The 57671-nt window shown below is 34.9% G+C and carries 46 protein-coding genes (2 of these 46 only partly in view); 15 read left to right on the top strand and 31 right to left on the bottom strand.

Translation table 11 applies throughout. The features are described from left to right. From FLACHUCJ7_RS19080 to FLACHUCJ7_RS19065, 4 genes are all read right to left on the bottom strand, one after another. Positions 1–2326, bottom strand: the 5' portion of a protein-coding gene (locus FLACHUCJ7_RS19080) for an alpha-ketoacid dehydrogenase subunit alpha/beta (protein WP_180910057.1). The gene continues 86 nt to the left of window position 1, outside the view; the window shows 2326 of its 2412 coding nt (coding positions 1–2326); its start codon is at positions 2324–2326; its stop codon lies off the left edge, out of view. A gap of 187 nt (positions 2327–2513) precedes the next feature. Beyond that, entirely contained in the window at positions 2514–5264 is a 2751-nt protein-coding gene (locus FLACHUCJ7_RS19075; RefSeq protein WP_180910080.1) for a gluzincin family metallopeptidase, read from the bottom strand. 288 nt (positions 5265–5552) lie between these two features. After that, positions 5553–6281, bottom strand: a complete 729-nt coding sequence (locus FLACHUCJ7_RS19070) for an LOG family protein (protein WP_031453217.1) — start codon at positions 6279–6281, stop codon at positions 5553–5555. 235 nt (positions 6282–6516) lie between these two features. Then, positions 6517–7410, bottom strand: coding sequence for a dienelactone hydrolase family protein (locus tag FLACHUCJ7_RS19065; protein WP_180910056.1), 894 nt, complete (start codon positions 7408–7410; stop codon positions 6517–6519). Between the two features lie 225 nt (positions 7411–7635). Here FLACHUCJ7_RS19065 and FLACHUCJ7_RS19060 point away from each other — a divergent pair, with 225 nt between their 5' ends. From FLACHUCJ7_RS19060 to FLACHUCJ7_RS19040, 5 genes are all read left to right on the top strand, one after another. Next, the gene (locus tag FLACHUCJ7_RS19060; protein WP_078228748.1) at positions 7636–8079 is read left to right on the top strand and encodes a CHASE3 domain-containing protein; all 444 of its coding nucleotides are present in this window, start codon (positions 7636–7638) and stop codon (positions 8077–8079) included. 58 nt (positions 8080–8137) lie between these two features. Then, on the top strand, positions 8138–9082 hold the full coding sequence (locus FLACHUCJ7_RS19055; RefSeq protein WP_180910055.1) for an ATP-binding protein: 945 nt from the start codon (positions 8138–8140) through the stop codon (positions 9080–9082). A gap of 120 nt (positions 9083–9202) precedes the next feature. Next, a complete protein-coding gene (locus FLACHUCJ7_RS19050; RefSeq protein WP_180910054.1) occupies positions 9203–9544 on the top strand; it encodes a response regulator in 342 nt (113 codons plus the stop codon). 191 nt (positions 9545–9735) lie between these two features. Continuing rightward, complete coding sequence (locus tag FLACHUCJ7_RS19045) at positions 9736–16371, top strand: HAMP domain-containing protein (RefSeq protein ID WP_180910053.1); 6636 nt, start codon at positions 9736–9738, stop codon at positions 16369–16371. A gap of 14 nt (positions 16372–16385) precedes the next feature. Beyond that, complete coding sequence (locus tag FLACHUCJ7_RS19040; protein ID WP_180910052.1) at positions 16386–17621, top strand: sensor histidine kinase; 1236 nt, start codon at positions 16386–16388, stop codon at positions 17619–17621. 176 nt (positions 17622–17797) lie between these two features. Here FLACHUCJ7_RS19040 and FLACHUCJ7_RS19035 read toward each other — a convergent pair whose 3' ends face one another. After that, the gene (locus FLACHUCJ7_RS19035; RefSeq protein WP_180910051.1) at positions 17798–18160 is read right to left on the bottom strand and encodes a hypothetical protein; all 363 of its coding nucleotides are present in this window, start codon (positions 18158–18160) and stop codon (positions 17798–17800) included. A gap of 352 nt (positions 18161–18512) precedes the next feature. Here FLACHUCJ7_RS19035 and FLACHUCJ7_RS19030 point away from each other — a divergent pair, with 352 nt between their 5' ends. After that, complete coding sequence (locus tag FLACHUCJ7_RS19030; RefSeq protein WP_180910050.1) at positions 18513–18977, top strand: response regulator; 465 nt, start codon at positions 18513–18515, stop codon at positions 18975–18977. Positions 18978–19007: 30 nt separating this feature from the next. On the opposite strand, the gene FLACHUCJ7_RS19025 is transcribed toward FLACHUCJ7_RS19030, so the two are convergent. The 3 genes from FLACHUCJ7_RS19025 to FLACHUCJ7_RS19015 form a co-directional block, all read right to left on the bottom strand. After that, positions 19008–22286, bottom strand: coding sequence for a CheR family methyltransferase (locus FLACHUCJ7_RS19025; protein ID WP_180910049.1), 3279 nt, complete (start codon positions 22284–22286; stop codon positions 19008–19010). 203 nt (positions 22287–22489) lie between these two features. Further along, positions 22490–22864: a response regulator gene (locus FLACHUCJ7_RS19020; protein WP_180910048.1), complete on the bottom strand. Its 375-nt coding sequence runs from the start codon at positions 22862–22864 to the stop codon at positions 22490–22492. Positions 22865–23079: 215 nt separating this feature from the next. Continuing rightward, positions 23080–23235, bottom strand: coding sequence for a hypothetical protein (locus tag FLACHUCJ7_RS19015; RefSeq protein ID WP_180910047.1), 156 nt, complete (start codon positions 23233–23235; stop codon positions 23080–23082). Between the two features lie 250 nt (positions 23236–23485). Between FLACHUCJ7_RS19015 and FLACHUCJ7_RS19010 the strand changes: the two genes are divergently transcribed. Further along, the gene (locus FLACHUCJ7_RS19010; protein WP_180910046.1) at positions 23486–23800 is read left to right on the top strand and encodes a hypothetical protein; all 315 of its coding nucleotides are present in this window, start codon (positions 23486–23488) and stop codon (positions 23798–23800) included. Between the two features lie 90 nt (positions 23801–23890). On the opposite strand, the gene FLACHUCJ7_RS19005 is transcribed toward FLACHUCJ7_RS19010, so the two are convergent. From FLACHUCJ7_RS19005 to FLACHUCJ7_RS18985, 5 genes are all read right to left on the bottom strand, one after another. Then, positions 23891–24565, bottom strand: a complete 675-nt coding sequence (locus FLACHUCJ7_RS19005; RefSeq protein ID WP_180910045.1) for an SRPBCC family protein — start codon at positions 24563–24565, stop codon at positions 23891–23893. Positions 24566–24766: 201 nt separating this feature from the next. Continuing rightward, the gene (locus FLACHUCJ7_RS19000) at positions 24767–25099 is read right to left on the bottom strand and encodes a hypothetical protein (RefSeq protein ID WP_180910044.1); all 333 of its coding nucleotides are present in this window, start codon (positions 25097–25099) and stop codon (positions 24767–24769) included. Between the two features lie 17 nt (positions 25100–25116). Then, positions 25117–25278 carry a hypothetical protein gene (locus tag FLACHUCJ7_RS18995; protein ID WP_180910043.1) on the bottom strand — a complete coding sequence of 54 codons (162 nt, stop codon included), beginning with the start codon at positions 25276–25278 and terminating at the stop codon, positions 25117–25119. A 117-nt stretch (positions 25279–25395) separates the two neighbouring features. Then, positions 25396–25797, bottom strand: a complete 402-nt coding sequence (locus FLACHUCJ7_RS18990; protein ID WP_180910042.1) for a YidH family protein — start codon at positions 25795–25797, stop codon at positions 25396–25398. A 4-nt stretch (positions 25798–25801) separates the two neighbouring features. Further along, positions 25802–26179, bottom strand: coding sequence for a SpoIIAA family protein (locus FLACHUCJ7_RS18985; RefSeq protein ID WP_180910041.1), 378 nt, complete (start codon positions 26177–26179; stop codon positions 25802–25804). 241 nt (positions 26180–26420) lie between these two features. Between FLACHUCJ7_RS18985 and FLACHUCJ7_RS18980 the strand changes: the two genes are divergently transcribed. Next, on the top strand, positions 26421–27023 hold the full coding sequence (locus tag FLACHUCJ7_RS18980) for a YciE/YciF ferroxidase family protein (protein ID WP_180910040.1): 603 nt from the start codon (positions 26421–26423) through the stop codon (positions 27021–27023). 70 nt (positions 27024–27093) lie between these two features. On the opposite strand, the gene FLACHUCJ7_RS18975 is transcribed toward FLACHUCJ7_RS18980, so the two are convergent. The 15 genes from FLACHUCJ7_RS18975 to FLACHUCJ7_RS18905 all read right to left on the bottom strand — a co-directional run bounded on the left by FLACHUCJ7_RS18975 (position 27094) and on the right by FLACHUCJ7_RS18905 (position 44466). Further along, on the bottom strand, positions 27094–27567 hold the full coding sequence (locus tag FLACHUCJ7_RS18975; protein WP_180910039.1) for a CinA family protein: 474 nt from the start codon (positions 27565–27567) through the stop codon (positions 27094–27096). 64 nt (positions 27568–27631) lie between these two features. After that, on the bottom strand, positions 27632–28240 hold the full coding sequence (locus tag FLACHUCJ7_RS18970; protein ID WP_180910038.1) for an SET domain-containing protein: 609 nt from the start codon (positions 28238–28240) through the stop codon (positions 27632–27634). Between the two features lie 34 nt (positions 28241–28274). Next, positions 28275–28682: an adenylyltransferase/cytidyltransferase family protein gene (locus tag FLACHUCJ7_RS18965; RefSeq protein WP_180910037.1), complete on the bottom strand. Its 408-nt coding sequence runs from the start codon at positions 28680–28682 to the stop codon at positions 28275–28277. Next, positions 28645–29817: a glycosyltransferase gene (locus FLACHUCJ7_RS18960; protein WP_180910036.1), complete on the bottom strand. Its 1173-nt coding sequence runs from the start codon at positions 29815–29817 to the stop codon at positions 28645–28647. The genes FLACHUCJ7_RS18965 and FLACHUCJ7_RS18960 overlap by 38 nt, the downstream gene beginning before the upstream one ends. 313 nt (positions 29818–30130) lie before the next feature. After that, positions 30131–30634 (bottom strand): DNA-deoxyinosine glycosylase, encoded by a 504-nt coding sequence (locus FLACHUCJ7_RS18955; protein WP_180910035.1) that lies wholly within the window; start codon positions 30632–30634, stop codon positions 30131–30133. Between the two features lie 97 nt (positions 30635–30731). Continuing rightward, a complete protein-coding gene (locus FLACHUCJ7_RS18950; RefSeq protein WP_180910034.1) occupies positions 30732–31331 on the bottom strand; it encodes a YciE/YciF ferroxidase family protein in 600 nt (199 codons plus the stop codon). 17 nt (positions 31332–31348) lie between these two features. Continuing rightward, the gene (locus FLACHUCJ7_RS18945) at positions 31349–33490 is read right to left on the bottom strand and encodes a catalase (RefSeq protein WP_180910033.1); all 2142 of its coding nucleotides are present in this window, start codon (positions 33488–33490) and stop codon (positions 31349–31351) included. 227 nt (positions 33491–33717) lie between these two features. Continuing rightward, complete coding sequence (locus FLACHUCJ7_RS18940; RefSeq protein ID WP_180910032.1) at positions 33718–34374, bottom strand: DUF6766 family protein; 657 nt, start codon at positions 34372–34374, stop codon at positions 33718–33720. 271 nt (positions 34375–34645) lie between these two features. Continuing rightward, positions 34646–34891, bottom strand: a complete 246-nt coding sequence (locus FLACHUCJ7_RS18935; RefSeq protein ID WP_180910031.1) for a hypothetical protein — start codon at positions 34889–34891, stop codon at positions 34646–34648. After that, the gene (locus FLACHUCJ7_RS18930) at positions 34888–35478 is read right to left on the bottom strand and encodes a DUF6934 family protein (RefSeq protein WP_078228718.1); all 591 of its coding nucleotides are present in this window, start codon (positions 35476–35478) and stop codon (positions 34888–34890) included. Before FLACHUCJ7_RS18930 ends, FLACHUCJ7_RS18935 begins: the two co-directional genes overlap by 4 nt. A gap of 417 nt (positions 35479–35895) precedes the next feature. Continuing rightward, the gene (locus FLACHUCJ7_RS18925; protein WP_078228716.1) at positions 35896–37032 is read right to left on the bottom strand and encodes a DUF1624 domain-containing protein; all 1137 of its coding nucleotides are present in this window, start codon (positions 37030–37032) and stop codon (positions 35896–35898) included. Positions 37033–37039: 7 nt separating this feature from the next. Next, positions 37040–39430, bottom strand: coding sequence for a TonB-dependent receptor (locus FLACHUCJ7_RS18920; protein ID WP_180910030.1), 2391 nt, complete (start codon positions 39428–39430; stop codon positions 37040–37042). Between the two features lie 256 nt (positions 39431–39686). Continuing rightward, positions 39687–41495 carry an IucA/IucC family protein gene (locus FLACHUCJ7_RS18915; protein WP_180910029.1) on the bottom strand — a complete coding sequence of 603 codons (1809 nt, stop codon included), beginning with the start codon at positions 41493–41495 and terminating at the stop codon, positions 39687–39689. A 32-nt stretch (positions 41496–41527) separates the two neighbouring features. Continuing rightward, positions 41528–43369 (bottom strand): IucA/IucC family protein, encoded by a 1842-nt coding sequence (locus FLACHUCJ7_RS18910; RefSeq protein ID WP_180910028.1) that lies wholly within the window; start codon positions 43367–43369, stop codon positions 41528–41530. 11 nt (positions 43370–43380) lie between these two features. After that, entirely contained in the window at positions 43381–44466 is a 1086-nt protein-coding gene (locus tag FLACHUCJ7_RS18905) for a Fe(II)-2OG oxygenase family protein (protein ID WP_078228708.1), read from the bottom strand. Between the two features lie 272 nt (positions 44467–44738). Between FLACHUCJ7_RS18905 and FLACHUCJ7_RS18900 the strand changes: the two genes are divergently transcribed. The 7 genes from FLACHUCJ7_RS18900 to FLACHUCJ7_RS18870 are packed head-to-tail and all read left to right on the top strand — an operon-like array spanning position 44739 to position 52718. After that, positions 44739–45347 (top strand): nitroreductase family protein, encoded by a 609-nt coding sequence (locus tag FLACHUCJ7_RS18900; protein WP_180910027.1) that lies wholly within the window; start codon positions 44739–44741, stop codon positions 45345–45347. Positions 45348–45389: 42 nt separating this feature from the next. Continuing rightward, positions 45390–46919 carry a pyridoxal phosphate-dependent decarboxylase family protein gene (locus FLACHUCJ7_RS18895; RefSeq protein WP_180910026.1) on the top strand — a complete coding sequence of 510 codons (1530 nt, stop codon included), beginning with the start codon at positions 45390–45392 and terminating at the stop codon, positions 46917–46919. Continuing rightward, complete coding sequence (locus FLACHUCJ7_RS18890; RefSeq protein WP_180910025.1) at positions 46894–48279, top strand: GNAT family N-acetyltransferase; 1386 nt, start codon at positions 46894–46896, stop codon at positions 48277–48279. Before FLACHUCJ7_RS18895 ends, FLACHUCJ7_RS18890 begins: the two co-directional genes overlap by 26 nt. Before the next feature lie 10 nt (positions 48280–48289). Beyond that, entirely contained in the window at positions 48290–49621 is a 1332-nt protein-coding gene (locus FLACHUCJ7_RS18885; RefSeq protein ID WP_180910024.1) for a lysine N(6)-hydroxylase/L-ornithine N(5)-oxygenase family protein, read from the top strand. Positions 49622–49632: 11 nt separating this feature from the next. Continuing rightward, positions 49633–51030, top strand: a complete 1398-nt coding sequence (locus FLACHUCJ7_RS18880; RefSeq protein WP_230408870.1) for an MATE family efflux transporter — start codon at positions 49633–49635, stop codon at positions 51028–51030. A 50-nt stretch (positions 51031–51080) separates the two neighbouring features. Beyond that, entirely contained in the window at positions 51081–51320 is a 240-nt protein-coding gene (locus tag FLACHUCJ7_RS18875) for an acyl carrier protein (RefSeq protein WP_031453251.1), read from the top strand. Positions 51321–51329: 9 nt separating this feature from the next. Beyond that, positions 51330–52718, top strand: a complete 1389-nt coding sequence (locus tag FLACHUCJ7_RS18870; protein WP_180910023.1) for an AMP-binding protein — start codon at positions 51330–51332, stop codon at positions 52716–52718. A 524-nt stretch (positions 52719–53242) separates the two neighbouring features. Here the strand turns inward: FLACHUCJ7_RS18870 and FLACHUCJ7_RS18865 are convergent. The 3 genes from FLACHUCJ7_RS18865 to FLACHUCJ7_RS18855 all read right to left on the bottom strand — a co-directional run. Then, complete coding sequence (locus tag FLACHUCJ7_RS18865) at positions 53243–53725, bottom strand: hypothetical protein (RefSeq protein WP_031453264.1); 483 nt, start codon at positions 53723–53725, stop codon at positions 53243–53245. A 93-nt stretch (positions 53726–53818) separates the two neighbouring features. Further along, complete coding sequence (locus FLACHUCJ7_RS18860; RefSeq protein WP_180910022.1) at positions 53819–56176, bottom strand: glycoside hydrolase family 31 protein; 2358 nt, start codon at positions 56174–56176, stop codon at positions 53819–53821. 86 nt (positions 56177–56262) lie between these two features. Then, positions 56263–57671, bottom strand: the 3' portion of a protein-coding gene (locus FLACHUCJ7_RS18855) for a helix-turn-helix domain-containing protein (RefSeq protein WP_180910021.1). The gene runs 1159 nt beyond the window's last position; 1409 of the gene's 2568 nt are visible here — the last part of the coding sequence; its start codon lies off the right edge, out of view; its stop codon occupies positions 56263–56265.

The following is a 57671-nucleotide window of genomic DNA, read 5'->3' as shown; positions in this document are numbered from 1 at the left end:
AAAAATAGTCACCATCAGTTCCATACGCAGGTCTGTGTGCTTTTGCAGCAAGAGTCTGCGGTTTGCTGTCAAGATATTTGTAAGCATCCTGGTCTTCCAGGATTTGCTGTAAAATAAAGGCTGAAGCTCCACCCGGAACGTCTTCGTCAATTACTAAAAGACGATTTGTTTTGGCGATACTTTTTACAATATCCTTGTTCACGTCAAAAGGTATTAATGATTGGATATCAATAACTTCACAGTCAATTTCTAATTCTAGTAACTCTCTGGCAGCTTGTTCTACTAATCTTAATGTTGATCCATAGGAAACAAGCGTAATATCTGAACCTTCTTTTAGAGTTTCAATAACCCCGATTGGCGTTTTGAATTCACCAAAATTCAAAGGTGTTTTTTCTTTTAAGCGATAACCATTCAGGCATTCAATAACCAGAGCTGGTTCGTCACATTCTAAAAGAGTGTTATAAAAACCTGCAGCCTGAGTCATGTTTCTAGGAACCAAAACGTGGATGCCGCGAATAGCGTTTATAATCATTCCCATTGGAGAGCCGGAGTGCCAGATACCTTCCAGACGGTGTCCTCGGGTTCTGATGATCAATGGTGCTTTTTGTTTTCCAACAGTTCTGTATTGCAGCGTTGCTAAATCATCACTCATTATTTGAATAGCGTACAATAAATAATCCAGATACTGAATTTCAGCAATTGGTCGTAAACCCCTTAAGGCCATACCAATTCCCTGACCAATTATAGTCGCTTCACGAATCCCGACATCGGCAACACGAAGTTCACCATATTTCTCCTGCATTCCTTCTAGGCCCTGGTTTACATCGCCAATATTTCCAACATCTTCACCAAAAATTAATAATTCAGGGTATTTGGTGAATAAGACGTCGAAATTATCACGAATAATCATTCGTCCGTCTAAATCCGGTTTGGCGTTTTCCGGATATTCCGGAAGTATCTTTTGAACAGAAAATACGTTTTGTTGGGATTCAGAATATAAATTGCTGCTGAATTTTGGCTGTGTAATTGCAATGTAATTGGTGATCCAGTTTGATAATAATACTTTACTGTCCGGAACTTCAATGAATCGCAATATTTTTCGTGCAATGACAAGCATTTCCTTTTTTAAAGGAGCTTTGATTGCTTTTAATTCAGAAATGTATTTTTGAATTTTATCTTTATGGTTAATGCTGGCAGCTGAAATTTGTTCTAATAAAGCCAGAAGATTTTTTTGATCTTCAATAATTGGATTAATAAATTGATTCCAAGCTTCTTTTTTAGCATCATAAACTTCTTTCTTAATTTCAGATTCCATCTCTTCTAACTCTTCAGGAGATGCAATATTAATGGCAATCATCCATAATCGCATCTGGCGAATACAGTCGTAATTTTTTTCCCAACCTAACCTTTCTCCATTTTTATAGCGTTCATGTGAGCCCGAAGTGGAGTGGCCTTGTGGTTGTGTCAGTTCATTCACGTGAATTAAAACCGGAATATGCTGTTCGCGTGCAATGGCACCGGCTCTTTCATAAGTAGAAACCAGTTCGGCATAATCCCATCCTCTTACCCTTAAAATTTCATATCCTTCTGAATCTTCATCTCGCTGATATCCTTTTAGGATTTCAGAGATGTTTTCTTTGGTTGTCTGATGTTTAGCGTGTACAGAAATTCCGTATTCGTCATCCCAAACACTCATTACCATCGGAACTTGTAAAACTCCGGCAGCATTTATGGTTTCAAAAAACAAACCTTCAGAGGTACTTGCGTTTCCGATAGTTCCCCATGCCACCTCATTTCCGTTTACAGAAAATTTATCTTTGATTTTGATTCCGTCAACTTCTCTGTAAATTTTTGAAGCCTGCGCTAATCCCAATAATCTTGGCATTTGTGCAGCTGTAGGAGATATATCTGCGCTTGAATTTTTTTGTTGGGTTAAGTCTTTCCAGGAGCCGTCTTCGTTTAAACTGTGGGTTACAAAGTGCCCGCCCATCTGTCTTCCTGCTGACATTGGGTCAAAGTCTATATCGGTATGGCCATATAATCCTGCAAAAAATTGTTTAGGAGTAAATTCACCAATGGCCATCATAAAAGTCTGATCGCGGTAGTATCCTGAACGAAAATCACCGTTTTTAAAAGCTTTTGCCATAGCAAGCTGCGGCACCTCTTTACCGTCACCAAATATTCCAAATTTGGCTTTTCCTGTCAATACTTCTTTACGCCCTAAAAGACTGCATTCCCGACTGGTAACTGCAATTTTATAGTCATTTAATACTTCAGTTTTAAAATCCTCGAAGGTTAATGTAGTATTGCTTTTTTCTGTAATCATAATCTGGAATGGTCATGTTTAGGTAGCGAAATTACTCAAAATCTACCAATAATCATAATTCATTAAAATAAATATAATTTAATTATTTATACTTAAATTCAGAAAAATACGTATTTTTTTTGATTTATTATTGCCTAAAACTATCGAAGTTTGATAATAATTCATGTTTTTGTTTAAAAAATATTAATTAAAACCATTTTCGGGTAAAAAGATTAATTAATGTTTTAGGAGATAATGTGATGACAAATCTTATTTTTTCGTTGTAATTATTTTGTGAAATTTCCCAGCCATTATTAGAATAGACCGGAAAATAAATTTCAAAATAGTCTGGTACGAGATTCAAACGGATACCGCTATCATACACAAAATGTTCGTTTTGGTGTTTGCTTTTCATGAAACCCACATCGCCATAGGCTTCTATCCAGTTCCATATAGAATAACTTGCATTTAGCGTTGTCATCCATTGATTTGCGTATCTGGGTTCAATCATAGATTTAAACCCGCCTTCGGCAATTATATATTGCTGACTGAAAAAGCCAGTACTTTCAGATCTTCCGTAAAAATTATAATCGAATAAATAATCCGTTGGACGATCCAGACCAAAACTGAAATAATCTGAATTTGTAGTGTTGTATAAAAAGCTTCCGACATATAACCTCAAATTTAATTTACGGTTGTTTTCAAAAAGCCTTCTGTATTCAATTTCTCCGCCCAGTTTTCCAAAATCTCCTGAAAACTGTGCATCTGTCATAAAGTTTAAATGATTAATCAATTCGGTTTTAGTATTCATGTACCGAAGATTAAAGACGGAATAATTAGGACTTGAATTGTCTGTAACATAGGCGCTCGCCTGCCGATTTACAATTACCTGTCTGGCGATAATAAATTGTTTTCTGTTGTCTCTGAAATCTTCTTCCCGAATTCTAAACTGTACCATAGGATTCAGCCTGAAATAGGTCGCATCCGGAGCATAATGAAAATAATTTTGACTTATAGAATACCTGATATTGTAAAGTTTACTGTCACGATAATAATGATTTAATGAAAAAGCGGATGATCCTGAGAGGGTTCCGGTCTTGAGTGAATAAGCAGGATTGATGTCAAATGTAAACGGCTTGTCTAATATAGTTTTGTTATGAAAACGGATTCCGGGCGCAAATCCGTCATAATAGTTATAACCAACCGTTGGGACATATAATATCTGATTGTAGTATGGGTCTTCTAAATCTTTGGCAAAATTAAATTTGATTGGACGATTTGTAAGCACTATACTTTTCAATGATTTCCAGTTGTCCCGCTGATTGTATTCCGGAACTTCATTGTCGTAATTCAAAACAATTTTATCTGCATTTTTTCTTTCGAAAATATAAATGGAGTCATTGTTTTTTGGCTCAATCCATTGTTTAAATACTATTTTGTTTTTTTTGAGGCCGTAAACCGGAATCGGGACAAAAACGTCTGTTTTGTTTTTTACAGAAAACCGGATACTGTCCTGGGTTCTGGAAACATCGGTAAATTTATAGTCGATAATTTCACGTGAACCGATGATAGTTTCAAAAAACCAGTCAATTTTTTTTGAGCTGTTTTTGGTCAGTATTTTTTCAAAATCATATCGGTTTGCCTGTTGTGTTTTGTTTAGATTATAGAACTCCTTAACACTTTCGGGCACTATATTATGATTTAAATAATTATCGAGATAACTGAGGCTTAAACCGGAACGGTACTTACTGGCAATCTGCTCATTGAATTTAATGAGTGTATTTTTTGGATCTCCCAATGGCTGATCCAGGTTTTTTCGAGCCATCAGCATGTAGTAGTAACTGTATTGCTCATTAAAAGTTAGATTGGTAATATTGTAGCTTTTAAAGAGTTTCATTTCAGATAGCCTGCCCAGCATCTTTTGATCCATGTGGTTTTCTTCCATGAATTTCATCATTGTATAAATCTGGATTCCGTCATAAATCCAGTTGTCTTTTCGCGGATCCAGAAGAAGACTGTACTGAAGATAATTGTTTAAAAAGGTTTTTAAAAAAGTAATTTCAAATATAAATTCATCCGAAAAAGGACTTATAAAGGAGGGTAGTTGATTTAACCCGTAAAAAGGATTTCGGTCATAATCTGCCTGTGAGACTGTGATTTTTTTATGTGGATATTTTCCAATAAAATTATTGGCAAAACTGATTATCCTGTTGATGATTACTGCTTTTTGTATCTCGTTCAGTCTTTTGTTTTTTAAATTTGAAAGAACTTCAAGTTCACCATTGCTAAAACTATTAAAAGTATTTTGTTTTTCAATAAATAAATTAAAATCGGTTCTGCTGTTTCCTGAAAAAAGATAAGTGCTGAACGTAGGGGAAGACGAATCCTTTGAAACAGAATCCAGATCTGTGTTAATAGTGTACTGATTTGGAACTTTAATTGCTAATTCGTAATCAGTTGCAGCGTTTGCAATATCATCAAGGTTATAGTTATGATATTTTATAAAATTATGATTTTCAAAACGGGCAGGGCTCAAAAACCAGTTTCTTAGATTCATTCCGCCGTTTTGGGTATAGCCGTAACGAGTAAATTTATCGCTTGGAATTTTAGAAATATAAGTAAGATGTAAATCAATTTTACTGTTAGGAGGTAATTTGTTTTTCAGTTTGATTATAATAAAATCCGGATTTTCACTGGTTCTTTGCCATTCTAAAGCCATAAATTGGGCATCTGTGAGTTCAAGTAGGGTTGTGTTTCCGCGTTCTTCTGGTTTAGCCAAATGAAAGCCTTTATAAAATTCATCAGAAAAACGTAATGCCAGAGGCGTATTTTTATCAGAGAAAGCATTATTCCAGTCATTTAAAACAATAAAATCCAAAGAATCGCCTGAAGTATTATAATAAGTAATATCCTGTTTTACGTGCAGTGTTTTAAGTTCAGGATTCACCGCCACCTCCATCTTAGACTGATGCTGCGCGAATTGTTTTAATGAAGACATCAAAACAATAACGAAAAGAATGATTTTAAAAAATGGTTTCAATGCTGGCTTAAAATTTAGATATATAACTTAAGTTACGGTCTTATGGCTGTTTTGGTTTTATTGTAAAAATAGTATAAAAAAAGCTGTTTTAAAAACAGCTCTCATTTTTTACAAAAGTTATGAAAATTTCATCATATAAGTGATAAATTGCGTTGAAAAAGCAGGAACTTATATTTTCTTAGATCATCTATATGGTTTTAAAAAAAATTAGAAATTTGGACTCAAGTCGTATTTCTTGTAGAATTTATCAAGAACATCAACTACTTCATCTTCTGTGTCTACGATCTTAAATAAGTTTAAATCATCAGGGCTAACGGTATGCATTTTTTCAACTAAAACCGTTTTTACCCAGTCGATTAATCCTGACCAAAATTCAACCCCGACTAATATGATGGGAAACTTACCAATTTTTTTTGTCTGGATCAGGGTAATGGCTTCAAACATTTCGTCAAGAGTTCCAAATCCACCGGGCATCACTACAAATCCTTGTGAATATTTTACAAACATTACTTTTCGAACAAAAAAGTAATCAAAATTTAGATTTTTGTCATGATCAATGTAAGGATTGAAATGCTGTTCAAAAGGCAGTTCGATATTTAAACCTACAGATGTTCCTCCGCCTAAATGTGCCCCTTTATTTCCTGCTTCCATAATTCCGGGTCCACCGCCTGTGATAACGCCATAACCGGCTTTACTAATTTTATAAGCAATTTTTTCGGCCAGTAAATAATATTTATCTTCCGGTTTTGTTCTTGCCGATCCAAAAATGGACACACATGGTCCAATACGTCCCATGCTTTCGTATCCGTTAACAAATTCGGCCATGATTTTAAAAATTGCCCAACTGTCATTGGTTCTGATTTCATTCCACGTTTTTTGTTTTAAACGATCCTGAATTACTTTGTCCTCATCATTATCAAAATCTTCTAATCTCATTTTGCGTATTATTAATTTATTATTTTGCTGTAAAAGTTTAAACTCTTTTTATGGCATTATACCAGAAAATAACAGCTTTGACATGTTTTAAAAACATTGACAAAGCTGTCGCACTAAATTAACTCTTTTTTTGAAAATGGTTATAAAAATAGAGCATTTATTCCCTTACAGTAAAAGCTATTTCTTTTAACTATTTTGTTTCTATTGTTTTATGAAAATAAATTCATGGTTTTTATTATTTTTTTACCAGTTTTTCTTTAAAAAAGGCAATAGTTCTTTTCCATGATAAAGTTGCTGCTGCTTCATCATATCTTGGTGTTGTATTGTTATGAAAACCATGGTTCACTCCCTGATAAAAATGGGCTGTGTGCTCAACTTTATTTTTATTTAGAATTTCTTCAAAAGCAGTCCAGCCTTCGTTGACACGGGTATCCAGTCCTGCGTAATGCAAAAGAAGCGGTGTCTTTATTTTTTCAGCTTCCTCTTTAGTGGGCTGTCCGCCGTAATAGGGAACTGCAGCTGATAAAGAAGGTATTTTTACCGCCATCATATTCGAAACCCATCCGCCAAAACAAAATCCGACCACTCCCACATAACCGTTGCAGTCTTTATGTGATTTAAGGTATTCATAAGCAGCAATGAAATCTTCAAGCATTTCTTCACGTGTTCGTTTTTTTTGAAGTTCTCGTCCGGCATCATCATTGCCGGGATATCCGCCTAATGGTGTTAATGCATCGGGAGCTAATGTAATAAAGCCTTCTATAGCAGCTCTTCTTCCAACATCTTCTATATAAGGGTTTAATCCTCTGTTTTCATGTACTACAATGATTCCGGGTAATTTTTTTTGGGTTTCCAAGGGCTGTGACAATTGACCTTTAATGCTTCCTCCGCCTTTTGGGGAATCATAGTTGATGTATTGGGTTTTTAATCTCGAATCGCTAAGCGGAATTAAAATGCTATCAACATAATTAGGGGTTATAAAACTTAAAAGAGATGGAAGCGTAATTGCTCCTACGGCAAAAATGGATAGTTTTTCGATAAACTGCCTTCGTTCAATTTTATTGTGAGCATAGTCATCATATAAATCAAATACTTCCTGAGCGATATCTTCTTTGGTTAATTTTTGCATAGCGGTTAATTTTTTGAAAGTTATTTAGATACTAAATGTCTGCATAAATATTTATATCCTATAAAAGTAAAGAATAACAAATTAAGATATTTTTTTAAATCAAAACAGTACTCTTTTTATTTTTAGGAGTATTATATCAATTAAAATATGCGCTTAACTATATGTTTTTTAGTATTTTTATTAAATTATAAATTCATATTGATAAAGGATGCTTAAACTTTAATAATGAAATTATCTAATCAAATACTTTTAGCGTTTACGCTGATAATTTTATTATCCGTTGCAGATTCTTACACAAATTATTTGTTATCCAAAAAAGTACAACTGAATTCACTATTTCTTGCCAGATCCGAAGAGATAATACGAAATTCGAATAAAACCCACAAAGCAATTATTGAAATGCAGAGCGCTTTTAGGGGTTATTTACTTACAGATGACAAGGCTTTTCTGAACTCGTATTTTAAAGGACTGAAAAATGTACCGGAATTAATAAAAGAGCAACAGCTTCGGATTGGCACTCATAACAAACAGCGCATAATATTAGATTCAATCCGGAACATGCATAACAATTGGCTGGAATATTCAGCTCAAATAATATATTCACGCGAAAAAGTGCCTGGTTCTTATAAAAACCTTTTTGAAAATTCCTTAAAAAAAACACGTAGGTAAAAAAATTAACGATGCAATTGCCTATAAATTTTCAAGATTTGATAAAATAGAATATAAAATGAGGAAACATCATACAGACAGATTACTCATTTCTTTAAAAAATGCCCGTACATTTTCTCTTATTTTCCTAACATTGACAGTTGTAGTAGGGATAGTTAGTACAGCATTTATCATAGTCGTTACCACTAAAAGAATCAATTCGATGGTAAGTCTTGCTAAAAATATTTCAAAAGGTAATTTCACCAGTGTTAAAGATACCCGTAACGATGAACTATCAGCATTAGTTGTTTCACTCAATATGATGTCTGAAAAATTAGATAAAAATATCCGTGAACTAAAAAACAGAAATGCTGAGTTAAATAAATTTGCTTATGTAGTTTCTCATGATTTAAAAGCACCCATCAGGGGAATTCATAATGTTATTACCTGGATTGAAGAAGATTATGGAGGTGAGCTTTCTCCGGAACTTAAAAGATATTTATCGATAATTCCGCAAAGAACCCGCCGTATGGAAGCGCTCATTAATGGCTTACTTGATTATGCCAGATTAAATTTGAAGACTCCACCGGAAAAGATAAATACAAATGCTTTGGTTCAGGAAATTGCAGATTCTATTGTCCCAAGGGCTTTTACAATTGAAATTGGTGATCTGCCGGATTTGTTTACACAACGAATTAAACTGGAACAGGTTTTTGCTAATTTGATAAGTAATGCTATAAAACATACGCCAAAGGATAAAAAAGGAATAATTCAGATTAAATGCAAAATATTCCCTAACTTTTATGAATTTTCAGTTAAAGATAATGGGACTGGAATTGCGGTAGAATACCATCAAAAGATATTCGAAATATTTCAGACACTTCGCGAGCAAAATGAGCAGGAAAGTACTGGAGTAGGTTTGGCAATTGTAAAAAAAATAATTGACGATCAGCAAGAAAATATCATAGTTAAATCAACATTGGGTGAAGGTTCTGAGTTTATCTTTACCTGGAGAAATAGTTAATATCATGAAATGAGCACAGTCTTAAAACTTTTTAAGACTTATGAGAAACGAAGCTCAAATGATTTCACTAAAAAATAGAAGTAAATGATATATTCCTAAAAATAACATAGTACCACATACATGAAAAAATCAACAATTTTATTAATAGAATATGATGAACTTGACATTATAAGTGTAGAGCGGTCTTTGAAAAAAATAGAGAGTGAATATGTACTGCATACAGCTTATAATGGTATTGAAGCATTAAAAATTCTTAGAGATACCAATTTAGGGCTGATTCCGGATGTTATTCTTTTGGATATTAATATGCCCAGAATGAACGGAATAGAATTTTTGAAAATTATAAGAGAAGATACAAAACTTAAAAATTTAAAAGTTTTTATAATGACAACTTCTTCAGAAGGAGAAGACAGGTTTGAAGCAGAACAATTTGGTATATCAGGCTATATATTAAACCCTTAAATTATACAGATAATTCAAAAAGACCGGATTCTATGGATGCTTTTGTACAATTTTATTTAAGGAAAATATTACTTGATGAGCATATATAATATTGGTTTTTGATGATAAATACCTCTTTCATTATTAAAATCTAATTACCTTAATTCGATTATCAGCATTTTTTAAATCATTCTTTTTAAAGAATTGAAAATATGAAGAAAACTAAAAATAATAATACAGAAAGCCCTGAAAATGTATTACTACTTCCGGTTGTTTCTGGTGAAAAGCCATTAAAAACTAAAACAAAAAAAGCCGATTTAGAGGAGTCTATTTTGACAGATGCAGAGTTTTTGAAAATTTTGCTTAAGGTTAAAAATGGTAATTTCACTCAGCGCTTCCCAACCGATCAAAACGGAACTAAAAGATCCATTTGTGAAACTTTAAACGAAATCATCGACCTTAACGAACGCATGGTTTTTGAATTTCAAAAGGTAGGCAAAAGTATTGGTAAACAAGGAAAACTAACCAATCGTGTAGCGCTTGATGGTGCGAGAGGTTCGTGGAGTTCCTGTGTGGATTCGGTTAATACATTGATTTCAGATCTGGTACATCCAACTATTGAGATTGCTCACGTAATTACATCGGTGGCAAAAGGAAATTTATCTCAGGAAATGCCGCTTTCTATTGAGGGAAATCCGCTTCAGGGAGAGTTTTTAAGAATTGCAAAAGAGGTAAACGGAATGGTAAAACAGCTGAATCTGTTTTCGATGGAGGTAACCCGTGTGGCACGTGAGGTAGGAACTGAAGGTAAACTGGGAGGTCAGGCAAAAGTGCGGGGTGTTGGTGGGGTTTGGAAAGATTTGACCGACTCGGTAAATAAAATGGCGAGTAACTTAACAGGTCAGGTACGTAATATTGCTGATGTAACAACAGCCGTAGCAAAAGGAGATTTGTCTAAAAAAATTACGGTTGACGTAAAAGGAGAAATCCTTGAACTTAAAAATACCATTAATACGATGGTGGATCAGCTGAACTCGTTTTCATCAGAGGTAACCCGTGTGGCACGTGAGGTAGGAACCGAAGGAAAACTGGGTGGTCAGGCGCAGGTAAAAGGAGTTGGGGGAACCTGGAAAGATTTGACCGATTCTGTAAACCAGATGGCATCGAACTTAACAGGACAGGTACGTAATATTGCAGATGTAACTACGGCCGTAGCAAAAGGAGATTTATCTAAAAAAATTACCGTAGACGTAAAAGGAGAAATCCTGGAACTTAAAAACACCATTAATACGATGGTGGATCAGCTGAATTCCTTTTCATCAGAGGTTACGCGTGTGGCAGTAGAGGTAGGTTCAGAAGGAAAACTGGGAGGGCAGGCGAGAGTACGTGGTGTTGGTGGAGTTTGGAAAGATTTGACCGATTCTGTAAACCAGATGGCATCGAACTTAACAGGACAGGTACGTAATATTGCAGATGTAACTACGGCCGTAGCAAAAGGAGATTTATCTAAAAAAATTACCGTAGACGTAAAAGGAGAAATCCTGGAACTTAAAAACACCATTAATACGATGGTGGATCAGCTGAATTCCTTTTCATCAGAGGTTACGCGTGTGGCAGTAGAGGTAGGTTCAGAAGGAAAACTGGGAGGGCAGGCGAGAGTACGTGGTGTTGGTGGAGTTTGGAAAGATTTGACCGACTCCGTAAATCAAATGGCATCCAACTTAACAGGTCAGGTACGTAATATTGCCGAGGTAACAACAGCCGTGGCGAAAGGGGATTTATCTAAAAAAATTACTGTAAACGTTGCGGGTGAAATCCTTGAACTTAAAAATACCATCAATACTATGGTGGATCAGCTGAACTCTTTTGGTGCCGAGGTAACGCGTGTGGCACGTGAGGTAGGTTCAGAAGGAAAACTGGGCGGTCAGGCTAAGGTAAAAGGGGTTGGTGGAACCTGGAAAGATTTAACCGATTCGGTAAATCAGATGGCATCCAACTTAACGGGTCAGGTACGTAATATTGCCGAGGTAACAACAGCCGTAGCAAACGGAGATTTATCTAAAAAAATTACGGCTGTAGCCGAAGGAGAAATCCTGGAGTTGAAGAAAACCATTAATACGATGGTAGATCAGCTAAACTCATTCTCATCTGAGGTTACGCGTGTGGCACTTGAGGTAGGAACGGAAGGAAAACTCGGAGGTCAGGCAAAAGTAAAAGGAGTTGGAGGAACCTGGAAAGACTTAACCGATTCGGTGAACCAAATGGCATCCAACTTAACCGGTCAGGTACGTAATATTGCCGAGGTAACAACCGCGGTAGCAAAAGGAGATTTATCACGCCAGATTACCGTAGATACAAAAGGGGAAATTCTGGAGCTTAAAAATACGATTAACACCATGGTGGGGCAGCTAAACTCATTTGCATCCGAGGTAACCCGTGTGGCGCGTGAGGTGGGAACCGAAGGAAAACTGGGAGGTCAGGCTCAGGTAGAAGGTGTTGGTGGAACCTGGAAAGATTTAACAGACTCGGTAAACCAGATGGCATCCAACTTAACCGGTCAGGTACGTAACATTGCCGAAGTTACCACAGCGGTAGCAAAAGGCGATTTATCATTGCAAATTACAGTAGACGTAAAAGGAGAAATCTTAGAGCTTAAAAATACGATTAACACGATGGTGGATCAGCTGCGAGGATTTGCATCTGAAGTAACCAGGGTATCGCGTGAGGTAGGAACCGAAGGAAAACTAGGAGGTCAGGCGAATGTACCGGGAGTTGCCGGAACGTGGAAAGATTTAACGGATTCGGTTAACCAGATGGCGGGTAACTTAACCGCTCAGGTACGTAACATTGCCGATGTGGCGATTGCCGTGGCGAATGGGGATATGTCCCGAAAAATTACCGTTGACGTTCGTGGAGAAATTCTTCAGTTAAAAGAAACCCTGAATACGATGGTGGATCAGTTAAGGGAGTTTGCATCAGAGGTAACGCGTGTGGCACGTGAGGTTGGTACAGAAGGAAAACTTGGCGGACAGGCGAATGTGCCCGGAGTTGCAGGAACCTGGAAAGATTTAACGGACTCTGTTAACCAGATGGCGGGTAACTTAACAACGCAGGTACGTAATATTGCCGAGGTTACGATAGCTGTTGCCAACGGAGATATGTCCAAGAAAATTACGGCCGACGTTCGTGGAGAGATTCTTCAATTAAAAGAAACTGTAAATACGATGGTGGATCAGCTTCGAAGTTTTGCTTCGGAGGTGACAAGGGTATCCAGAGAGGTTGGTACCGAAGGAAAACTGGGAGGGCAGGCATTCGTGCCCGGAGTTGCAGGAACCTGGAAAGATTTAACGGATTCTGTGAACCAAATGGCCTCCAACTTAACAGGTCAGGTGCGTAATATTGCCGATGTAACGAAAGCGGTAGCTAATGGCGACCTTTCGAAACAAATTACCGTAGACGTAAAAGGAGAAATTCTGGATTTAAAAAACACCTTCAACACGATGGTAGAGCAGCTGAACTCGTTTTCATCTGAAGTAACCCGTGTGGCGCGTGAGGTGGGAACCGAAGGAAAACTGGGAGGACAATCTGAAGTAAAAGGGGTTGCGGGAACGTGGAAAGATTTAACGGATTCAGTTAACCTGATGGCTTCGAATTTAACGTCTCAGGTACGTGGAATTGCGAAGGTTGTAACCTCTGTGGCCAAAGGAAACTTAAAACAAAAATTATCGATCGATGCAAAAGGCGAGGTGGCACAACTTACAGACACGATCAACGAAATGATTGATACTTTGGCAACCTTCTCAGATCAGGTAACTACGGTGGCTCGTGAGGTTGGGGCAGAAGGAAAACTGGGAGGTCAGGCAAACGTACCGGGTGCATCAGGAACATGGAAAAACTTAACAGAAAACGTAAATCAGCTTGCCGCAAATTTAACAACACAGGTACGTGCCATTTCTGAGGTGGCTTCTGCGGTAACACAAGGAGATTTAACCCGAACCATTGGTGTTGAAGCTAAAGGGGAAGTTGAAGCCTTGAAAGATACGATCAACCAGATGATTTCGAACCTGAAAGCAACAACATTACGTAATCAGGAGCAAGACTGGCTGAAATCGAATTTGGCGAAATTTACCCAAATGCTTCAGGGGCAAAAAGAATTGAATTCGGTTACCAAAAAAATCCTTTCGGAGTTGGCGACGGTTGTAACCGCACAACACGGACTTTTCTATATTCTGCAGGAAGACGAAGAATTCATGGATTCTAAACTGAATCTGATTGCTTCTTATGCTTACATCAAAAGAAAAAATTCTCCAATGCAGTACGCAATGGGGGAAGGACTTATTGGTCAGGTTGCTGTCGAAAAAGAAAGAATTATTCTGAGTAATGTTCCTAAAGATTACATCAAAATCAATTCAGGACTTGGAGATGCAAAACCCAAAGACGTTATTATTTTACCGGTACTATTTGAAGGGCAATTAAAAGCTGTTATCGAACTGGCTTCGCTGGATACCTTTAGCGAAACGCATTTGGATTTTCTTGAAGGACTGACAGAAAGTATTGGTATTGTATTGAATACGATCGAATCGAATTCCAGAACCGAAGAATTATTGGTACAGTCACAATCGTTGGCAGGAGAGCTTAAAAGCCAGCAGGAAGTATTAAAAAATACAAATGAGGAACTGGAAGAAAAAGCATTCTTATTGGCGAATCAAAAAGAAGAAGTAGAGCTTAAAAACCAGGAAGTTGAGGTGGCGAGAAAAGCATTGGAAGAAAAAGCAGATCAGCTTACTTTGACATCCAAATACAAGTCGGAATTTTTAGCGAATATGTCGCATGAGTTAAGAACACCGCTGAACAGTTTACAGATTTTGGCAAATGAGTTAATTGCAAATCGCGACGGTAATTTATCCGAAAAGCAAATTCAATTTGCAAAAACCATAAATGCCTGCGGTGATGACCTTATTCAATTAATTAATGATATTCTGGATCTTTCTAAAATTGAATCGGGTTATATTTCTGTTGATTACAACCCAATTAGTTTTGAAGACATTAGCCGATTTGTTGCTTCTACTTTCAACCCAATTTCAGAAGCCAAACATCTTCGTTTTAATATTATTATGGATGAAGAGCTTCCGGAACTGATGGAAACGGATTCGCAAAGGTTAAATCAGATTTTGAAAAACCTGCTTTCAAACTCTTTCAAATTTACCGAAAAAGGAGAAGTAAAACTTAAAATTTACAAAGCCAATAACAATTGGAAAACCAATAATCTAAGACTTGAAAATGCAGAAGATGTTGTGGCATTTGAAATTTCAGATACCGGTATTGGTATTTCTAAAGAAAAACAAAACATTATTTTTGAAGCTTTCCAGCAAGCAGAAGGTTCAACAAGCCGTAAATATGGTGGTACAGGATTAGGATTATCGATAAGCCGCGGACTTTCAGATTTATTAGGAGGAAGTATCGAGCTTGAAAGTGAAACGAACGTGGGAAGTAAATTTACATTATTTCTACCGCTGAAATATGTTCACGTTGCTGAGGTAGAAAATATCGATGTAAATGAAGAAAATGATTCAAGAGGGCGTATTAAATCACTACCTTCAGAAAAATTTAACCGTTCTGATATTGATTTGTTTTTCGTAGATGAAGTAGGTGATGACAGAACTGATATTAAACCTGATGATAAAGTGCTGCTGATTGCTGAGGATAATCTGATCTTTGCCAAAATTATGCTCGAACAGGCACACATTCATGGTATTAAAGCTATTGTTACGACTAAAGGGAGTGATGTTATAGATTTTATTAATCAGTTTCGCCCTCATGCCATTACAATGGATCTTAATATGCCGGATACGAGCGGGTGGAAAATTTTGGACAGGTTAAAAACAGATTTTAACCTGCGTCACATTCCTGTTTATATCATCTCTGGTGAGGACGAGAGAAATAAAGGTCTTAAACGTGGTGCCAGAAACTTTTTCCTTAAGCCAGTAAAGAATGATTCGCTAAATTATCTTTTTAACGATATCCATGATTTTAAAAATAAAAAAGTAAAAAACTTATTAGTAGTTGATGATAATCAGAAGGAATTAGACAGAATATTAAAAGCTGTTGATGGTGATGATATTACAGTATTTTACGCTAAAACGGCCACAGAAGCTGTTGCACTTATTAAAGATCATTCATTTGACTGTATTATATTAGATTTAAAACTGCCAGACGCAGACGGACTTGATATTATTACCGACTTAGAGAATAATATAACAGGACAGGAAACTGCGATTATTATTCATTCTGCGGGTGATGTTACTAAGAAACAAAAGATAAAACTAAACAGATTTGCTCATAGCATCATTACAAAAAATGCTTCATCACTGGATGAATTAGTAGATCAGACAGCTTTGTTTATGCACCGTGTTCATAAAGAATTGCCACATGCTATGAGAGAGACCATAGAATCGTTTTATTTGAAAGAAGATGTGCTCTCTGGCAAAAAAGTATTGCTTGTAGATGATGATGTGCGTAATTTATTTGCCCTGACTACAGCCTTAGAACGTTATGGATTGAATGTTATCAGTGCAGAAAGCGGTCAGGAAGCAATTGATATTCTTAATCAGGATAAAGCCATTGATATTGTTCTGATGGATATTATGATGCCCGAAATGGATGGGTACGAAACGATGAAACGTATTCGTAAAGACTCGAAACACAAAGATCTTACTATTATTGCAGTAACGGCAAAAGCCATGAAGGGAGACAGACAGCGTTGCATAGAATCCGGTGCATCAGATTATATAACCAAACCAGTAAATGTAGAACAACTGTGTTCGTTAATGCGTGTGTGGCTTAAATAATAATTTTATATTCAATGCAAAATAGAATGGGAGACAATGGAATAAAAATCCTAATAGTCGATGACAAGAAAGAAAACCTGCTTTCTTTACAAGTCATTCTGGCTGATCGTGGTTATCAGTTTGTTGAAGCAACTTCAGGAAAAGATGCTTTGCGGATTCTGTTGAAAAGCCAGGATTTTGCCATTATACTTATGGATGTGCAAATGCCGTTGATGGATGGTTTTGAAACAGCCGAATTAATTCGACAAAGTGATAAACTCAAACATGTTCCTATTATTTTTCTGACTGCCAATATGAATACAAACGAGTATATATTCAAAGGCTATCAGTCCGGTGCTGTAGATTATATGATTAAACCGCTTTCGCCTGAAATTTTACAGGCGAAAGTCATGGTTTTTACCGAATTGTTCAGAAAAAATCAGGAATTAAAAAAGAAAGAAGAAGAAACTCATGCTCTGAATGAGATTATTTTAAAGACCAATGCCCAGCTTGCTTCACAATACGAAGCTATAGCAAAACACGCTGAAGAACTCAAAAAGAAGAACATGGAACTTGATGCCTTTACGTACATATCAAGTCATGATCTTCAGGAACCACTCCGAAAAATTCAAACTTTTGCTAATCTTATCCTATCCAACGAATATCCAAATTTATCAGAAGATGGTAAAGCAAAATTCAACAGGATTCTTTATGCCACAAACAGAATGCGTGAACTGATAAACAGTCTTCTAACTTTTTCACGCGCGACTCTTGATGACAGAAGGTTTGAGACAGTAGATTTGAATGCCATTATTGCTGATGTAAAAGCAGCTTTATATGAAAATTTAGTAGAAAAAAAAGCTGTTATAATTACTGATTTTCATGATAATGTCAAGATAATTCCTTTTCAATTTGTTCAATTAATGGAAAATCTGATTCATAATGCAATTAAGTTTTCACAATCAGAAGTTACATTGGAAATTACTATTAAAAGCCGTTTTGTTGATAGTTCAGTTTTAAAAGACATCCAGTTATTACCCAATGTAAAATATTGCCATATTAGTTTTGAAGATAATGGAATAGGATTTGAACCGGAACATAGTGAAAAAATATTTGGAGTTTTTCAGAAATTGCATGGCCGGGATTTGTATGAGGGAACCGGAATAGGGCTTGCAATTGTCAAGAAAATAATTGAAAACCATGATGGCTTTATAAATGCTACAGGCGAACCTATGAAAGGAGCCACATTTAATATATACATACCATACTAAAGTAATTGCTTTAATCTAATAAAAAAAATAATAGGCTGCCTTTTTGAGACAGCCTATTATTTATAATTTAATATTTAAAACTTATCGGATTGTTTACAGGGTCCGTTTCTTCAAGATCCTGATCAATGTCGTATTCCAGATCTAGCAGATCCTTTTTTTGATTATCTGCGGCAATCTTATTTTACATAACTGTCATTTTCGTCAGAATCTTCTTTAGTATCATCGCCAATGTCCTTTACATCTACCTGGCTGTCCCATTCATCTGCATAAAAATTAGCATCGGCATTATTTTTCTGGTCATCATTTTTTTGCAGGCTGCTAAAATGATTGTTTAATTCATCGTCATCTTCATTATTAATTATGTCATCATCCGGATTAACAATCTCTTCTTCATTATTGTCCTTCTCGTATTGACCCACATAGCTTTTGTTTTCCGAATCCGGATAATTATTTATATCTGAAGGAGCCTTCATATCATCTTCTGGATGATGAAAACTACGAACATCCCGACCATAGTTTTCTTTGTTCTGTGTTGTCATATAAAATAATTTAAAAGTGATTATAATTTAAAATATACTGTGATTCGAGAGGAGAAAAACTCAAATTTAATTGTAAGGTTCAAATTTTATTTATAGAATTTACAGCAGTAGTTATATAATTATCAGTTTTGTATAGCTTTCCTTCAAATCACAAAAAGGATTTTAAAAGGGATTTAGATTTTTCAAACATCTAAATGAAATACCGGAATGAAAATTATATAATTCACGATGTGTATTTTGTAAGTTTTTTTGTCTGAAATTTAAAATATTTGTGTTGTAAATTTATTGTTTAGAGATATAAACATAACTAATTATCAACCCTCATGTAATTTTAAGATTTAAATTATGGCTTATGAATAAAAAAGGCCCCATAATAATTGTAGAAAACAAACAGGAAGACCGGAAGTTATTTATAGAGTTTTTTTCTGATTTGAATTATCCAAATCAGGTAATCTATTTTAATGATCCGGAAATTGCTTATCATTATATACTGCGAAATAAATTAAAGCCGTTTCTTATTTTTTCTGATATTGTTTTATTGAATATTATGAATGATAATGTGGTAGAAGCAAAACTTGATAATGTAGGTGAGTTGTTTCATTGCCCTTATCTGTTTTTCACAACATCTTTTAATCAGACATACGTAATAGATCCGTACTCGATACCTACGCAAAGTTATTTTGTGAAACCTTATGATTATGCTGAGTTCAAACAAATCATAAAGACAATAATTGAGTATTGGATCAAATCTAAATCAATTGTTTCGTATAAAAAAAAACAGGTAAAAATTGGCTTTATCGATAAAATCGATAAATAAGAGAAAAAGATATCATTTTTATCGTGTTTTTTATAATGGTAAATAAATGTAGAAAGTTGTTCCCTGATTTATTTTGCTGGATACTTTTATAAATCCTTCATGGTTGTCAACAATTTTTTTAACCAGCGTTAACCCCAGACCGCTTCCGTGATATTTATCGCTATTATGCAATCTAAAGAAAGGATTAAAAATTTTAGACGCATATTCCTGACTAAAGCCAATACCATTATCGCTGATACAAATCTTTACGTAATTAATATCTGTTTTTCCACCAAGTTCAAGTATTTCATCAGGTGAAGGGTTTAGCGTTTCAATTTTGATTTCGGGTATTATGTCTTCTTTGGAATATTTGATAGCGTTCAGTATCAAATTTTTAAAAAGCTGCTGAATCTGATACGGTATGATATTTAATTGAGGAGAGGGAAAAATAGTGATTACGGCTTTTTTTTCTAAAATATTGTCCTTAATATCTGCCAATGTTTTTTTCAAAACGACATTCAGATCTGTTTTTTTATACTCTTTTTTTATAAAGCTTATTCTTGAGTACTCAATGAGATCGGTAATTAAAATACTCATATTGGTTACAGAAAAAAGAACACGTTCGAGATTATGTTTTCCTGATTCGCTTAAGCCTGATTCGTTTTCAAAAATCCTTTTGCAAAACATATGAATTTTTCGGAGTGGTTCCTGTAAATCATGACTGGCTGCAGAAGTAAAAGCCTCCAGCTGTTCATTTTGTGTTTGTAATTCAATATTTTTATTCGACAATAATTCATTTGTTGCTACTAAATCTGTAATATCTTCGAGTGCCACAAGAATCATCCCTTCTGGTGTTGAATCGATTATAAGACGTGCATTTACAATCATTGTTTTTTTACCAATATCAGGACAGATAGTATCTAATTGTAAATTTTCTATCGAAAATTCCGTGTCTATTTTCAGTAATTGTTTCCTAAATTCAGGAATGTCCCATTGACAATTTCCAATTTCAAAAAGACTATAAGCTTCTGTAGCTTTTTCGCTTGTATTAAAGTATTTATAAAATGCAGGATTGGCACTTTTGATGATAAAGTCCTTGTTTACAATTAGTAATGGCTCGTGAATGGTTTTAACAATTGATTCAGAATAATTTCTCAGGGAAATAAGCTGTTTCTGACGATCGATAAGCTCATCATTGACACACACCAATTCTTCATTATTTGACTGAAGTTCCTCAGTCGAGGTTTCCAGTTCTTCATTCAGTGCCTGCAATTCTTCTCCACTGCTCAATAATTCTTCATTAGTAGTCTGTAATTCCTCTAAGAGGATTTTCTGTTCTTCAGTTACATTTTTTATATCTCTGTATAATTGTGATAATTCATTTTCAAGTTCCTCAATACGCTTTTGGTCTGAATTTTTTTTCTGTATTTTTTTTTGAGGATTTGTTTCGGGTACAATTATCTTATGAAAAATAATCATAATACGCTCATCGTCATTTGGGAGTAAAAACATTTCAAAAGAAACGAGATAAGGTTGGTTTTTAATCTGAATATTTTCTTTTTTTATATTTAATTTCTCTTCTCTTACTTTTGCGATTGCATTATTTAATTCAAAAAAAAGACCTTCACGAGCCATTTTTAAGATATTAAAATTAGGCTGTCCGGGAGAGGGAAGCAAAAATGGGCTTGTATCGCCATGAAAATATAAAATTTCCTGATTCAGATCAATTATAACACTAATGGGTGTGTACTTTGTAAATAAAATCTCAGATGCAATTTTTTTGAAATCGTTTTCAGATGCACTTTTTATTTGAGCTGTTACATTGTTTTGCGATACATTATTTGGTGTTGGTTTATAGAGTTTTGCCACATACCTGCCTGCTATAAACTTGCGGGTGTAGATTTTTCCGAATTTTTCGATGTTTTCAAATAAATCTTGAGAATTAGTAACTGATTCTGATTTTCCAAGAAACAGCAATCCATTATCTTTTAGGGAATAATGAAAAGTTTCCAGAACTTTATTTTGCAGATAAGAATCAAAATAGATAAGTACATTACGGCAGGTAACCAAATCTATTCTGGCAAAAGCAGAATCCTTTACAAAATTATGCACGGCAAAAATGCACATGTCCCGAATTACTTTATTGATATGGTAGTTACCCTCGCTTCTCGTAAAATAATTATCAAGTCTCTCTGCTGATATTTGCTGTACTTCCTGATAAGAATAGGTTCCGGATCTTGCTTTAGTGATGCTTTTTTCAGATATATCCGATGCGAAAATCTGAACTTTTATGTCTGTATTATTTGTTTGCAGCAGATATTCATGAAGGCTGATCGCTATAGAATATGCTTCTTCACCCGTAGAGCATCCGGCAACCCAGATTCTTAGGTTGTTATTGGTTATATTCCTGATTAGGGATGGGTAAACAATGTTGGGCAAACTTTCAAAAGCTTCCTGGTCTCTAAAGAAATATGTTACCGGAATTAAAAAATCATTAAATAATAAATCCTGCTCATTTTTGTTATTTCGCAAAAAGTTATAATAATCTTCAATAGTGTTTCTTTCTGTAGTGACCATTCTTCTTGCAATACGACGTCTTATAGTAGGATATTTATAATGCCTGAAATCGTTACCGGTTCTTAAAAGAATAAGATTAATAATCTGAAAGAAAATTTCCTCATCGTTTTTTGGAATATGCTCTTCTTCTGTATAGCCATAGTTGGTAATATAGCTTTTATGAATTTCCAGTAACTGGGACGGAATTTTTTCGGGAGCCAGAATATAATCGGCTGCATCAGTTTCAATTGCGCTTTGAGGCATTCCTTTAAATGCGGCCGTTTCGGGGTCCTGAGCTATAGTTGCGCCTCCCAGTTCCTTTATTTTTTTGAATCCTAATGTACCATCAAAACCGGTTCCGGAAAGTATAACACCAATGGCAAAAGTTCTATGAACATCTGCAAGAGATTCAAAAAAGATGTCAATGGTATTATTTCGTCTTTCGTCCCGTGTTCTCTGTTTAAGTTTTAAAGTACCTGCTTCTGCTATGAGAAGATTGTTTTCGGGAATAACGTAGATATTATTAGGAGCAAGATTTATATTGCGGATAATTTCTTGTACAGGAATTTGTGAATATTGTGACAGGATTTGTGTAAGGCTGCTCGGATGATCGGGTGACAAGTGTTGTACAAGCACATAAGCCATGCCTGAATCTGCAGATATTGCTGAGATTAATTTTTTAAAAGCATCCAGTCCACCGGCAGATGCTCCTATACCAACAATTGGAAAAGTTGTGGTTTTATTTTCGGTTTTAAAGGTTTCGGGGACTTCCATGAGGTAGGTGTTTTCTCAAAGATAGTCAGTGTTTTACTCTAAAAATAAGCTTTTTACGCTCACATGGGAATTATGTAAGGCACACATTTAAAAAATGTAAAATTGAAATCACGTACTTTTTAGGTGAAAAATTTATCACTTTAAAAGTTTAAATTTTGAATTAAAACAGTCTTAACATTAGCTGATTTTTGGTCAAAAAAATATTAAACGATGTTTCTCAAAATTGTTTTCATAGTTCCAAAATCGTTTGGTTTAATATAATAACCCACTGCGCCCAATCCCTGCAGTTTATTTTCTATGTCTGATGGTATCGAGGTAGAAAATATGATTACAGGAATATTTTTTATGAGCTCTTTTTTATTCATTTCTATTAATAGTTCCATTCCGTTCATTCCGGGCATATTAATATCTAGAAAAATCAGATCCGGATGTATTTCTTTACAAACCAGTTTTTGTAATGCCTGAACAGGATTATGTATTGCCGTATAGGCAGCAGCAGATACTTCTTCGAGTGCTTCTAAAAAGAAATCGCAATCATCATAATCGTCATCAATCTGTAAAATGTTTTTATATCTCATAATTGCTTTGATTGAAAGTTATTTTTCATAATTATTTAAAATTATGTTCTAAGGAGAAAAAATGTAGATTTCAACTAGACTATTTATGCAGTTTTATGGACTGCTTAAATGCAGACAAGCAATTATATATGTGTAATAAAAGGGTAGAATTCTTTCATAGATATGTAGTTGTTTGGGTTTAAAAAGACTTTAGTAATTTTGAAAATGGAGTGCAATTAATCTATTAGCACTTTTAGTGAATCCTTTTGCTGCAGTACAGCCTCTTTTTGATCTCTGGTATAATCTTCATCATCACAATGAGAAGAACAATTGGTATTTATAAGGGTTAAAAAGATAGCGGTTACAATAATCAAAAAATTCAGTTTTTTCATATTCATTAAAATTATAAGGTAAAATAATTCTAATAAAAATATAAGGAAGTTAAAAAATGAATTTATATAATTTTTCTGTTTTGTTATATAATACCCATGTTTGTGAGATTTGATTTAAAATTTATTTCAAAATAAGCTTCTGATTATTAATGCTTTATTTTTTAATTATGTAAAATATAATTAAAATTATATAAAAATTTGGCTGATGCCGATTTTATATTTGAAATTATAGAAACTTTAAAAAAATGTTATGAAAAAGGTATTCAAATCAAAAATCGCATTTCTGTTCATTACTGCGGTTTTATTGCTATCGTGTAAAAAAAGTGATGCTAATAGTGGTGAATATTCAAATGAAACTGATTCGATACAAATTACTGTTGATAGCGTAGGGCCGGCACCGTCAGATTCTATTAATTCAGATTTAGAAGGCGGGGAAGGAACAGGTGCAAATGGAGCCGGCACAACAGGAGCTACCGGCGAAGGATCAACAGGTTCAGGATCAGCGGGTACAACACAAAAAGGTAATACATCAGTAAGAACGGATTCTACCAGTACAGGTAAATAATTCATTTTTTCTGTTTACAAGAAAAGCCTGTAATGTTCCAAATCATTACAGGCTTTTCTATTTAAACTCAGTAAGCACACAATATTAGAATCAATTAGACTCTAAATAAGTTTTAAAATTCATAAGGTCATCTTTTACGATTTTTTCAAAATAAGGGTTAAGAAGTTTTGCCGCACCTTCTCCTGCAATTCCCAGTGGTGCATGATAAGAAATAGTAACAATTATCTCAGTACCTTCTCCAGTTGGTCTGAAAACAACTTTACCAGCATTTTTGACAGAAGATTCCGGTAGAGAATTCCAGCTGATAAGACGGTCTTTTTCATCTTTTATAATTTCAGCAATCCAGCTTAATTTTCCAATTCCCCCAGGACCTTTAGCCGTCCATTTAGAAGTAGTGTAACTTAACGGACGTACGGATTCCAGATGACTCATAAATTTTGGTAAATTTTCAAAATCTCGCCAAAAAGAATAAACTTCACTTATTGGTTTATTGATCAAACTGTTAATTCGAATATTTACATTTGATGCTTTATCATTTTTTAGATGATCAACAGCATCATATATAGGACAGTATCCTGATAAACCCCTTAAAAGCATTGTGCCTCCTGAACCGATTTTTACAATATTTTTCTTTTCTTCAGATAAGCCTTTATACAAAAGGTAAGTTCCGCTTGTAATCATTGCAATTCTTTCGAGTGTGGACACATTGGTTTTAAGTTTTGATTTTTTCTGTATCTGTGTGGGTGTAAATGTGTTTGCTTCCATAATTCTGTTTTTTATGAATTTTATTTTTTAACGATAGTGTCTATTTAATGTATTAAAAATGAGTACTTTGTGAAAATTTTACTTTATACTATTTCCGTAATTAATTACACAATTTTGCCTCCCTGAAAGGTCATTTATAGTAAGTATTAAAAATAAAATATCGCTTGAAAATGATTTAAACGATATTTTATTTTTTAAATTTTAAAATTCCCGAGGGCTATTGGCAGAATCAGTTTCATTAATGTCATCATCTATATTTGTTTCATTAAAATCGTCATCATCGTCTTCTAATTCGTCATCCTCATCTAAATCCTCTTCTTCCGGAGGGTCTTCTTCTTCGTAATCATCCGGATCTATATCATCAGAATCTCTATAATCCTCATCAGGATTTTCCTCCTGATTATAAATTCCTTCTTCGTCGTCATTGACTGAATCGTCTAATACATTAGAAACTGAATCGTTATCTCTGTATTGGCTGTCATTTTGAAAACACTGGCCATCCTGACCGTAATTTTCTCGTTCTTCTATGTTCATAATACTTTGATTTAAAATTATTTTTTCTTAGTTGAAGCCTTATCGTCTTTAGCAGATTTTGAAGTACTTTTAGAAGCAGTTCCTTTTTTATCTGTACTGTCGGATTTTTTAGTATCAGGTTTTTTATCTGTTGACTTAGCACTATCCGTACTGCTGTTCTTTTTATTTGATGTTGTCATAATTCAATTTGTTATAATTTGTATCATGGTAAATGTACAGATGCCGACATCCAAAAACTTACACAAAATTCAGTTCTAATTATATAATTTTCAGATTATTAATTAATTATATGGTTCTTAATCCGTTAATTGAAACGTAAGAGGATATGCCGCTATTATCAAATAGGCAATGATGATGATACTCATAAGAAAAATAACCACCGTTAGAATAGTAAGTAATAATGTCGAATATAAATATTCTCCTTTTTGCAGCAGTTTATGGGTTTGCTTGTACTTGAAGTAAGATAAGAGTATGGTAAGGGCTCCGGTAAAAACCAGAGCAATTCCGATAAAGATAGTGAAACCGTTTTTTGGAATAGTGGAATCCTGAAAAAAACTAGCCGGCAGCTGATTCACAAACGAAGAAAATTTTACGATTACGAAACCAAATACCATAATTCCGATCCCGGTGCGAATCCATGACAAAAAAGTCCTTTCGTTTGCCATGTGTTCATTGATCATATTTTTATTTTTATCCATTTTATCAATCATTATCTTTTGCCGTATTGCTAACCCAATTCATGGCTTCATCAAACGACTCTTTTTTATAACCCCTAAATTCTCCCGGCACTATATAACTGAACCCGTTTGTAAATGAAATAGCATTTTCAGAATCGGTAACAATCGCTGCCCTGTTCCATTTTCCTAAATTTTTAAGTCCAAGCATCGCATCTTCCATCCAGGCGCCTGTTGTAAAATCTTTAATTTCAGTATCAATCAGAAATAAAAAATTGATTTCGTTGATTTGTTTTACTAATTGTTCTACTGCTGGCACCATAACTTTTTTGTAATCATGTTTGGTTATTTCTCCAATTGCTCTAAAAGCGACTACATTATTTGGTGCATCAAGTATTTGTATCATAATTTGTTTTTTTTTAAAGAACCACAATCAGTTTATTTCAAATTTATGATGAGGTGTTTAAAAATATTTATACAATTTACATTGTGCTTTATACAATGTCAATATTGTATTGAGAGCGTTATATAAAGTTTTATGTAATTAGTATTAAAACCTGATAATCATATAAATGGAAATAAAAATTTTATAAAATACTGTTGCTTATGTATCTTATTTTTGAGAAATCTAATTAATTAAAAATAGTATGAAAACGACAAAAAACACCGCGACTGCTGCTACCAAAAAGAAGGGTACCACAACAACACAATCAAAATCAAAAGGAACAGCTGTAAAAGCAAAATCATCTGCTGCTGAGGGTCTTAGAGAATTATTTGTTGAATCGCTAAAAGATATTTACTGGGCAGAAAAAGCGTTAGTGAAAGCTTTACCTAAAATGGCTAAAAATTCTACCTCAGAAAATCTAATTACGGCAATAAATGACCATCTTGAAGTAACAAAAGGACAAGTGGCACGATTAGAACAGGTTTTTGAAAGCGTAGGTGAAAAAGCTACTGCTAAAAAATGTGATGCTATGGAAGGGCTGATAAAAGAAGGCGAAAGCATTATGGAAGAAACTCAGGAAGAATCTGTAAGAGACGCCGGAATTGTGGCAGCCTCTCAAAAAATCGAGCATTATGAAATAGCGACCTACGGGACATTGGCAGCATTTGCGCAAACTTTGGGCGAGCAAGAAGCATTGGCATTATTACAGCAAACCTTAGAAGAAGAAAAAGAAGCTGATACACTTTTAACCGAAGCGGCTTACAATAATATCAATTTTGAAGCTTCTGAGGAAGATGAACAATAAGATCATTCAACAGTCACAAAAAAAGCTGGAAACTAAATTTAGTTTCCAGCTTTTTTTTGTTTAAAAGTTGCTATAAACTTTCAGTAATAAGTTCGGCTGTTTTATCAATTGCCAGTAATACGATTTCTTCCGGTGATCCGTTAAAAACTTCCCGATGGTTGATTTTTTTATCTGGAGTGATAATGTAAATAAAAATAGTTCCTACTGGTTTTTCTATAGTTTCACTTCCTCCCGGAGTTGTAAGGCCTGTAATGGCGACTGTTATTTTAGAATTGAATATTTTGGATGCCTGCTGTGCAAGTATTTGCGTGACTTCTGGAGATTCAGGTGTATGCTTTTCAATAACACTGTGCGGAACGTTTAATAACTGTTCTTTCACAAATACTTCATAGCAAACAATTCCTCCCCGCAAAATTTTTCCGGAATCTTCTGTCATCGAAAATTCTGCACTCATTCTGCCGGCGGAGGCACTCTCGGCAAAAGCGATATTCCATCCTTTTTCGGCAATTGCTTTACCGCATTTAGTAACTATTTCTGAAGGCATAAAAATAATTTTTAGTTCTTAATTATTAATCCTTGAAGAGTTGATTTTTATAAATCATAAAAAATTACGTTGTGCAGTTTATTTGAATATCATGTGGATAATGACATTCGAGTATCGATTTCATTTGGTGTGGGCTATGAACCGCATTTGCGAATTCATTCCAGGTTTCTTTAGGAATTAAATCAAGTAATAACTGTTCAACTTCCAAAACTTTTGGAGCATTTTCCTTAATAAGATCATCCCATTCTTTATGAAAGGTAACAATATCATTCGGGAAAACTTTTTTTCTGTCAGTACCTTCGTCAATTACATCAAAAGGTTTTTCTACATTAAGATAACCATAATCATCTGTAAGTTCGTCACCTGGAAAAATATTCCTGATAGCAATCTCAAAATCATAGGCTGTACTAAAACAGCTTGGTTTAAAACTATGGTTCACAAATTTTCCGTTATCCCAGCATAATACCATTTCTCCATATTTATTGATAAAAGAGTAAGTATCGAGGTGTTTTTTTATAAAAGCATTCAGATTAGCGGCCTCATCACGGGAAAATATCTGATCTAAATCATCCTGAACCCAGGTAATAGTACCTTTTGGAATTAGTTTTGTTGCTACTACGCCATATCCTTTTTCTTTGCTGATAAAACGTATTTCTGTATCTGTATGTATCATCTTACACTAATTTTAAACATTCACATTCGTATACTTATTTTCTAAGTTCACTGCTGGAAAAGCGATGATTGCGTGTGTTGAAAACGAGTTTAATTCCCTTCTGTTCGAAATAGTCGCGCCCTGTAAAATTTTTATCTTTGTATTCGTCTCCCAGAATCTTTACATCAGTAGGAAAGGCCTGAAGAATGCTCTGAAGATCCTGATCTGCGGCATACGGAATAATTTCATCTACAAATTTACAACCTGTAAGTTGTATATAACGTTCGACTACAGATTGTGTTGGTTTGTTTTTTTCGGGTCTGTCCAAAGTCGGGTCTGTTTGCAATCCTACAATTAGATAATCACAATGTTGTTTTGCTTCTTCAAGCATTCTTACATGGCCTGCATGTAATAAGTCGAATGCGCTAAATGTGATTCCAGTAATTGTTTTTGTCAGTCCCATTTATAAAATTTTTAAGAATTGATTTCATTTTAACAGCAGTAATATCCCATGATGTTTTTTTGAGGATTTTGTGGTATTCCAGTTCCATTGAAAAACGATCTGTTTTATCAAGTGCAAACTTAATGGCTTCACAAAATTCATCTGCAGATTCCACCATGTTCAGGCAAATACCATAGTTGTGTACTATATCTGTAATTTTTGTAGAAATAATGGGTTTACCGGCCGACATATATTCCAGGGTTTTGGTAGGGCTAATGTATTTTGTTGTATCGTTTACTGCAAAAGGTATCATAGCAATATCAAATGCTTTTAGATAATGAGGTAATTCGTTGTAAGACTTCATTCCTAAATAATGAATGTTGTCTTCTTGTGGGAGATCATTTTTCTCTATTTTCGACAAAGGTCCAATCATTACAAAAGAAACATTGGGTAGTTTAAGAGCCGTTTCATGAAGCAATGCAAAATCGATACGTTCATCGATTACTCCATAATATCCTACAATAGGTGATTGTAAATTGGCAACATAATCAGCAATTTTGATTCCGTTTAAGGCCTTTGCAAAATGGAGTTCATCGACTGAACTGGGAAAACAATGTACATTTGTATGCCATTGTTTTTTTAATTCACATAATGATTTTCCACCGGTAAAAATAATGTCAGCATTAGATATCAGATATTTTTCCTGATTTATCACATTTTTTGTGGCACCTTTCAGAAAAGAAAGTTCCTCCATGCAATCATAAACGATAGTTTCAAAATCAATACATTCTGATAATGGACAAAAAATAGCTGAATAAAACCATCCAACAGGAATATCTTTGTTTTTTACATATTCAGGAATGATTGCAGCAATCGATTCGATATCTTTTACATTTGGCTGTAAAACATGCAACATATCATTGAGAATAATAAGATTTCCGGACTCTTTACTTTCATTGTTGTATAGGGGTTCTTCAATGAATAAAGTTTTCATTGTTTTAGAAATACGGCTAATGATGTGTTGAGGACGCTGATAAACAAAATGCCATCTTAAATGACAAAATACAATCATATCATAATATTGGGCAGTATTCTGATTTGATAAATTTATTCTCTTAAGTATATTCTTTTGTGCATTTTTTAAATTTTCTATCATAGCCGATAATTTAATTTTTTTTGTAGGTTAAAAGTGTAAGATAATGATTTTAACTTTAATAAAAGTAATTTAATAATTACAAAAATATATTTTCATAACAATAATTTCTTGCAAATAAAATAATAAGAGTTACATAATTTACAGTTATGAATTTTTGAGATTTAAAAATGCATGATAATACTGTTGATTTGTGAAGGTTGTATTAGATCAATGGTAATAATAGTAGCGAAGGTGAGATTTTATCGAACAAAAGTCTTAGAATTTCGCCTTTATGATAAATTTCATTTTAGTGAAAACAGCATTTATGTGCTAATTATACAGAATCTAAAGCATCTGCTGTTGCTGCTAAAACAGTCCACATTTCGACTTTTTGACTAAACGACAACCCTGTATTTAAACCACTGGTTGATGGTAAAATGTGATAAGATATATCTGTTTGAGGTTTAAGATATTTATGGTAAAACTTAGCTGCTGATTTGCTTTCAAAAAATACATTTTTAATATTTGGGTATTGAATATGAAAATTTGTAAAATCATTTATTGTTTCATTACTAATTTTCGAATCACTGCTCCCTTCTCTGATGCATGATGCCAGAACATTCCATAATGCAATTTTATGCTTTTTCAAAAATGTTTTGCGATCATCGTATGATTCGCTGTAATTTTCGTTAAAAACAGTAAATATGATTCTCCAGAAATGATTTCCTTTATTTCCATAATATTGTTGTTTGGCAATAGATTGGTCTCCGGGCATTGTTCCCAGAATTAATATTCTGCTGTAATGATCGACCAGTGGATGTAAAGCCTTTTTATACATAGAAAATAGAAATTTGAATAGTATAATAATACAAAAAACATCTGTCGTGGTACAGATGTTTTTCTGGGAAAAATGAAAATATTTAAAAAGATGATTACTATTCGGCTGTTACGATATTTACTACATTTAAAGCAACGTCGTTCAGTATGCAGTCTGCTTCTTTTTCTTCTGCCAATGTTTGTGTTAATAGTTTTGCAGCATCATTTTCTCCAAGAGTTTTTGCAAAAGCAGCTAAGGTTCCATATGTTGCAATTTCATAATGCTCAATTTTTTGAGAAGCAGCAATAATACCCGCATCTCTAACAGGTCCTGGCGTCGTTTCTTCAAGAATGCTGTCACCTTCTTTTAGTAATCCGGCCATAGCCTCGCATTTTTTTCCTTCGGCTTTTTCTCCAAGGAGATCAAAAATTTGTTCTAGTCTTATCACCTGAAGCTGCGTTATGTCAAGATGTTCTAAAATGGCACTTGCAAGACCTGGAGAACTGGCATTAGCAGCCATTTTAGGAAGCGCACCAACCAGTGCGTTTTCAGCCCAGTATATATCTTTTAAACTGTCAACAAAAAGTTCTTTTAATTCCGTTGCTGCATCTGAAGCTGGCTCAACAATATTTATTTTTGCATTATCTTTTATAGCTTTTGTTTGATTTGCTTTTGCTTGAGGAGCATTTGTATGGCCTTCTTTTTCTGAATTTTTCATGTTTATTTTTTTTTAAATTAAATATATAAGTTGGGTTCACGATCCCAGAAACGATGCATACCCATTGCAGCGATAAATTCCTGGGCAAATGCTTCAGATCCAACATCGGTGGTTACAATAATTCCAGCATCGGTTTTTGTTAATTTCGAAGCAAAAGCTGTTGCGCTAAGCAATTCAGATGCTTCTCCATCAGCACCTATAATCTTGCAATGTTTATAAGCATCATTAAGATATTCAAGAGCGTCATCATTTTCTGCTAATGCATTCAGCCCTATTCCGTGCGGAACATAAACCGCATCAAATAAAACTGATGATGCTGTGAGAAAACTATATTCAGCGGCAAGAGCTCCGTCAGAATCAGTAAGAACAGATCCTAAATGTGGTGCAATTACACATCCTTTGGCTCCTTGTTTTTTAAGAGCACTTTTCATATTTAAAACTGATGCTTCAGAAACTCCATCAGAACAAAGGATAGCAATTTTTCGTGACTCGATTGTAGGTGAATTGGTCGGATTTTTAACCATACTCAATGCATCAGACGAACTTACAGATGATTCAACCGTTTTAGGCTCCTGATTTCCACCTTCATTTTCTGGTGAAACTCCTTTATTAACAGGGAATTCTAATGTTGATGGTACAGAAGCCCCAAGTCCTAATGCTACTTTTTCTGCCAATTGAGCATCTACCTGCGAAAGAAGTCCCAACATTCGAACTCTGATTGCAGTAGTTTCTACCTTGCCAAGTTCAAAACGTAATGCCTTTACAATATGGCTTTTTTCTACATCGGTCTGGCTGTTAAAGAATAATTTTGCCTGACCGAAGTGATCAGCAAAGCTTTCACTTCTTTCTCTTATTTTATGAGCTTCAATACGTTCATTAAAACTGGAGAAACCGCCTTCGGCAATTTGTGCCTGATAAGGACATCCGCCACCAAGTGAATTTGGATGATAACTTACCCGGCCTTTGTTAACTTCCTGTCGCATAAATCCATCACGTTGATTATTGTGAACAGGTGCAATACTTCTGTTAATTGGAATTTCATGAAAGTTTGGCCCGCCTAATCGGGTAAGCTGCGTATCTGTATAAGAGAACAATCTTCCTTGTAGTAATGGGTCGTTAGAGAAATCAATACCCGGAACAACATGCCCAGGGTGAAAAGCAATCTGCTCTGTTTCTGCAAAGAAATTATCCGGATTTTTGTTCAATGTCATTTTTCCAATTATAGTAACCGGAACTAATTCTTCCGGAACAATTTTTGTTGGATCAAGTAAATCAAATTCATATTTGTCTTCATCCTCTGAAGGTATTATTTGTACACCTAATTCCCATTCAGGAAAATTACCCATTTCTATAGCTTGCCATAAATCTTCTCTGTGAAAATCCGGATTCTTACCTGAAATTTTTTGTGCCTCATCCCAGACTACGGCGTGAGTTCCTAATTTTGGTTTCCAGTGAAATTTTACAAAAGTAGATTCATTAGCTTCGTTAATCAATCTGAATGTGTGAACACCAAATCCTTCCATCATACGATAACTTCTCGGAATCGCACGATCAGACATTGTCCACATAATCATGTGCATAGATTCCGGCATAAGCGAAATAAAATCCCAAAAAGTATCATGTGCAGAGGCTGCTTGTGGCATTTCGTTATGTGGTTCAGGTTTTACTGCATGAACCAAATCCGGGAATTTTGAAGCATCCTGAATAAAAAAAACAGGAATATTGTTACCAACCAGATCATAAACTCCTTCCTGGGTATAAAATTTAACCGCAAATCCCCTAACATCTCTGGCAAGATCTGTAGATCCGCGTGAACCGGCAACTGTAGAAAATCTTGCAAAAACGGGAGTTTTTTGTCCTGTTTCCTGTAAGAATCCAGCTTTTGTTAATTCTGGAATGGGATTTGTCACTTCAAAAAAACCATGCGCTCCTGAACCACGTGCATGTACTACGCGTTCCGGAATTCTTTCGTGGTCAAAATGGGTTATTTTTTCTCTTAAAATGAAGTCTTCCAGTAAAGAAGGTCCGCGCTCGCCTGCTTTCAGTGAATTATTATCATCATTAATGCGTACACCCTGATCTGTGGTCAGGAACTTGTTGGTTCCGTCTGATTTGTTTATGGACAAATCACGTTGTTTCTCGTCTTGAAAATTTTTCATATAATAAATCTTTTGATTAAATGTTTGAAAGTTTACAGGTATCTCTTAAGTTTTTATTATTAATATCTTATAATGAGTTATTTATAAAGTGATATTTCCGGTTATTTCAAATGTAAATGATAAAGCAATGATGTATTTATATGATTAATTTGAAACGTTGTACAATTACCATTACTTAAAAAGTATTGTTTATTATAGCAGGTTTATTGTAAAAGTTTGCTCAATCGTTATTCTCCAGTTTCCATGTGAGGAGCATCTACTGGTTTTGATTGTGAAGATCCGATTTGGCGTAAATAGATAGAAAGCACAACAATAGCAAAAACAGAAAGAAATTCGCTTTGCCAGTTCTGAAAAGATTCATACCAAAACCTGGAATCCCCAATATAATCAGCACTGGATTCTAAAGGCATTCCTTTTAATGCCAGTTGTTCATTTTCGTCTTTAAGGCTCCCATAAAAATGAGCTATAAATGAGGCTGTAAACAGCAAAAACAAAACAATAGTCAGAGAATGTTTGTAAACTTCAAGAATCCATCCGCCTTTTTTTACAGGCCATGTCGCGTCTTTTCGGGTGGGTGAGGGTTGTCTGTCGACTTCTTCGTCTTTATCCGGATCTTTTGACTCGGAAGATCCTTTCTGCATTAAAAAAATAGTAAATACAACAAACAGGGACATTTGTAGAAATTCGCTTTCCCAATTTTCAAAAGTCGATTGAATAAAATGACCTGAGATAAGATAGGACGAAAGCTGAATGGCAGTACTGCCTTCATCTATAAGCTCTTTATTATGTTCTTTAAAACCAAATACGATCTGTCCGAATAATGTTCCAATAAATAATACTAAAAAACAGATACCTAAGCCGTTATTGCGTAAAAAAGTTTTCATGATGTCATTCGTTTTTTACAAATTGACAAACAAATACAGACTTTTTTTTATATAATTTTCGATATGCTTTACAAAATTATGCCGGTATCAATGTAATCGAATCTTCGCTTGTATAAGACCCATTGTTAGTAAAGAGGAGTAGAGAAGAGTTAAATATTTACCAAGATGGTCAATGAGAGACAAAAAAATGAGTATTCTATCGAAGAAAATAAGACATAAAAAAAACACCTAATTTCTTAGATGGTTAATTTTTTTTGAATTAAAATATCAATTATAATGCGCTATTTTGCATTTTGTTTATTTTTTCTATTTTTTCAGGAGAATCAAAAACTTTTTCGAAAAGCCTGCCTTTTTCTTTGGCAAATTTCTCTACGGCTTCTAACTCCTGGATAGTCATTTTAGGACGACCTGCCCAAAAGTTAGTAGATTTTTCTATTTGTTTTTCTACTAGATCTCTTAATTGTTTTACTTCCATGATGTTACAAATATACTGTTTTTTTATTATTTCAATAATCATAGGTCTTTTTTTAACTTAAACAAAACAAATTGATAGTCCGATGTTTTAGCTGCGTTGTATTTTTCAATGCTTTTTATTTCAACACTCTTACTGAGTGATGTCAGGTCTTTTTCACGAATAGTCCTTTCGTGTTCTTTTCCTTTTCGGGTAATCGTTTGTTTTTTTTCTATAAGCTTTATTTGCTCTTCTGTTTTGCCTCCTGAAATCTCCAAATATTGTTTTAGAATAATAATGTTAGATGAAATCTTTTGTTTGTACAAACGATGTTTGTGTAGCGTATTTCCAAAAAATAAAATAGTATGATCAGGATTGGATATGAAAAAATGAAGAATGCACATAAATACTGTGGCTAAGACTTCATCATAATCATTATTATTAATTTCGGCAAGATCATTAACAGTGATTCCATCTTCATAATTTTCTAAGTTTCCAAAACCTACGCTGTACCAATTCAGGTTTTTATTTACAGGCGAAATAGAAACAATTTTGGTTATTTCCTGTATTCCTATACTAATGAATCGAAACTGATAAACTTCATTAGTAATTCCTTCAAAATTATAACTGTACGCTTTATTTAAAAAATCCAAATTTAATTAATTTCAATTTATAAGTAAATATAAATATCATTTTTGGTTATTATGAGTAAATAAGAAATTTATTGTTATTTTTTGCATTTCGGTTACAGTTTGTACTTTTTTGGGATTTATTTTGAATAAAGAATAAAAAACGATAATCATAAATAACATAAGAATCAATGTTTTTCCAAAAACGTTTCCAGTGAATTGAATTTTACATAAAGATTATCGTTTTTTATATATACGTTTGAATTGACTGTGTAGTTTGATTATAAGTTCATTTTTTTTAATTGTGTTACAAAAAATTGAATGCTAACAGTTCTGTTTTAAATTTTGTATGCCAAACTTATCCAAAAAAAAGGTAAAGGATGATTTACCATTGCCCTAATAATTAAAATGATAAAAATAGAAATGGTGATATTTATCTTTTTAATTAGCTGGTTTAATTCGTTTAATTGTAAAATAACAAATCAAAATAAAAGCAGACGATAAAATATATACCGTACTCAGGGAGTACCCATAATGGCTCAATGGACTTTCATTATTATATGAGGCAGAGGTTATGATCATCATTTGTAATGGTTTACTTTGAAAATATAAAGAAAGCATAGCAGCCAAATGAATTATAAATGTACTGAAGAGGTAAGTAAGCAACGGGTAATTTCCTAAAGTAAAAAAGAAATCTGAGATTTTGTTTTTAAGGTTTTCTGCATATGCCAGAAATAGGAAAACAGGACCTAATGTAATCAAGATGTAATCCAGTGATGCCGGATATTTTGTTAGATTGAAGAATGATAAAATGGTTTTGGCAGTTGAAACTTCGATTTTCCAGGGATTCGATTCTCCATAATCATTAATGCTGCGGAGTAAAAAAAACAGACATATAGAAATCCAGCCGGAGTATAACAATATTTTTTTACGAATTACGGCAGAGCTCTCTGGTCTGTAATAAAATCCAAAGAAATAGCCTGATAATATTATCCCAAGCCAGGGCAAGATTGTGTAATTTATAATATACATATTTTGCCCGAGTGGGATATATTTTTGCTGATGCAGCAAATACCATAAGACAGCCTTCATTGAATGTCCTTCAAATTGAATTGGATCCAGTAAGTGATGACCTGCGATAATGGACAAACTAATTACTAAAATGAAAGTTCTGCTGAAGTATTGAAAACCTGCCATACAGAATATGCATAAACCCAATGACCCAATAATGAAAACGCCAATAGTACGATAATAGATATCAAAGGTGTACAGGAAATTGTTTATAAATATTTCAATGAGAATCAGAGCACTTCCTAAACTCAATAGATACCATACGTTTTGTGTCTTTGTTTTTTTACCCATAATATGAAATAATTCCATGCCAGTTATAAAAAAAACTGCCGGGGCAAAATAATGAGATATAAATCGGGTAAAAAATAAGGGCCAGGTGGTATGATCCAGATCTGCCGGGTTGGTGTTCCAGTAATGGAAAAACAAACGGGTATGATCAAGAATAGCAAAAGCCATAACTATACCAAGTAATGTCCTATAGGTTTTGAAAGTGCTCTGATTGGTCATTTATAAATTAAAATTTATAAGTAAAATTGATCATAAAATTGCTTGGCTTTTGCGGGCGTGCATAAAAACCGTCACTTACCCAATATTTTTCATCCAGAATATTATTGGCTTTGATACCAATTCTATACCTCGGACGGTTGTAAAAAAGAGTTGCATCAAGAAGATTATAAGAAGAAAGTGTAAAATTGTTTGCACTGTCTAAGAATGCATCCGAAACATACGAATTGCCTACTCCAAGTCCTAATCCCTGCGCTTTTCCATTGATAATGGTGTAACTTGCCCAAAGATTTACAACATTTTTAGGAGTACCGGGGGCTCTTTTTCCTAATATGTTTGGATTTGATTTTGTAAATTCATTCTCGTTATAACCATAGCTGGCTACGTAGTTGAATCCGGAAAATGGCCTTCCAATAATTTCTACCTCAAGTCCTTTGCTTTTTTGAGTTCCATCCTGTACAAAAAAGTTGACACCATTAATTACCTGATTCATAGTACTATTTGTTACATCAATCTCATAATAACTGATGGTTGCATTAAATTTATCTGATAAATCAACCTTTACACCACCTTCAAGCTGTGTCGCTTGCTGAGGTTTAAAAACAGATACTTCTCCATTTGGCTGAATTCTGTTTCCTACGTTTTTAAAACCATTCAGGTAATTGCTGAAAACGGATACTTTATCTTTCAAAATCTGGTAGACAAAACCGAGCTTAGGAGAAAATGCCGTCTGGTTATAATTACCTGTAGTGGCACGGGTAAGTGTATTTGTTGTTCCATCGCCAATATAACGATCAACACGTAAACTTGCCATTATTAAAAGTTGATCGGTTACATTTAAAACATCAGAAGCATAAGCGCTGTAGGTTGTTTCTTTTGTTTTATTCTGTCCGGTATTTCTGTCGGCTAAAACTGAAAGAACGTCTTCTAGACGAATTACAGGTGTACCCGGAAGATTATCCAGTTTTGCTGGTTCGAATACTTTAGCTCCATAACCAAGTCCGTCATATCTGGTTAGTCTGTAGCTGGATAAATAATCAACACCTACGACAAGTCGGTTACGTAGATTACCAATTTTAAAATCTCCTATAAAATTTTGCTGAAAGTTTCTTCTGGCTGTTTTTTCATCAGTAAATGCTCTAAGTACACGGTCAACAGTGTTATCATCCTGCCAGATAAAGTCAAAAATATAAAGATCATCATAGGAACCTCCGCCATAAGCATATCTCGACTGTGAAGTCCATTGGTCAGAGATCTTGTATTCTGCATCCAGTAATATGTTAGTAGAACGCTGCTCGCTGACCAAAGAATTATCATTGAGTGACTGACGATAATCCAGATTAAGATCTTCGAAACTCTTTATCCCTAAGTTAGCAGCGGTAGTCCATCCTCCGGCAACTACTCCTTTGGCACTAAAGAAATCTGCATTTAGAGTAAATTTTAAGCGATCTGATACCTGATAGGTTATACTCGGCGCAATAAGCAATGTGGCATTGTTCCCCTGATCCTGAAAAGTGTTTTCGGTCTGACGGGCTACATTAAGTCTAACTAAAAGGCCCTCGGCGTCTTTAATAGGAGTATTCAGGTCTAATGTCATACGATTTAGGTCCCAGCTTCCTGTCGTGTAACCTAACTCTCCGCCAAAATGGTCATACGGTTTCTTGCTGACATAATTAACGAGTCCTCCAAATGAGGTCATTTGCGCTCCAAAAAGTGTCGAACTTGGTCCTTTATAAGTTTCTACACGCTCAACAGAAGCTAGATCAATACCTGTACGCAGATAGGTTGCCATTCCATTACGGAAATTCTCACTGGTCTGAAAACCTCTTGAAAAAAAAGATGGCATTCCTGCTCCCGTTTTTGCAGGTGCAGCTCCCGGAACATTTCTAAACGATTCTTCAAGTGTCAAAGCCATTTGCTCTTTAATCAATTCTTTGTCAACCACACTGTAAACTTGTGAGTTTTCAAGATTTTTGATTGGAAGTCTTGAGATATATTCGCTGTTCTTTCTGGAAGTAATAGCATATTTATTTCCAACCACAAGAACCTCATTAAGAGATTCTGCATTCGCGGCAAATGTAAAATCCAAAACTAATTCTTCTCCTGGATTCAGATTTACCGTCCTTGTTTCTGATGCTAAACCTGTAATGTTTGCTGTAAGAGTATAAGATCCTGCTATAAGATTTTCAAATTTGTAAGCACCTTCCTTATTTGCTTTTATACTATATTTCCCATTGATATTAACACTACCGAATTGGACATTTTTCCCATCTTCAGTCAAAATTTGCCCTTTAATAATTCCTGATTGATTTTGTGCTTGTGTATGTATGGAAAATAACAAAAGCAAAGTCGAACATAACAATGTAAGAAGACACTTGTTTAGTGATGTAAAATAATTCATATATAGGTTGTTAAATTTCTGCAAAAATACATAACAGAATTGAAAAAGCATATATTATTTTTATTTATTCTTAATAAGAGTAAAACATTTTTCTTAGAAGTTGTGAAATATGATACTATGTTCCCTTAAAAAAAAAACTAATGCCATAAATAAAGGCATTAGTTTTTCTGAAAGATTCTTTTGTATTCAGGCTGCTTCAGGTTACTGATCAAAGCAAGAATAAAATAGACTTTGCACCAATTTTAGCTTTTAGTATTTAATTAATAGCAAAAGGGGTTATTGGATTTTCTACAATTCCTATGTAGGGCAGATCCTGAAAAGGATTGGCACGATTTCGTAATTGCCTGTTATTATTCAGTTGTAATTTATTTAATGCATCCGGACTGAATTCGTTAACAAAAAGATCAAATTTCTGAAAAGATTCACTGAATTCAGGATTTTCAGATTGGTAATCCTGGATGCATTCTGCTACCAGTTTCCAGAATTTATCTTCATGAAAATCAGCATGTTCTACAAGTATTGCCGATATAAACCTGAATATTGAATCAAATACCTGCGTAAATAAAGGGAGTGTTTTACGGTCTTCAGGAACATCAACCTTAAGTCTTAACGCTGCTTCCGGAACCTGTAAGGAGGTGTTTAGTAAAGAAACTTCCTCACCTATATCTTTCATAATAGCATTCACTACTTTATGATCTTCCAGGATTAGGATTAGGTTTTCTCCATGAGGCATGAACACCATATCCCACTTATAAAAGCAATGAAGTAAAGGACTCAGATAACAGCTGAAGTATTGTTTTAGCCAATTTGCAATTGATAGGCCAGATGCTTTTATTAGCTCAGGAAGGTAAGCTTTGCCTTCATTGTCGATATGTAACAATGCGGCCATAGTAATTAAACGCTGATTACCACTAATTTTTTCGGCAGGGCTTTCTCTCCATAAACAGGCAAGCATTTTTTTGTAAGGAGTATCGTTTGCAATCGCAGTTTCATAGTATTGATGCGCAAAACTTACACTTGCGATTTCCCTTAGAATGATAAACCCTTTTGATTTCAGATAATTATCATTCTCAACCAAATTGTAAATCCATTCGTTGATAGGCGGGTTGGTCAACATAAATTTAGGAGACAAACCACGTACATAACCCATATTAAGGACAGAAAGGGCTGTTTTAACATAAAACTTTTCAGGATTGCTAATATTATAAAAAGTACGGATCGATTGTTGGGGCTGGTATTTATCTTCATTATACCCTAAGCAGACTAATCGGTTAGTAGCAATATCTGCAGAAAATATATTGGATAATTTATTAAACCATTGCCATGGATGAACCGGAATAAAAAAATAATCTTCAGGATTCAAACCTCTTTGAATAAGTTGATTATTAAAGTTTTTTAAGGTTTGTTCTCCCAGTTCCTGCAGCATTACTTTTTGATAATCCAGATTTGGAACAGCAGTAAACACAGCAGTTGAGCGATGGCCGGCAAGCCATACTAGTGAAAATGGCTCAGCTGTTTCAGGAGCGTATTGCCTGTAATCGCTGGAATCAAAGCCAATTCTTCCGTTATTGGCAATGAAACGCGGATGGCCGGTCATTGAAGACTCCGTTTGCTGATAGTCTGCTTTTAACAACTCTTTTGAGTTTGGCTTGCCATAATAATTCATGTAGGCACTTCCGGCTAATGTACTGCATACCTCTTCCATGTAAACGGGTAATGACGCCTCTGGGATTCCCAGTTCTATCTTAAATTCAATGATAAAACTGAGCGAATCTAACGCAGCAGGTGTTCCGTCAACAAATTTTTCAATAGATTCCGTATCAATATACCAATGGTTAAGAGCCAGTATTTTTGCATTAAATTGATAAATATTTCTCTCATCTGAACTGCTAAGCTGATAAATGCCCCAGTCGTCCTTGTTTTCAATTAGTTTAGGGAATACAAGACGTTCATGAGAGAATTCGGCAAGTATTTTTCGGATATGTAAACGGTTTATTTTATTCCAAACTGATTTTTCTAAATGTGTTGAGGCTTCTATTGGTGAAACCTGAGTATCTATATTCATTGTTTATAGTATATGATAGTTATTAAGGATAGCTAGATTAATTTTGCCTGATAAACAGAAAGAGGATTTTTTAAAAAGCCTGCAAATTTTTGATTCCTGAAAGGATCACTTCCATCAATCATCTTTTGGCTGTTTTGCATTTGCAGTCTGTTAGAACAGGTTTTAATAATTTCTGTAGCAAACAAATCATACTTTCTGAATTTATCTTCCAGTTCAGGATATTCAGACTGGTATTCGGTAATGCATTCTGCTACCAGGCTCCAAAAATCTTCCTCTGGTAAGTTGATGTGTTCTACCAGTACATGATTCAGGTAACGAAAGAAAGAGTCAAATATCTGAGTGAAAATGGATAAAATTTTAAGGTCTTCAGGTACCGGGATGATAATTCTTTTTACAATTTCAGGCAATTCCTTTTGCTGATTTACAACGGCTACTTCTTCTCCAATATCCTTCATAATCGCTCTAACCGGTACATTATCCCGGAATACTAAAATCAGGTTTTCTCCATGCGGCATAAAACGCATATCATGATAATAAAAACAATGTAAAAGCGGACTTAGGTAACATTGTAAATAACTATTCAGCCATTCTTTTGTGTCTAAAGGTGAATTCTTTATTAATTCTGATAAAAGAGATGTTCCTTTTGTATCTATATGAAGCAGAGATGCCATTGTCATTATACGCTCTCCTGGAGCTATTTTGTCCATTGGGCTTTCTCTCCAAAGTGTAGACAGCATTTTTTTATAAGGAGAGTCAACTTTTATAGCCTCTTCAATATATCCATTCGTATAGCCTACAGTTGCAATTTCTTTCAGTATCGTAAAGCCTTTTTTCTGCAGGTAAGCATCATTCTCAACTGTGTTCGCAACCCATTCATTTATTGGAGGAGTAGTTCGCATAAAATAAGGAGAAAGCCCTCTCATAAAGCCCATATTCAGAATCGATAAAGCCGATTTCACATAAAATCTGCGAGTATGGCTTACATTAAAAAAGGTACGAACAGATTGTTGCGGCATGTATTGATCTTTACTATTTCCCAGACATACCAATTTTGATGCAGCAATATCAGGAGCAAATAAATAAACCAGTTTATTATGCCATTGCCATGGATGAATAGGGAAATAGATATATTGTTCCGGATCAAGCCCTTTTTCATTTAGAACTAAATCAAATGATGCTTTAGTTTCTGAATCTAATTCCTGTTGCATTACCTCACAATAAGTAAGCGGGTCTATACTGGTAAATTCAGTATGATTTTTATGGCCCGCAACCCACACAAGCGAAAGCGGAGCAGCTGCTTCCGGACTGTAATTTTGATAATCTACGGCATCAAAACCTATTCTGGCGCTGTTGGCAATAAAACAGGGATGTCCGGCAATCATGGCATGTTCCACATCTGCGTAACTTGCTTTGGTTAAATCTTTAGATGTGAGCTGGCTGTTGGTGTGCATGTAAGCACTGCCATACAAACAGCTTATTACCTCTTCCAGATAGGTAGGAAGGTTTGAATCCGTAAAACCTAATTCTTTGGTAAATTCAAGCAAAAAAGCAATTGCATCCAGGGGTTCAGTCTGTTTGTCTGTGATTTTGGTAATAGAATTGTTATCAATATGCCAATGGTCTAATGCCAGTATTCTGGCCAGAAATTGATATTCTGTTTGTCCATTAGAAGTGGTAAGGCTGTAAAGTCCCCATATGCCATGAATTCTTTTCAATTGAGGACTTAGTAGCAATTCATGTGAAAATTCACATAACATTTTTCTGACCTGGAGTCTGTTTACTTTTTCCCAGATTTCAGGCTCAAGGTGCGATATAGCAAGTTCGGGATTCAGCTGATTGTTTTTATATTCTTGTATTTCAGATTGTTTTTTCATTTGGTGATGTTTTAATTGATAAGATTAACTTTTCCATAGTGATCTTCCATAATCAGATAAGGATTCTCGGGGTGAGCAACATCCTGAACGTGAATCAGGCTGCTTTTACTCATCATACGCAGCATTTGGCGTCTTTCGCACTTGACACTTTCTCCGTTTACTTCTCTTATACCGGCTCTGAAAGCAGTTCTGCCATGTGCACATAAATGATTGTTTACAAAAACAAGATCACCTGCATTAGGAATGAATTCATCATAAATAAGGGTTTTGGCTTTCTCCCAGAATTTTTTTAGAATCTCTAAAGCTTCAGGACTTTGGCCGGCTTGTTCATTATAAATTTGTTCTGCTGCATCAAAACGGATAAAAGGTCTTAACCTGTTTCCGTACAAAACAGAAGTCGTTAGCTCTGATGCTAAAGCGTCTTCGATTTCAAAATTGGCATCTTTTGGACATTTATATATCTCTTTGAAAAGTTCTTCCATTAATTCATCTGTTTCTCCGTGTGATCGTACAGAATATAAAGTTGAATTTACCTGTTCTTCATTTCGCAGGTATAAAAAACTAAGAAAATCAGCAGGATTATATAAAAAAGCATCTTCGGTATGTACAAATAAATCGGTTCTGGAGCCTGCACCAGTTTGAGAAAATGACATGTTTTCTTCCGGAATAATGGCGTGCAAACTTCCTCCTCCTTTTCGCTGTACATAATATTGAACCGGTTTTGAGGGAACAGCGCCATGAAGCAATGAAGAAATAAAACCGTATAAGTTCAGTTTACTCTTATCCGTTTCTTTCCACGAGGTAGGTGTTGGGCCTAAAGCTTCCTGATCAACATCGACTAATCCTCTAAAAACGATAGCGCCATATTGTTCCTCAGAAAAGTCTGTACTAAGATTACTAAGCAAACTTGCAATTCTTTCGGGTAGTAAATGATAGGCATTTAGATGGAGATTTGATATATAATCCGGAGACTCATAATCTCCATACTCATTTTGAAGATACAAAGCAGAACTTTTTATTATAGCGCGTTCAACTGGTGATACATCAACAATGAGTGGTTTTGTTGGGGGTTTTGAGGGGGTGATTTTAGTTATCATAATTTGATAGATTAATTAAAGCTATTTACTGTTTAGGTAAATAATTAAGGTTAATTAAATAGGTTAACTTTTTATTTAGTAAAAAAATCGCATTAAAATATATTTTGTTTTATGAAAAAGACTACATATATTTGCTATTCTTATTTGTTCTAAATATAAATAACTTGCTTGCCGCACAAAGCTATTTATAATAATTTTAAATAACAAAGTTTTTTATAAATATTTTCGCACTTAATAAATCTGTTGGTGTTATTTAAATCTTTTTGATAATTATGGAAAAAACTAAAATTTGTTCTGATTCTGAGGCTGTAACCCGAATAATTCGTTTTAGAAAAAGTATTTATGCTGATTCTTATACAGGAGGGAGTCTTCCCGATGAGGTATTGAAAGAGATTCTGATCAACGCAACCTGGGCACCTACGCATAAAATGACAGAACCCTGGAGATTTATTGTCCTTTCGGGTAGTCAACTGAGCAAATACGGAGACTTCATGGCTGATTATTACAAGCATCTGTACGAAGACATTCCTGATGCTCAAAAAAAAGCAGCTAAGTACAATTATTTAAAAGAATACCCCCTTAATGCTGCTTGCATGATTGGAGTGATTCTTTCAAAAAGCAGGAGTGTCGATATTCCGGAATGGGAGGAATTGGCGGCAATATCCTGTGCAGTACAAAACATGGCTATTAGTGCCACCTCCTACAATTTAGGGTCTTATTGGGCAACTGGCGGTAGTGCAGTAGAATATGTCAGGACTTTTGGTTTAGAAGATCATGAACAGTCTTTAGGGCTTTTTTTTATTGGATATCCTGATAGCCCAGCGCTTTCTGTAACAAAAAGAAGAACATCAATTGATAAAAAAGTTTCCTGGTTTATTTAACAAACCAGTCTTAAATGTCTAAAATCAAATCATTTTAAAACTATGGAAAACATATCTTATACAAACTCAACAGAAAGAGAAGAGTTCTCTGCTATTATTGAAACAACCCCTTTTCAGGATATTTTTTATGAAAAAACGGCAGATGCTTACCGTGATGCAGTAGATCAGGCAAAAGAATTGGTTATGAGTTTTTTAGAAAATCAACAAAAACCATTTAGTGGTATTACACCTGCAGAGTTAGGTGCGCAGTTTAAGCAAATAAAATTCGATACTCCATTAAACAGTTATGATGAAATGTTTGCTGAAGTAAAAGAACTTTATGTAGATCATGCGACAGCCTTTCATTTGCCAAGCTACATTGCGCATTTAAATTGTCCGGTAGTAATTCCGGCATTGGCTGCCGAAGTACTGATTAGTGCAATTAATTCTTCGCAGGATACCTGGGATCAAAGTGCGGGCGGAACACTAATGGAGTGTCGATTAATAGACTGGACTGCTGAACAAATTGGCTTTGGTCCGGAGGCTGATGGCGTTTTTACAGGCGGCGGTTCTCAAAGTAACCTGATGGGGCTTTTGCTTGCCAGAGATTACTTTGCCCTGGATCGTCTTGGGCATAATATCAAATTGGATGGGAATCCTGCAGAATATGCCAAATTTAGAATTTTTGTTTCTGATAAATCTCATTTCAGCAACCAGAAAAATGCGTCATTAATGGGACTGGGAGAACGCAGTATCGTACAGGTAAAAACAGACAGCAGGTTCAGAATGGATATAGATGCACTGGAGCTGGCAATCCAGAAGGAACTTGAATCAGGAAATATTCCAATAGCAATTATAGCTACTGCCGGAACAACAGATTTTGGTAATGTAGACCCATTAAACAAAATCGGTTTTTTAGCTGAAAAATACAAGCTTTGGATGCATGTCGATGCAGCATATGGATGCGGATTGCTGTTAACGGATAAACATAAACACCTGTTAAACGGAATAGAATTAGCGCATTCTGTAACTATTGATTATCACAAATCTTTCTTTCAGCCAATCAGCAGCAGCGCTTTTATTGTAAGAGATAAAAAACTGCTTGAAATTATCAGGCATCATGCGGATTATTTAAACCCTAAAGAGGAAAATTATGAAGCTTATCCTGCCCAGATCAATAAGTCAATTACGCAAAGTACCAGAAGATTTGATGCACTAAAACTCTGGTTCACGCTAAGGTTGATGGGAAGGGAAAAATTAGGAGAATATATTGATACGGTAATTGCTACTGCTAAAGAAGCTGCATCTGTAATTAAAGCTGATCCGATGCTGGAATTATTAAGCGATTCTGATATCAGTATTTTGGTATTCCGTTATAAATCCATCGGGGTTTCTCCCAAGAATGTCTGTGCCCTGAATGAATTTATTAAAAAGAAAATGTTTCATACAGGCGAAGTACTGGTCGCAAGTACAAAGGTAGATGGAAATTACTATTTGAAATTTACCATCTTAAATCCGCTAACAACTCTTCAGGATATTCATAAAATTTTAAATCTGATCAAAACATATGGAGCAGCCTACCTTAATAACTAACCCAATCAATGCTGAAAATAAAGATTTGACTTTCTCTGTTTTACTGCGTTTTTATTGCCGGGAGTTTAATAATTGGAGTCCGTATATGGGACTCCCAAAATATGATCAGGTTGTAAAACATGCTTTAGAAAATTCAGGTTCTGACCTTCATCTCAGAATTGATTTTAATACAGAAGAAATAGAGGTATATGTTCCTGTAGTTTATTACAGTGCAACAGGAAATCATCTTTTTAAACCGAAGCTGATTCAAAGAAACAGGCGCAATGATGAGGTGAAAGAATTAGACCTGTCTTCTTTTTTTGAACTGGCATTTAAAGAAGGAACGAAAAATTATCCCGAATGGCAATCGATTGATATCGAATCAGAAGTAAAACAAACAATTGCAGCTCTTGAACAAACTGCTCAGGAGTATATAATGAAAGAAGTTTACTTTTCAGATCTTTTATTGGATCACCTTCCTTCATCTATTACCAGTTATTTGCAAAAACATCTTGAAAATTTTGATATTTCTGAAAATGTACAGAGCCAACTGGAAGATTTATTTGTGATTGTTGGGATATTGGGGCAGAAGGAATTAATGGAAGAACATCTTTCGCTCAACTATATTTACAATCAGTTCCGTCAAAAAGGAGAGGAGTTTAAAGCCATTCGTGATGAGAGAAAGAGTAAAATAAAGGGAACTTTCTTTAGTCATTTTGCAGCGTATGACCTACTGGTTCAAAATATGCTGCATTATGCTTTTTTCTCTCCCGATTTACTTCTTCCTCAAATTAAGAGAGAAGTATTTAGTAAATATTTTGAACAGGAAAAAGTACAAATTAGTTTTCGGCCTTTTGACCTGGATCGCGATCTGGAGATGGTTTGCGAGTGGTTTCATAAGGATCATGCCAAAACGATATGGAAAATGGACTGGCCAATTGCTGAACTGGAATTGTTTTACAGGACACTTTTGCCTGGCAGGTTTTCGCATAGCTATATCGGGGAAATTAACGGAGAAGCGATATTCAATTTTGAAATTTACTGGGCTACTAATGATGTACTGGGTGATTATTATGAAGTGCTACCTTCAGATTATGGCACTCATCTCTTTATTGCTACAACAGACAAGACAAAGAAATTTCCGGCACTCATAACCAGAAGTATTGTAGAATGGATGTTTAGCCAGCCTCAGGTAAACAGAATGGTTGGAGAAGGATCTGTCGAGTCTTTGGCAGCTTTAATGAATAAGGTTCATGTAGGCTTTAAGTTGCAGCATATTATCGAAATGCCCCATAAAAAAGCCTATTTGAATTTTTGCATTAGAGAATGGTATCTCGAAAAATTTCCTGAAAGTAAGGAGCTAATCAATACAAATTTTTAAAAAATATAAAATGAAAGAACACAAAATATACGACCTAATTGGTATTGGTATCGGTCCATTTAATTTAGGTTTAGCCGCATTAGTAAAACCTGTAGATGAATTAGAAACTGTTTTCTTTGATCAGTCAGATGAATTCAATTGGCATCCCGGACTGATGCTGGATGAAGTCACGCTTCAGGTTCCTTTTATGGCAGATCTTGTAACGATGGCAGATCCTACCAGTCCTTACAGTTTCCTGAATTATATGAAAGAAACAGGTAAAATTTATAAATTTTACATCAGGGAAAGTTTTTTTGTTTTCAGAAAAGAATACAATAATTATTGCCGTTGGGTGACAGCACAGCTTGACAATTGTTTTTTTGGAAAAAAGGTAATGGCCGTAGATTATGAGGATGGTATTTATACGGTTACTGTAAGAGATACCAAATCGGATAATTACAGTATCTGGCATACGCGTAAACTGGTATTGGGTACAGGAACAAACCCGTATGTTCCGGTAGAAATTGCACAAAAACGTTTTGACAGAGTGATCCATACCTCTAAATACCTGTATCATAAAGACCAGCTCAATGGAGATAAATCAGTAACAATTATTGGCTCGGGCCAAAGTGCTGCAGAAGTATTTCAGGACTTATTGCCCGAAGTTAAAAAGGGATTGCGACTCAATTGGTTTACCCGCTCTGAACGTTTTTTCCCTTTAGAAAATCATACAAAGCTTACACTCGAACTGACTTCTCCGGAGTACATTGATTATTTCCATACATTACCCGAAGATCAAAGAAAGACTGTGCTGGCTAAACAGAATATTTTATTTAAGGGTATAAATTATGAACTCATTAACCAGATTCACAACAGCCTGTATGCTATGGAACTTGATGATCCGAATTTAAAGGTGACCTTAATGGCGAATAGTAAACTAATTGATATCAGCAGAAGTGAAGATCAGTCTTATCTCTTGAGCCTTTCACAGGTAGAAGAAAACAAACCTTTTGAAATAGAAACAGATTATGTGATTCTGGCAACCGGTTATAAATATGTAGAACCTGATTTTCTAAATGGAATCCTGAACAGGATTAGAAGGCTGGCTGATGGCAATTATGATGTTCGTAGAAATTATACCATTGATCATTCAGAAGAAGAGATTTTTGTTCAGAATGCAGAGTTACACACTCATGGAATTTCAACACCGGATCTGGGAATGGGAGCTTACCGAAATTCGCAAATCATTAATCAGATTTCAGGCAGAGAAGTGTATTTGGTAGAAAAGAAGATTGCATTTCAGTCTTTTAGCGCTGAAGATATCCTTGCAGAACAAAAAATGAATTTTAATCTTCCTTTGTAAAACAACTAATTGTGTTAATAAAAATTCGTTCAATATTTGCCCTGTTCAGAATTGCTTTGCAGGGTACAGAAAAAAATTTCACATCAGGAAATGTAAACAGGGCCACCTTTTTGTTGTCAGTTCCTACCATGCTGGAACTTAGTATGGAATCCTTATTCGTATTGGTAGACCTTCTTTTTGTAAGCAGTCTTGGCGAAAATGCCATTACCGTCGTAGGAATTACCAATTCTGTAATTATTCTTATTCAATCTGTAGCAATGGGTTTGAGCATTGCAGCAACAGCACTGATTTCAAGAAGAATAGGAGAGCAAAAGCACCGTGATGCCGGACAAACTGCAATGCAGGTTATTTATTTAGGAATTTTCCTTTCTGTAATATGCAGTTCTCTGGCAGTGGTTTTCAGTCAGGATATTATGCATTTTGCCGGAGGATCGGATGATTTGGTAAATTATGGAAATGTATTTTCTAAAACCATGTTCGCAGGGTTGATTTTTATGATTATGCGAATTATGATTAATGGCGTTTTTCGGGGTTCCGGGGATGCCTCGATGGCGATGCGGACACTAGCATTTTCTAATGTTTTAAATGGGGTACTGTGTGCGGTACTGATTTTTGGCCTGGGGCCATTTCCTAAGCTGGGTTTATTGGGAGCAGCCGTAGCGATGGTTATTGCAAATATTTCAAGTGTAGCGTATCAGTTGTGGTACCTTTTTAAAAAAAATACCAGAATTAGTATAGGAAGGCAGGAATTGTTAATGGTTCCTGCCTTAATGAAACGTATCTTAAAACTGGCTACCGCAGGAATGATTCAAAACCTGGTGCCCTCTTCGAGCAGATTTTTAATGATTGTGATTGTTGCAAAACTGGGCGAAAATGTATTGGCAGGTTATATCATCGCCAATCGCATCATCATGTTTAGTGTCTTGCCGGCATACGGAATTGCAAATGCTGCCGGAGTACTAACCGGACAGAACCTGGGGGCAAAACAGCCGGAAAGGGCAGAAGCTTCTGTATGGAAAACAGGAGTATTTAATATGTGTTTCCTTGGATTGATTGCTATCTTCCTGTTGTTTTATGCCGGATCTCTGGCCAGCTTTTTCACACACGAAGACGAAATTCTGTTCTATGCATCCACTTATCTGCAGTACATGGCAATTGCTTACTTTTTCTTTGGTTATACGATGGTAATTTCCCGCTCGTTAAATGCAGCCGGAAATGTCAATACAGTAACGATGCTTTACATTCTAATGTTTTTTATCATTCAGCTTCCCTTGTCGTATCTGCTTGGAATTTATTATGAATGGGGACCAAAAGGCATATTTACAGCAATCCTGATTTCAGAGATTGTATTAGCAACCAGCTGTATCCTTGTTTTCAGAACCGGAAAATGGAAAACGGTTGAGTTGTAAAAAACTGATTTAATTTTTAATAACAATAAATTTTTATACTTAAAATAATTATGAATAATTTACATAAACTAAAACAAGCTTTTTCAGAGGGGCTTTCTATTTCTATTGATGATGTACATGAAGATTTAAGTTATCTGGAAATTGTAGAATGGGACTCTATGTCACATTTATTTCTGGTAAAAGAGATCGAAAATTCTTTTGATATCGTAGTTGAAACCGAAGATATTCTTGAGATGAACAGTTTTAAAAATATCAAAGAAGTTCTGGGGAAGTTTCAAATTGCTTTTTAAACAATCGATATGTCAGAAACAAAACAACTTTACGAATTAATACTCGGTAATAAAAACTTGCTTTATATAGATTCTGTAAAAGACAAAGCCAATTCAGTTTTGGATTTCCATGAATCTTTGGATATTATCGGTGGAGGAGGACTGGCTTTTCTTTATCTGGACAATCAGATTCAGTCGGTTGAATTGCTCTTAAATTTCATAAGATCAGACTTTACCATTGCATTGCTTAGCCCGTCTTTGAATGTCATTCATAAAGAATATCTCGAAAAGCATTATAACCCCTATTATATTTATGATGCAACCCGGATAAAAATTGATGCCTATTCGGCTAAAGCATTAGGGGCAGCCCATACTTGTTTTGTTCAGGACAAGGCAGTGAAAACTGTGGTAAATCCTTCAATCAAATTGTTGCTCAGTACTTCCGGAAGTACAGGTTCACCAAAATTTGTGAAATTGTCAGAACAAAATATAGTAAGCAATGCCTTGTCTATCCTGGATTACCTGCCGGTTAAAAATTTCGATGTCTGCCCGTTAAACCTGCCTTTGTTTTATTCTTATGGATTCTCGGTATTTACTACTAATTCTATATCTGGAGGTACGATAGTATGTTCTGATACAACCATTATGCAAAAGGAATTTTGGGAAGAATGGGAGCGATATCAATATACCTCTTTGGCTGGTGTACCCTATGTATATGAAATGCTGCAACGAATTGGTTTTTTGAAAAAAGAATATCCTTCTTTGCGATACTTAAGTCAGGCAGGTGGCAGACTGAATCCGTCAGCATTAATTGAGTTTGGAAATTATGCTTTAAAAAATGACCTTTCCTTTTATACGATGTATGGGCAAACAGAAGCTACGGCAAGAATGTCCTATTTAGAACCTCAATATCTCATTGAGAAAGCAGGTTCGATTGGGAAACCCATTAAGGATGGAAAAATGGAAGTTGATCCGGCCTCCGGAGAACTTTTGTATTCTGGTCCAAACGTATCGGGCGGTTATGCAACTGTAAAAGAAGATTTATTGGAGTATTCTCCTTTAAAAGTGTTGCATACAGGAGACATTGCCAAAAAAGATAAAGATGGATTTTTTTACATCACCGGAAGAAGTCAGCGCTTTATAAAGCTTTTTGGCACAAGGATCAGTTTAGATGAAATTGAGCAGATCCTGCAGAATAATTTTGCCGGAACTAAGTTTCTTTGTCTGGGTGAAGATGATAAAATCCTGATTGTAGCATATTTATATGATGATCTTAATGAATTTGAAATCAAAAAGATACTTTCTGAACAAGTTAAGCTTCATCCGACAACTATAAAAGTGAAGAAAATAAATGAGCTGCCTTTATCTCAAAATGGTAAGATTGATTACAAAGAGGTAAAAGAAATGGTAGCATTTTAAGTACTACTTTACTATTATAAACAAGTAAAAGGGGAAATAAAGAATTGTTATTCTTTTTTCCCCTTTGTTATTTGTCGATGCTCTTTATCGGCACGGAAAAAATTTCTGCGGTATAGTTGTTATTAATGAGCTATTTATGGTCTTAAAGATTGTTGCCACCTGATTAAATATATTTGCGTACTCTCAATAGCAATAGTAAAACTCCTAAAATCACAAGAATATACCATCTCTTATAAATTTCAGGCGAATCTTTCGCCAATTTAGTATTACTATTACTGGCATAAAAACCGCCAACTATCAACATAATTGGTACCAACAGACGAAAATTTTCATTTAATTTCATATTTATAAGTTAAAATAAACAATACAATGATAACAAAATAAATAGTATTATTAGAATTCGAATGGTCAGCGTTACTTTTTTATGTGCGTTACAAACGCTATGATTTATCTTTTAATTTTTTAGGTAGCCGATACAATCGGACACAGGAGTATAAATAAACGTGCGCTAGTTGAAGTTATTATTACGTTGATATATCCGATTCATCTGGTGTTTGGGGAATTACAATTTCTGTCTTTTCATCGTAAGAATTCAACATTGTGATAAAATCTTTTTCATCTAATAAAATGATTTCGTCCCAGCCAAAACAAAATCCAAATATAAATTCATTGTTTGTATTTAAAAATTTTGAACCAAATTGATATGTTGATTGCAAATAATTATAAATAGTAGTGATCTTTTGAGTATTCATTATTTCACTTATTTCTAATAATTGAATTTCTACACTTTTTAGATCATAATCCCCTAAAATTATAAGCTCTTCTATTGAAGATAATTGGTAAACTTTTATATCGTAATCAATTAAAATTTGAACTAATGAGTTGTCAATTAATTTTAAGACCAATGAATCTGAAAGGCTATAGGAAAATTTGTTTTCACAAATAGAAATATTGTAAATGTTTATTACTGTTTTATTGTTTAAAAAATCTAAATTATAGCCTTTCATTAAAATTTAATTGTTTAGTTATTGGAATAGGGGTAGTAAAAGTAAAGCAGGTACTATCTAAACCCATAATTCACTTTTTTTACCATTCGGAAATTAAAGTTTAACCGATATTTTGCTGCCTTTATAAGAAACACTCTTAACGATCTCAGCAGGAGTATCACCATAGCCCTGATTTTTATTGGCAATCACAATTTTGAACTTACGAGATTTAATCATACCAGGAAAATTACCTTCTCTGTTTTCTATAGTAAGGGTTTTTGATGCATCACTCCATTTGAATTTGATAGTAGAATAAAAGTTCTTTTCATAATTGTAATTGTCATTTTCATCTTCGTATAATACAAATTCCCCATCTGCTCCGGGATAAATACGTATTTCAAGATTGTCCCATTTTTTTTGGGTTGCATACTGAACCTTGGGACCAAAAGGCACAATAGAACCCGATTTAATATATAGCGGAATTTTATCTACCTCAGTTTCGGTTGAAACGGTTTGTCCTCCGGTTAAGTATTCATTGGTCCAGAAGTTGTACCAGTTGCTTCCCGCAGGAAGATATACAGGCCATTTTCTTGACTTATATTGGGTAACAGGAGCGACAAGAATAGAACGCCCGAAGAGGTATTCGTTGCCAATATCGTGTGTTTTTACATCTGAGGCAAAATCCATAACGAGTGGACGCATAAATGTTCCGTTGTTGTGACTGACATCCCATGATGTGCTGTAGATATAAGGTAAGAGGCTGTAACGTAAATTAATTGCCTTTTCCTGTGCATCGAAACACCACGTACCACGATCTCCAAAATTCCATATTTCGCGCGGAAGATCGGTTCCATGAGAACGCATCATTGAGCAAAACGCTCCAAACTGCATCCAGCGAACATAGAGTTCCTGAAACTCCGGGTTTTTATTGCCTCCATCTTTTTTCCAATGACCGGCAAAAAAACCGCCAATATCACTATTCCAGTTTGGAATACCCATTAAAGTATAGTTTAACGCGGCGGGAATTTGTTTCTGCAGCATTTCCCATGAAGAAACTACATCGCCACTCCAGGTATTAGAACCATAAAACTGCTGTCCGATAAATCCTGAACGTGTAAGGATAACGACCCTTTTTTCTAGATTTGTTTTACGTTGATTAAGAGCAATTCCTTTATTATGCATAAGACTGTAGGCATTCTTTACACTGCGGTAAGAACCCAGATGTGTTGGCAGAAGATAATCTGAATCTTTCCTGTCGATGTGGTCTGGTTCTGTTGAATCGAGCCACCAGCCATCATTTTCAATAAAGCTAAAAATACCTTTGTTCAGGTAACGCCAGTAAATATCTAAGGCTTCAGGATTGTACACATCATAAGGACGTGCACCGCTTTTTGGAGGCCATGTATCAAAGTTGATAATCATTTTTTTACTGTCTAATTCTTTACGCTGCTCTGTTTTAGGGCCAAATCCGGGCCAGGTAACGATCAGTAATTTTGCATTTAGCTTGTGAATTTCATTTGCCCATTGCTTAGGATTAGGAAACCTCTCCTTATCAAAACTTTGCGAATTCCATAAACTGTCACTTTTGTTATATTCGGGCCAGTAACGCCAGTCCTGAATAACCACATCCAGAGGGATTTGAAGCTCGCGGTACTTCTTTAATACATTCAGGCTTTCGTCTTGTGTGTGATACCGTTCTTTACTTTGAAAAAAACCATAGGCCCATAAAGGAAGCATAGGCGCTTTGCCTGTTAAATCACGAACTTGTGCAATAACACCGTCTGCATTTTTTCCATACATAAAATAATAGTCGGAGCAATGTCCTAATCCTTCAAAAGAAAGTTCCTGTGGATTGTCATTAAACTTTGAAATGGAGTAATTATCCCAAAAAACGGCATATCCTTTCAAAGACATAAAATATGGAGAATAGGTTGACATGTTTTCATTCTGCATATTATGCGAAGAGTTTCGGCGGTTGAATTTATTATCCATGATTTGTCCAACTCCGTATACTGCTTCGTCTTTGTCCAGCAAAAATCCTTCTTTAACGGTATACGATGGTGTTCCGGCATCATCCAGAGGCGAAAACTGTGTTCCGTAATCTTTATCTTTAAGAAGCAGTTTTCCCGAAGTATCATAAAAAGAAATTCCTCCGCTTTCAGTATTAATCTGAACCTTAAGATTATTACTTTCTAATAGCGTAATTTCTCCTTTTTCATTAAACTTTACGGGTACATTTTCAGGAAGTTTTACAACAGAAAGGCTTTTTTTGTTATAAGGAATCCCACTTGGACTTTTATAAACCCTAACAATATTATTAGAATAAAATTCGATCTGGATTTCCATACCTTGTGAAGTAAATTTTACTCCCTGCGTGGTTTTCTCTATAGCTTGTGCATTAACACCTGCTATTATAAAATAGAGGAAAAATGTTACTATTAAACGATTAGATTTAAAATTAAAAAAATTCATTGGCTTTAATATTTTGGTTTTCTATATGTCCAAAATTACTTTTACCCCCGTAAAAACGACAACAGCCATGTTGAAATAAACAGTAATCAGGTTGATTTGTTTATCTTTTCGGCATATTCTGATGGCCTGCAACCATACATCTCCTGAAAACATTTACTCATATAACTGGGACTGCTGAATCCTACTTTTTCTGTAATTTCTGAAATACTGAGTTCTCCTTCAAGAAGTAAAACTGCAGCTTTCTGAAGACGTACATTTCTAATAAACATAGACGGCGGCTTATCTAAAAGCGCGATTAATTTACGGTAAAGTCCAGTGCGGTCCATACAAAGGTCCCGGCTTAGATCTTCTACGGAATAATTAGCAGTACTCAGATTCTTTTCAACCTGTTCTAAAGCTTTTGTTAAGAATATTTCATCAGCTTTGTTTTCATTTTTTTGAAGTGAAGGCTGAAATACATTTGTCTGAGCAAGATAAGTGTCTTTTTCAGCTTCAAGATAATTACACTGGTCAATAAGGTTTTTTATTCGCACCAGAAGCAGATCTTCTCTGTAGTTTTGTTCCAGTTTCTTTCGGGTATTCGCAATATAAATGTAAATTCCTGTACCAATAAATGCTGTCAAAAATAAAGTGAATAAAATGTAGGCAGAAGTAGTTCTCCACCATGGCGCATGAATGGTAATTTCTAATTCTGAAACAGGACTCCATTGTCCACGGCTTCCGGCTGCCATTACCTTAAGTATATATCTACCGTGTGGAAGATTGGTGTAAGCGGTTTTGAGTTTACTGCCTGTACCGGTATTTTCATTTTGCCTGCCCGCTGAGGTTTCCCGCCAGTCATTATCGATACCCACAAGTTGGTAACGGTAGCGTGTTTGCGAGGGGTTTTTATAATTTAGGGCAGAAAACTCAAAAGTCAGGAAGTTCTGCTCATAAGAAAGTTCAATCTTTTTAGTATTCGGAGCAGTCTGTTCTAAAATAATACGGTCATCATATTTAACTCCTGTTTCAACCTTCTCTCCACGAAGAAACAGATTTGTAAAAACGGGACGAAAGAGGAGTTTTTCATCCACTTCATTGTCTGTTCTTAATGTATTAAAACCATTAATTCCGCCAAAATACAAAGTTCCGTCAGTTGCCTGAAAAGCTGCATCATCTGAATATTCTCCTTGTAAAGTTCCTTCACGGGAGGTGAAAATTGTAAAACTAATTTTCCTGCTTACAGCATCTATCTGCAGTTTTGTTATGCCTGAACTGGTCGTTAACCATATATTTTTGTTTTGGTCCTCCAAAAGAGCATGGACAAAATTATTAGACAAACCATCCTGGGTATAAAACAGTTTTTCTTTTTTCTTGTTTGGAATAAAAAGTTTTAATCCGTCTTGTGTTCCCGTCCATTTCCAGCCCCGCACATCATAAAGCGGTCTGTGCACATTGCCGTAGTAAGTTTTATCCTGATTGAATTTTTTTAATACTTCTTTCGGAAGCGAAACAG

This window comes from Flavobacterium salmonis, from assembly GCF_903819435.1.
In the GTDB taxonomy this organism is placed as follows: Bacteria; Bacteroidota; Bacteroidia; order Flavobacteriales; family Flavobacteriaceae; genus Flavobacterium; species Flavobacterium chungangense.
This window is presented reverse-complemented; position numbering and strand designations above follow the sequence as displayed.

Bases quoted from the DNA above. Each gene is read 5' to 3' on its own strand.
- FLACHUCJ7_RS19010 (WP_180910046.1), top strand. From the start codon at position 23,486: ATGAAAAAGGTATTCAAATCAAAAATCGCATTTCTGTTCATTACTGCG.
- FLACHUCJ7_RS19005 (WP_180910045.1), bottom strand. From the start codon at position 24,565: ATGGAAGCAAACACATTTACACCCACACAGATACAGAAAAAATCAAAA.
- FLACHUCJ7_RS19000 (WP_180910044.1), bottom strand. From the start codon at position 25,099: ATGAACATAGAAGAACGAGAAAATTACGGTCAGGATGGCCAGTGTTTT.
- FLACHUCJ7_RS18950 (WP_180910034.1), bottom strand. From the start codon at position 31,331: ATGAAAAATTCAGAAAAAGAAGGCCATACAAATGCTCCTCAAGCAAAA.
- FLACHUCJ7_RS18975 (WP_180910039.1), bottom strand. From the start codon at position 27,567: ATGCCTTCAGAAATAGTTACTAAATGCGGTAAAGCAATTGCCGAAAAA.
- FLACHUCJ7_RS19020 (WP_180910048.1), bottom strand. From the start codon at position 22,864: ATGAGATATAAAAACATTTTACAGATTGATGACGATTATGATGATTGC.
- FLACHUCJ7_RS19045 (WP_180910053.1), top strand. From the start codon at position 9,736: ATGAAGAAAACTAAAAATAATAATACAGAAAGCCCTGAAAATGTATTA.
- FLACHUCJ7_RS19050 (WP_180910054.1), top strand. From the start codon at position 9,203: ATGAAAAAATCAACAATTTTATTAATAGAATATGATGAACTTGACATT.
- FLACHUCJ7_RS18910 (WP_180910028.1), bottom strand. From the start codon at position 43,369: ATGAAAAAACAATCTGAAATACAAGAATATAAAAACAATCAGCTGAAT.
- FLACHUCJ7_RS19065 (WP_180910056.1), bottom strand. From the start codon at position 7,410: ATGCAAAAATTAACCAAAGAAGATATCGCTCAGGAAGTATTTGATTTA.
- FLACHUCJ7_RS19060 (WP_078228748.1), top strand. From the start codon at position 7,636: ATGAAATTATCTAATCAAATACTTTTAGCGTTTACGCTGATAATTTTA.
- FLACHUCJ7_RS19070 (WP_031453217.1), bottom strand. From the start codon at position 6,281: ATGAGATTAGAAGATTTTGATAATGATGAGGACAAAGTAATTCAGGAT.
- FLACHUCJ7_RS18865 (WP_031453264.1), bottom strand. From the start codon at position 53,725: ATGAAAGGCTATAATTTAGATTTTTTAAACAATAAAACAGTAATAAAC.
- FLACHUCJ7_RS18940 (WP_180910032.1), bottom strand. From the start codon at position 34,374: ATGAAAACTTTTTTACGCAATAACGGCTTAGGTATCTGTTTTTTAGTA.
- FLACHUCJ7_RS19015 (WP_180910047.1), bottom strand. From the start codon at position 23,235: ATGAAAAAACTGAATTTTTTGATTATTGTAACCGCTATCTTTTTAACC.
- FLACHUCJ7_RS18970 (WP_180910038.1), bottom strand. From the start codon at position 28,240: ATGATACATACAGATACAGAAATACGTTTTATCAGCAAAGAAAAAGGA.
- FLACHUCJ7_RS18920 (WP_180910030.1), bottom strand. From the start codon at position 39,430: ATGAATTATTTTACATCACTAAACAAGTGTCTTCTTACATTGTTATGT.
- FLACHUCJ7_RS18955 (WP_180910035.1), bottom strand. From the start codon at position 30,634: ATGTATAAAAAGGCTTTACATCCACTGGTCGATCATTACAGCAGAATA.
- FLACHUCJ7_RS18905 (WP_078228708.1), bottom strand. From the start codon at position 44,466: ATGATAACTAAAATCACCCCCTCAAAACCCCCAACAAAACCACTCATT.
- FLACHUCJ7_RS18965 (WP_180910037.1), bottom strand. From the start codon at position 28,682: ATGGGACTGACAAAAACAATTACTGGAATCACATTTAGCGCATTCGAC.
- FLACHUCJ7_RS18980 (WP_180910040.1), top strand. From the start codon at position 26,421: ATGAAAACGACAAAAAACACCGCGACTGCTGCTACCAAAAAGAAGGGT.
- FLACHUCJ7_RS18990 (WP_180910042.1), bottom strand. From the start codon at position 25,797: ATGGATAAAAATAAAAATATGATCAATGAACACATGGCAAACGAAAGG.
- FLACHUCJ7_RS18895 (WP_180910026.1), top strand. From the start codon at position 45,390: ATGGAAAACATATCTTATACAAACTCAACAGAAAGAGAAGAGTTCTCT.
- FLACHUCJ7_RS19025 (WP_180910049.1), bottom strand. From the start codon at position 22,286: ATGGAAGTCCCCGAAACCTTTAAAACCGAAAATAAAACCACAACTTTT.
- FLACHUCJ7_RS19035 (WP_180910051.1), bottom strand. From the start codon at position 18,160: ATGACAACACAGAACAAAGAAAACTATGGTCGGGATGTTCGTAGTTTT.
- FLACHUCJ7_RS19030 (WP_180910050.1), top strand. From the start codon at position 18,513: ATGAATAAAAAAGGCCCCATAATAATTGTAGAAAACAAACAGGAAGAC.
- FLACHUCJ7_RS18945 (WP_180910033.1), bottom strand. From the start codon at position 33,490: ATGAAAAATTTTCAAGACGAGAAACAACGTGATTTGTCCATAAACAAA.
- FLACHUCJ7_RS19075 (WP_180910080.1), bottom strand. From the start codon at position 5,264: ATGGAGGTGGCGGTGAATCCTGAACTTAAAACACTGCACGTAAAACAG.
- FLACHUCJ7_RS18985 (WP_180910041.1), bottom strand. From the start codon at position 26,179: ATGATACAAATACTTGATGCACCAAATAATGTAGTCGCTTTTAGAGCA.
- FLACHUCJ7_RS18960 (WP_180910036.1), bottom strand. From the start codon at position 29,817: ATGATAGAAAATTTAAAAAATGCACAAAAGAATATACTTAAGAGAATA.
- FLACHUCJ7_RS18890 (WP_180910025.1), top strand. From the start codon at position 46,894: ATGGAGCAGCCTACCTTAATAACTAACCCAATCAATGCTGAAAATAAA.
- FLACHUCJ7_RS18900 (WP_180910027.1), top strand. From the start codon at position 44,739: ATGGAAAAAACTAAAATTTGTTCTGATTCTGAGGCTGTAACCCGAATA.
- FLACHUCJ7_RS18935 (WP_180910031.1), bottom strand. From the start codon at position 34,891: ATGATTATTGAAATAATAAAAAAACAGTATATTTGTAACATCATGGAA.
- FLACHUCJ7_RS18860 (WP_180910022.1), bottom strand. From the start codon at position 56,176: ATGAATTTTTTTAATTTTAAATCTAATCGTTTAATAGTAACATTTTTC.
- FLACHUCJ7_RS19055 (WP_180910055.1), top strand. From the start codon at position 8,138: ATGAGGAAACATCATACAGACAGATTACTCATTTCTTTAAAAAATGCC.
- FLACHUCJ7_RS18885 (WP_180910024.1), top strand. From the start codon at position 48,290: ATGAAAGAACACAAAATATACGACCTAATTGGTATTGGTATCGGTCCA.
- FLACHUCJ7_RS18925 (WP_078228716.1), bottom strand. From the start codon at position 37,032: ATGACCAATCAGAGCACTTTCAAAACCTATAGGACATTACTTGGTATA.
- FLACHUCJ7_RS18875 (WP_031453251.1), top strand. From the start codon at position 51,081: ATGAATAATTTACATAAACTAAAACAAGCTTTTTCAGAGGGGCTTTCT.
- FLACHUCJ7_RS19040 (WP_180910052.1), top strand. From the start codon at position 16,386: ATGCAAAATAGAATGGGAGACAATGGAATAAAAATCCTAATAGTCGAT.
- FLACHUCJ7_RS18870 (WP_180910023.1), top strand. From the start codon at position 51,330: ATGTCAGAAACAAAACAACTTTACGAATTAATACTCGGTAATAAAAAC.
- FLACHUCJ7_RS18995 (WP_180910043.1), bottom strand. From the start codon at position 25,278: ATGACAACATCAAATAAAAAGAACAGCAGTACGGATAGTGCTAAGTCA.
- FLACHUCJ7_RS18915 (WP_180910029.1), bottom strand. From the start codon at position 41,495: ATGAATATAGATACTCAGGTTTCACCAATAGAAGCCTCAACACATTTA.